General features: G+C 48.2%; 53 protein-coding genes (2 of these 53 running past the window's edge). 29 read left to right on the forward strand and 24 right to left on the reverse strand.

What is annotated here, in order from left to right; genetic code table 11:
* Together nikE and nikR are read left to right on the forward strand one after the other, a co-directional pair.
* A protein-coding gene (nikE, locus tag QUE34_RS21035) for a nickel import ATP-binding protein NikE (protein ID WP_032303969.1) crosses the window boundary here: on the forward strand, positions 1-30 show its final stretch. The gene continues 777 nt to the left of window position 1, outside the view; 30 of the gene's 807 nt are visible here — the last part of the coding sequence; its start codon lies off the left edge, out of view; it ends in the stop codon at positions 28-30.
* A 4-nt stretch (positions 31-34) separates the two neighbouring features.
* The gene (nikR, locus tag QUE34_RS21040; protein ID WP_001190062.1) at positions 35-436 is read left to right on the forward strand and encodes a nickel-responsive transcriptional regulator NikR; all 402 of its coding nucleotides are present in this window, start codon (positions 35-37) and stop codon (positions 434-436) included.
* 8 nt (positions 437-444) lie between these two features.
* Here the strand turns inward: nikR and QUE34_RS21045 are convergent, their stop codons facing one another.
* The 6 genes from QUE34_RS21045 to QUE34_RS21070 form a co-directional block, all read right to left on the reverse strand.
* Entirely contained in the window at positions 445-1,569 is a 1,125-nt protein-coding gene (locus QUE34_RS21045; RefSeq protein WP_103253588.1) for an ABC transporter permease, read from the reverse strand.
* Positions 1,569-4,304: a ribosome-associated ATPase/putative transporter RbbA gene (gene rbbA, locus QUE34_RS21050; protein ID WP_032303971.1), complete on the reverse strand. Its 2,736-nt coding sequence runs from the start codon at positions 4,302-4,304 to the stop codon at positions 1,569-1,571. Before rbbA ends, QUE34_RS21045 begins: the two co-directional genes overlap by 1 nt.
* On the reverse strand, positions 4,301-5,368 hold the full coding sequence (locus QUE34_RS21055; protein ID WP_032303972.1) for an HlyD family secretion protein: 1,068 nt from the start codon (positions 5,366-5,368) through the stop codon (positions 4,301-4,303). Before QUE34_RS21055 ends, rbbA begins: the two co-directional genes overlap by 4 nt.
* Positions 5,369-5,430: 62 nt before the next feature.
* Entirely contained in the window at positions 5,431-5,544 is a 114-nt protein-coding gene (gene yhiY, locus QUE34_RS21060) for a protein YhiY (RefSeq protein ID WP_001296785.1), read from the reverse strand.
* Positions 5,545-5,733: 189 nt separating this feature from the next.
* The gene (locus QUE34_RS21065) at positions 5,734-7,356 is read right to left on the reverse strand and encodes a DUF4049 domain-containing protein (RefSeq protein ID WP_032303973.1); all 1,623 of its coding nucleotides are present in this window, start codon (positions 7,354-7,356) and stop codon (positions 5,734-5,736) included.
* 261 nt (positions 7,357-7,617) lie between these two features.
* Positions 7,618-9,225 (reverse strand): DUF4049 domain-containing protein, encoded by a 1,608-nt coding sequence (locus QUE34_RS21070; RefSeq protein ID WP_032303974.1) that lies wholly within the window; start codon positions 9,223-9,225, stop codon positions 7,618-7,620.
* 381 nt (positions 9,226-9,606) lie between these two features.
* Here QUE34_RS21070 and QUE34_RS21075 point away from each other — a divergent pair, with 381 nt between their 5' ends.
* On the forward strand, positions 9,607-10,659 hold the full coding sequence (locus tag QUE34_RS21075; protein ID WP_032303977.1) for a DUF2776 domain-containing protein: 1,053 nt from the start codon (positions 9,607-9,609) through the stop codon (positions 10,657-10,659).
* A 312-nt stretch (positions 10,660-10,971) separates the two neighbouring features.
* Here the strand turns inward: QUE34_RS21075 and QUE34_RS21080 are convergent, their stop codons facing one another.
* Entirely contained in the window at positions 10,972-12,174 is a 1,203-nt protein-coding gene (locus QUE34_RS21080; protein ID WP_032303978.1) for a BaiN/RdsA family NAD(P)/FAD-dependent oxidoreductase, read from the reverse strand.
* A gap of 231 nt (positions 12,175-12,405) precedes the next feature.
* Here QUE34_RS21080 and pitA point away from each other — a divergent pair, with 231 nt between their 5' ends.
* Positions 12,406-13,905 (forward strand): inorganic phosphate transporter PitA, encoded by a 1,500-nt coding sequence (pitA, locus tag QUE34_RS21085; protein ID WP_000902780.1) that lies wholly within the window; start codon positions 12,406-12,408, stop codon positions 13,903-13,905.
* A gap of 244 nt (positions 13,906-14,149) precedes the next feature.
* Here the strand turns inward: pitA and uspB are convergent, their stop codons facing one another.
* Positions 14,150-14,485 carry a universal stress protein UspB gene (gene uspB / locus QUE34_RS21090; protein WP_000626187.1) on the reverse strand — a complete coding sequence of 112 codons (336 nt, stop codon included), beginning with the start codon at positions 14,483-14,485 and terminating at the stop codon, positions 14,150-14,152.
* Positions 14,486-14,875: 390 nt separating this feature from the next.
* On the opposite strand from uspB, the gene uspA reads away from it, so the two are divergent.
* Positions 14,876-15,310 (forward strand): universal stress protein UspA, encoded by a 435-nt coding sequence (gene uspA / locus QUE34_RS21095; protein ID WP_000323571.1) that lies wholly within the window; start codon positions 14,876-14,878, stop codon positions 15,308-15,310.
* A gap of 98 nt (positions 15,311-15,408) precedes the next feature.
* Here the strand turns inward: uspA and QUE34_RS21100 are convergent, their stop codons facing one another.
* A complete protein-coding gene (locus tag QUE34_RS21100; protein ID WP_212591402.1) occupies positions 15,409-15,462 on the reverse strand; it encodes a hypothetical protein in 54 nt (17 codons plus the stop codon).
* A 165-nt stretch (positions 15,463-15,627) separates the two neighbouring features.
* Between QUE34_RS21100 and dtpB the strand changes: the two genes are divergently transcribed.
* On the forward strand, positions 15,628-17,097 hold the full coding sequence (gene dtpB, locus QUE34_RS21105; RefSeq protein WP_032303979.1) for a dipeptide/tripeptide permease DtpB: 1,470 nt from the start codon (positions 15,628-15,630) through the stop codon (positions 17,095-17,097).
* A 48-nt stretch (positions 17,098-17,145) separates the two neighbouring features.
* Here the strand turns inward: dtpB and rsmJ are convergent, their stop codons facing one another.
* Positions 17,146-17,898, reverse strand: a complete 753-nt coding sequence (gene rsmJ / locus QUE34_RS21110) for a 16S rRNA (guanine(1516)-N(2))-methyltransferase RsmJ (RefSeq protein WP_032303981.1) — start codon at positions 17,896-17,898, stop codon at positions 17,146-17,148.
* Positions 17,899-17,905: 7 nt separating this feature from the next.
* A complete protein-coding gene (gene prlC / locus QUE34_RS21115; protein ID WP_001353599.1) occupies positions 17,906-19,948 on the reverse strand; it encodes an oligopeptidase A in 2,043 nt (680 codons plus the stop codon).
* A 202-nt stretch (positions 19,949-20,150) separates the two neighbouring features.
* On the opposite strand from prlC, the gene rlmJ reads away from it, so the two are divergent.
* Both rlmJ and gorA read left to right on the forward strand, forming a co-directional pair.
* Positions 20,151-20,993 carry a 23S rRNA (adenine(2030)-N(6))-methyltransferase gene (rlmJ, locus tag QUE34_RS21120; RefSeq protein WP_032303982.1) on the forward strand — a complete coding sequence of 281 codons (843 nt, stop codon included), beginning with the start codon at positions 20,151-20,153 and terminating at the stop codon, positions 20,991-20,993.
* 71 nt (positions 20,994-21,064) lie between these two features.
* Positions 21,065-22,417 (forward strand): glutathione-disulfide reductase, encoded by a 1,353-nt coding sequence (gorA, locus tag QUE34_RS21125; protein WP_032303983.1) that lies wholly within the window; start codon positions 21,065-21,067, stop codon positions 22,415-22,417.
* Between the two features lie 53 nt (positions 22,418-22,470).
* Here the strand turns inward: gorA and dinQ are convergent, their stop codons facing one another.
* Entirely contained in the window at positions 22,471-22,554 is an 84-nt protein-coding gene (gene dinQ / locus QUE34_RS21130) for a damage-inducible type I toxin DinQ (protein ID WP_001295215.1), read from the reverse strand.
* Positions 22,555-22,711: 157 nt separating this feature from the next.
* On the opposite strand from dinQ, the gene QUE34_RS21135 reads away from it, so the two are divergent.
* The 4 genes from QUE34_RS21135 to arsC all read left to right on the forward strand — a co-directional run bounded on the left by QUE34_RS21135 (position 22,712) and on the right by arsC (position 25,431).
* Positions 22,712-23,050, forward strand: coding sequence for a hypothetical protein (locus tag QUE34_RS21135; protein ID WP_162754263.1), 339 nt, complete (start codon positions 22,712-22,714; stop codon positions 23,048-23,050).
* A 245-nt stretch (positions 23,051-23,295) separates the two neighbouring features.
* On the forward strand, positions 23,296-23,649 hold the full coding sequence (arsR, locus tag QUE34_RS21140) for an As(III)-sensing metalloregulatory transcriptional repressor ArsR (RefSeq protein WP_000008961.1): 354 nt from the start codon (positions 23,296-23,298) through the stop codon (positions 23,647-23,649).
* A gap of 54 nt (positions 23,650-23,703) precedes the next feature.
* The gene (gene arsB, locus QUE34_RS21145; protein WP_000922644.1) at positions 23,704-24,993 is read left to right on the forward strand and encodes an arsenite/antimonite:H(+) antiporter ArsB; all 1,290 of its coding nucleotides are present in this window, start codon (positions 23,704-23,706) and stop codon (positions 24,991-24,993) included.
* 12 nt (positions 24,994-25,005) lie between these two features.
* Positions 25,006-25,431 carry a glutaredoxin-dependent arsenate reductase gene (arsC, locus tag QUE34_RS21150; protein WP_032303984.1) on the forward strand — a complete coding sequence of 142 codons (426 nt, stop codon included), beginning with the start codon at positions 25,006-25,008 and terminating at the stop codon, positions 25,429-25,431.
* A gap of 133 nt (positions 25,432-25,564) precedes the next feature.
* Here the strand turns inward: arsC and QUE34_RS21155 are convergent, their stop codons facing one another.
* Entirely contained in the window at positions 25,565-25,861 is a 297-nt protein-coding gene (locus QUE34_RS21155; RefSeq protein ID WP_001175589.1) for an ArsR/SmtB family transcription factor, read from the reverse strand.
* Positions 25,862-25,968: 107 nt separating this feature from the next.
* Here QUE34_RS21155 and QUE34_RS21160 point away from each other — a divergent pair, with 107 nt between their 5' ends.
* The 4 genes from QUE34_RS21160 (at position 25,969) to QUE34_RS21175 (ending at position 30,272) form a co-directional block, all read left to right on the forward strand.
* Entirely contained in the window at positions 25,969-26,970 is a 1,002-nt protein-coding gene (locus QUE34_RS21160; protein WP_032304001.1) for a permease, read from the forward strand.
* A 580-nt stretch (positions 26,971-27,550) separates the two neighbouring features.
* The gene (locus tag QUE34_RS21165) at positions 27,551-28,774 is read left to right on the forward strand and encodes a hypothetical protein (RefSeq protein ID WP_032303985.1); all 1,224 of its coding nucleotides are present in this window, start codon (positions 27,551-27,553) and stop codon (positions 28,772-28,774) included.
* 245 nt (positions 28,775-29,019) lie between these two features.
* Positions 29,020-29,586, forward strand: coding sequence for an outer membrane lipoprotein Slp (gene slp / locus QUE34_RS21170; protein ID WP_001057453.1), 567 nt, complete (start codon positions 29,020-29,022; stop codon positions 29,584-29,586).
* Between the two features lie 155 nt (positions 29,587-29,741).
* Positions 29,742-30,272 (forward strand): helix-turn-helix transcriptional regulator, encoded by a 531-nt coding sequence (locus QUE34_RS21175; RefSeq protein ID WP_000478615.1) that lies wholly within the window; start codon positions 29,742-29,744, stop codon positions 30,270-30,272.
* A gap of 60 nt (positions 30,273-30,332) precedes the next feature.
* On the opposite strand, the gene chuS is transcribed toward QUE34_RS21175, so the two are convergent.
* Together chuS and chuA are read right to left on the reverse strand one after the other, a co-directional pair.
* Entirely contained in the window at positions 30,333-31,361 is a 1,029-nt protein-coding gene (chuS, locus tag QUE34_RS21180) for a hematinate-forming heme oxygenase ChuS (protein WP_032303986.1), read from the reverse strand.
* A gap of 48 nt (positions 31,362-31,409) precedes the next feature.
* Positions 31,410-33,392 carry a TonB-dependent heme/hemoglobin receptor ChuA/ShuA gene (gene chuA, locus QUE34_RS21185; RefSeq protein ID WP_032303987.1) on the reverse strand — a complete coding sequence of 661 codons (1,983 nt, stop codon included), beginning with the start codon at positions 33,390-33,392 and terminating at the stop codon, positions 31,410-31,412.
* A gap of 682 nt (positions 33,393-34,074) precedes the next feature.
* Here chuA and shuT point away from each other — a divergent pair.
* Genes shuT through QUE34_RS21215 form a run of 6 tightly spaced genes read left to right on the forward strand, consistent with a single transcriptional unit; the run spans position 34,075 to position 39,284 of the window.
* Positions 34,075-34,989, forward strand: a complete 915-nt coding sequence (gene shuT, locus QUE34_RS21190) for a heme ABC transporter substrate-binding protein ShuT (RefSeq protein WP_001328192.1) — start codon at positions 34,075-34,077, stop codon at positions 34,987-34,989.
* A gap of 19 nt (positions 34,990-35,008) precedes the next feature.
* Complete coding sequence (gene hutW / locus QUE34_RS21195) at positions 35,009-36,346, forward strand: heme anaerobic degradation radical SAM methyltransferase ChuW/HutW (RefSeq protein WP_032185376.1); 1,338 nt, start codon at positions 35,009-35,011, stop codon at positions 36,344-36,346.
* A 12-nt stretch (positions 36,347-36,358) separates the two neighbouring features.
* Positions 36,359-36,853 (forward strand): heme utilization cystosolic carrier protein HutX, encoded by a 495-nt coding sequence (gene hutX / locus QUE34_RS21200; protein ID WP_032185377.1) that lies wholly within the window; start codon positions 36,359-36,361, stop codon positions 36,851-36,853.
* Positions 36,853-37,476, forward strand: a complete 624-nt coding sequence (gene chuY / locus QUE34_RS21205) for an anaerobilin reductase (protein WP_000189351.1) — start codon at positions 36,853-36,855, stop codon at positions 37,474-37,476. The genes hutX and chuY overlap by 1 nt, the downstream gene beginning before the upstream one ends.
* Positions 37,477-37,524: 48 nt before the next feature.
* Complete coding sequence (gene shuU / locus QUE34_RS21210; protein WP_000910402.1) at positions 37,525-38,517, forward strand: heme ABC transporter permease ShuU/ChuU; 993 nt, start codon at positions 37,525-37,527, stop codon at positions 38,515-38,517.
* Complete coding sequence (locus tag QUE34_RS21215) at positions 38,514-39,284, forward strand: heme ABC transporter ATP-binding protein (protein ID WP_032303988.1); 771 nt, start codon at positions 38,514-38,516, stop codon at positions 39,282-39,284. Before shuU ends, QUE34_RS21215 begins: the two co-directional genes overlap by 4 nt.
* Before the next feature lie 51 nt (positions 39,285-39,335).
* Here QUE34_RS21215 and QUE34_RS21220 read toward each other — a convergent pair whose 3' ends face one another.
* The 3 genes from QUE34_RS21220 to hdeA all read right to left on the reverse strand — a co-directional run bounded on the left by QUE34_RS21220 (position 39,336) and on the right by hdeA (position 40,821).
* Entirely contained in the window at positions 39,336-39,983 is a 648-nt protein-coding gene (locus QUE34_RS21220) for an MgtC/SapB family protein (RefSeq protein WP_001296814.1), read from the reverse strand.
* Positions 39,984-40,046: 63 nt separating this feature from the next.
* Positions 40,047-40,373 (reverse strand): acid-activated periplasmic chaperone HdeB, encoded by a 327-nt coding sequence (gene hdeB, locus QUE34_RS21225; RefSeq protein ID WP_001298717.1) that lies wholly within the window; start codon positions 40,371-40,373, stop codon positions 40,047-40,049.
* 115 nt (positions 40,374-40,488) lie between these two features.
* Positions 40,489-40,821: an acid-activated periplasmic chaperone HdeA gene (gene hdeA, locus QUE34_RS21230; RefSeq protein ID WP_000756553.1), complete on the reverse strand. Its 333-nt coding sequence runs from the start codon at positions 40,819-40,821 to the stop codon at positions 40,489-40,491.
* Positions 40,822-41,075: 254 nt separating this feature from the next.
* On the opposite strand from hdeA, the gene hdeD reads away from it, so the two are divergent.
* A complete protein-coding gene (gene hdeD / locus QUE34_RS21235; RefSeq protein WP_000965671.1) occupies positions 41,076-41,648 on the forward strand; it encodes an acid-resistance protein HdeD in 573 nt (190 codons plus the stop codon).
* Between the two features lie 798 nt (positions 41,649-42,446).
* Positions 42,447-42,974, forward strand: coding sequence for an acid resistance transcriptional activator GadE (gadE, locus tag QUE34_RS21240; RefSeq protein ID WP_000576690.1), 528 nt, complete (start codon positions 42,447-42,449; stop codon positions 42,972-42,974).
* On the opposite strand, the gene QUE34_RS21245 is transcribed toward gadE, so the two are convergent.
* Positions 42,975-43,253, reverse strand: coding sequence for a hypothetical protein (locus QUE34_RS21245; RefSeq protein ID WP_001205315.1), 279 nt, complete (start codon positions 43,251-43,253; stop codon positions 42,975-42,977).
* 107 nt (positions 43,254-43,360) lie between these two features.
* On the opposite strand from QUE34_RS21245, the gene mdtE reads away from it, so the two are divergent.
* Positions 43,361-44,470, forward strand: coding sequence for a multidrug transporter subunit MdtE (gene mdtE, locus QUE34_RS21250; RefSeq protein ID WP_308240008.1), 1,110 nt, complete (start codon positions 43,361-43,363; stop codon positions 44,468-44,470).
* 24 nt (positions 44,471-44,494) lie between these two features.
* Positions 44,495-47,608, forward strand: coding sequence for a multidrug efflux pump RND permease MdtF (mdtF, locus tag QUE34_RS21255; protein WP_103253591.1), 3,114 nt, complete (start codon positions 44,495-44,497; stop codon positions 47,606-47,608).
* Positions 47,609-47,970: 362 nt separating this feature from the next.
* Here mdtF and gadW read toward each other — a convergent pair whose 3' ends face one another.
* The 4 genes from gadW to ccp all read right to left on the reverse strand — a co-directional run bounded on the left by gadW (position 47,971) and on the right by ccp (position 53,268).
* Positions 47,971-48,699 carry an acid resistance transcriptional activator GadW gene (gadW, locus tag QUE34_RS21260; RefSeq protein ID WP_032303992.1) on the reverse strand — a complete coding sequence of 243 codons (729 nt, stop codon included), beginning with the start codon at positions 48,697-48,699 and terminating at the stop codon, positions 47,971-47,973.
* 367 nt (positions 48,700-49,066) lie between these two features.
* Entirely contained in the window at positions 49,067-49,891 is an 825-nt protein-coding gene (gadX, locus tag QUE34_RS21265) for an acid resistance transcriptional activator GadX (RefSeq protein WP_001191078.1), read from the reverse strand.
* A gap of 368 nt (positions 49,892-50,259) precedes the next feature.
* Positions 50,260-51,660 (reverse strand): glutamate decarboxylase, encoded by a 1,401-nt coding sequence (gad, locus tag QUE34_RS21270; protein ID WP_000372240.1) that lies wholly within the window; start codon positions 51,658-51,660, stop codon positions 50,260-50,262.
* Positions 51,661-51,870: 210 nt separating this feature from the next.
* Positions 51,871-53,268 (reverse strand): cytochrome c peroxidase, encoded by a 1,398-nt coding sequence (ccp, locus tag QUE34_RS21275; protein ID WP_032303993.1) that lies wholly within the window; start codon positions 53,266-53,268, stop codon positions 51,871-51,873.
* A 404-nt stretch (positions 53,269-53,672) separates the two neighbouring features.
* Between ccp and QUE34_RS21280 the strand changes: the two genes are divergently transcribed.
* A complete protein-coding gene (locus QUE34_RS21280) occupies positions 53,673-55,322 on the forward strand; it encodes an alpha,alpha-trehalase (protein WP_000934242.1) in 1,650 nt (549 codons plus the stop codon).
* Between the two features lie 50 nt (positions 55,323-55,372).
* Here QUE34_RS21280 and QUE34_RS21285 read toward each other — a convergent pair whose 3' ends face one another.
* A complete protein-coding gene (locus QUE34_RS21285; RefSeq protein WP_001167676.1) occupies positions 55,373-55,975 on the reverse strand; it encodes a helix-turn-helix transcriptional regulator in 603 nt (200 codons plus the stop codon).
* 518 nt (positions 55,976-56,493) lie between these two features.
* On the opposite strand from QUE34_RS21285, the gene QUE34_RS21290 reads away from it, so the two are divergent.
* Entirely contained in the window at positions 56,494-57,393 is a 900-nt protein-coding gene (locus QUE34_RS21290; RefSeq protein ID WP_032185444.1) for a LysR family transcriptional regulator, read from the forward strand.
* Between the two features lie 48 nt (positions 57,394-57,441).
* Positions 57,442-57,671, forward strand: partial view of an inner membrane protein YhjD gene (gene yhjD / locus QUE34_RS21295; RefSeq protein WP_000191271.1) — the start only. Its footprint extends 784 nt past the window's final position; only the first 230 of its 1,014 coding nucleotides appear in the window; it begins with the start codon at positions 57,442-57,444; its stop codon lies off the right edge, out of view.

The following is a 57,671-nucleotide window of genomic DNA, read 5'->3' on the forward strand; positions in this document are numbered from 1 at the left end:
GTGCGCCGTCGCGCCACAGAAAAGGTTTAAGTCAATGCAACGAGTCACCATCACCCTTGATGACGATTTACTGGAGACGCTGGACAGCCTGAGCCAGCGTCGTGGTTATAACAACCGTTCCGAGGCGATCCGCGATATTTTGCGTAGCGCTCTGGCGCAGGAGGCCACCCAGCAGCACGGCACACAAGGTTTCGCGGTGCTGTCGTATGTGTATGAACACGAAAAACGCGACTTAGCCAGCCGTATTGTCTCCACGCAGCACCATCACCACGATCTCTCGGTTGCTACTCTGCATGTGCACATTAATCACGACGACTGTCTGGAAATCGCCGTGCTGAAAGGTGACATGGGCGACGTGCAGCATTTTGCCGATGACGTTATCGCCCAGCGCGGCGTGCGGCACGGGCATTTGCAGTGCTTGCCGAAGGAAGATTAAGCCCGTAATTACGCCATTGTCCCAATCGTCTTCCTGAATCGCAGCAGCGCGATGGTGAAAAACGCGCCGCCAATTGCCATTAGCGTCAGGAACTGCGGCCAGACGATTTCGAATCCGGCACCCCGGTAGAGGATGGCCTGCGCGAGGCTGACAAAGTGTGTCGTCGGCATGGTCAGCATAATGTCCTGCACCATCTGCGGCATACTTTCGCGCGGCGTGGAGCCACCGGAAAGCATTTGCAGCGGCAGTAGCACCAGAATCACCAGCAGCCCCAGTTGCGGCATTGAACGCGCTATCGTCCCCATAAAAATGCCGATTGACGTGGTGGCAAACAGACTGAGCGCCACGCCAAGCATAAACAGCGGGATCGAGCCTTCTATCGGTACGCCCAGCACGCCTTTTACCATCAGCACCAGCGATAATCCCGATACCACCAGCACCACCAGCCCCATCGACCAGATCTTCGCCATCATGATCTCAAACGGCGTTATCGGCATCACCAGTAAGTGTTCCACCGTGCCGTGTTCACGCTCGCGGATCAGCGCCGATCCGGTCAACACAATCGCCAGCATGGTAATGTTGTTGATGATCGCCATCACCCCGCCAAACCATGCGGGATCGAGGTTCGGGTTAAAGCGCATGCGGGTTTCCAGCGATACCAACGGTTCGCTGTTATCACGGTAGCGAGCGACAAAGCTGTTCACTTCACCGTTGATAATATTCTGGATATAACCGTTGCCAGTGAATGCCTGGCTCATGCGCGTGGCATCGACGTTCACCTGAATATCCGGCTGACGTCCGGCGAGGACATCACGCTGAAAATTAGGCGGAATATTTATCGCGAAGGTATAGCGCCCGGCGTCCAGCCCGGCATCCATCTCATCGGCGGTGATCATCTCCGGGGGCAAAAACCACGGGCGGTAGAAGCTGTTAACGATCCGGTTCGATAACTGCGATTGATCCATATCAGCAATGGCGATCGGCGCGAGGTTCAACGATCCTGGCGTGACGGTCGCTGATGAATAAACCGACACCGTAAACGAGAAAATAATCAGCGTCAGCATCGCTTTATCACCAAGCAGACTGCGCAACTCTTTGATACCCAGATTAAAAATATTGCGTAAATGGCGCATCATCCCTCCTGTTTTTTCAGCAGCAGGATGCTTAAGCCCATCACCAGTGGAATGGCTATCAGCAACGGGATAAAAAGTTGCCATAAATCCGTCAGATCCAGCGCCTTCGAGAACGTCCCGCGGGCGATAGTCAGAAAATGACTGGTAGGGTAAACCTCGCCGATCCAACGTCCTGGACCTTCCAGCGAAGCTACCGGATCGATCATCCCGGAAAACTGCGTCGCCGGAATCAACGTGATAATCGCCGTACCGAAAATGGCGGCAATCTGGCTTTTCATAAAGGTGGAGATCAGCAGCCCCATACCAGTGGCGATGATGATATACAGCAGCGCCGCCAGGGTGAGCGTCAGGAAACTGCCTTTATGCGGCACGCCAAACACAAACACCGACAAGGCACAGAGCAGGAAAAAGTTCAGCATCCCCAGCCCGATGTACGGCAGCTGTTTGCCAAGCAAAAATTCGCTACGGGTGGTAGGAGTCACGTAAAGGTTGATAATCGACCCCAACTCTTTTTCCCGCACTACGCTAAGGGCGCTTAACATCGACGGAATCATCATCAGCAACAGCGGGATCACCGCCGGAACAATCGCTGGCAAGCTTTTTACGTCCGGGTTATAGCGATAGCGCGTCTCAATATTCATCAGCCCGCTTTGGCTCGCGGGCGTGGATTGCCGACTCGCCACATCCTGTAGCCAGCTCTGGTGCATGGCCTGCACGTAACCTTTTACTGTTTCGGCGCGACTGGGCATCGCACCGTCGATCCAGACACCGAGTTCCACAGGCGTACCACGCGCGATATCGCGCCCGAAATTGGGTGGAATCTCAATCGCCACCGTGATATCGCCCGCACGCATCCGACGATCAAGCTCGTCATAACTGGTGAGCGGCGGCTGTTCGATAAAATAACGGGAACCGGAGAGATTGAGCGTCCACGCCTGGCTACTGACGGTCTGGTCGCGATCAAGCACCGCAAAGCGCAGATTTTCCACATCCATACTGATGCCGTAACCCATTATCAGCATCAGGATCACCGTTCCCATCAGCGCCAGCGTCGAACGTACCGGATCGCGGCGCAGTTCCAGTGCTTCGCGATGGCTGTAGCTAAACAGACGTCGCAGGCTAAATCCCTGACGCGGCGCGTGGGTGGTGTCATGTACCACAGGCGGCGCTTCGGCTTCGTTGCTCTGCCCTGCCGCTTCCTGCAAATAGGCGATAAATGCCTCTTCCAGACTGGCGGCTCCGCGTTTCTCAACCAGTTCCTGCGGTGTACCGCTGGCAAGCACTTTTCCGGCGTGCATTAGTGAGATGCGGTCGCAGCGTTCCGCTTCGTTCATAAAGTGGGTGGAGATGAAAATGGTCACTTTGTCCTGGCGCGAAAGATCGACCATTAACTGCCAGAACATATCCCTCGCCACTGGATCGACGCCAGAAGTAGGCTCATCGAGGATTAACATTTCCGGGCGATGAATCACCGCCACCGCCAGCGAAAGCCGCTGGCGAATGCCGAGCGGCAATGACTCCGGCAGAACATCTTCAACGTCGTTGAGCTTAAAACGCTCGCTCATTTCAGCCACTCGCGCGGGAATTTCCGCTTCCGGAATGTGAAACAAACGGGCATGTAACTCCAGGTTTTGCCGCACGGTGAGTTCGTTATAGAGCGAAAACGCCTGCGACATATAGCCCACCCGACGGCGAGTATCGATATCTTTTGGATCAACCGGTTGCCCGAACAGCCACGCCTCACCTTCGCTGGCAGGCAGCAGTCCGGTAAGCATTTTCATGGTGGTGGATTTACCGCAGCCGTTCGAACCGAGGAAGCCAAAAATCTCCCCGCGTGGAATGCGGAAATTGACGTGATCAACGGCAACGAAGGAACCAAAACGCATGGTCAGATCGCGCGCTTCGATGGCAATCTCTGCGTTTTCAGGTTGATACGGTGGGATCACTACCGCCTGATGCGCCTGCCGTTGTGCTTGCGGTAACAGATTTATAAATGCTTCTTCCAGCGTGGCGCTTTGCGTTTGCTGCCGCAGCTCTTCGGCGCTGCCAGTCGCCAGTACTTCTCCGGCATTCATCGCTACCAGCCAGTCGAAGCGTTCCGCCTCTTCCATATAGGCGGTGGCAACCAGCACGCTCATATTGCTCTGCCGCTGGCGAATGCTATCGATCAGATCCCAGAACTGGGCGCGGGAGAGCGGGTCAACCCCCGTCGTAGGCTCATCAAGAATCAACAGTTCCGGGTCGTGGATTAACGCACAGCACAGCCCCAGTTTTTGCTTCATCCCGCCAGAGAGTTTCCCTGCCGGACGATCGCGAAACGGTGCTAAACCGGTGCTGGTCAGCAGTTCATTAATTCGTACTTCCCGCTCTGCTTTGTCGTGACCGAACAGGCGGGCGAAAAAATCGACGTTTTCATACACCGACAAGGTGTGGTAGAGGTTTTTGCCCAGTCCCTGCGGCATCCAGGCAATGCGCGGGCAGACGTCGCGGCGATGCCTCGGGTCGCGCATATCGCCGCCCAGCACGATCACGTTGCCCTGCTCAATGACGCGGGCACCGGAAATCAGTGACAACAAACTCGACTTCCCGACGCCGTCCGGGCCAATCAGCCCAACCATGCAGCGGGCCGGAATATCGAGAGTGATATTGTTCAGCGCAACAGTTTTTCCATAATGCTGGCTCACGCCCGCCAGTTGCGCGACAGGCGGGACGGGAACCAGTTCCAGATGCGTCATTGCGGCAACCTCACCACCAGGTCGTCAGGCCACGGAAGTTCTTCATTCACCCGTACCCACGCTACGCCCGGCAAACCGGTTTTGACATATTCCAGATGCTGCTGGAGTAATTCCGGTGGGATACGCGCTTTGACACGGAACATCAGTTTCAGTCGTTCATCGCTGGTTTCGACGGTTTTTGGCGTGAACTGGGCGACGCTGGCGACAAAGCTGATGGACGCAGGAATACGCAGATCTGGCGCGGCATCGAGGATCAGCCGGGCTTCGCCGCCCAGTTTCAGCGTGCCTGCCTGTTCAGTTGGCAGGAAGAAGGTCATATAGACGTCGCTGAGATCGACCATATTTAGCACCCGACCGCCTGCTGCCAGCACTTCCCCAGGCTCGGCAACCCGATACTGCACGCGTCCGTCACGCGGGGCTTTCAGTTCACTGTCATCGATATCTGCGGCAATGCGCCGCTCAGTGGCTTGTGCCGCTTCGACGCGCGTTTGCGCCTGAATGATATTGGTGCGTGCTGCTTCTATAGCCGCTTTAGAAGCCGATACCTGAGCTTTCGCCGATTCCAGCGCGGCTCGGGCGCTCTCGGCGGCGGCGCGATCGTCATCCAGCTGTTGCGCAGAAATAGCCCCCCGTTGGGCAAGCGAGCGGGAACGCGTATGACGTTTAGCCACGGAGTCCAGTTCTGCCTGGCGTTGATTAACCAGCGACTGTGCGGCGCGAGTTTCGCTTTGCCGTTGCTCCAGCAAAGCCTGCGCGGCGGCAACGGCGCTTTGTGCTTCTTTGATTTGCGCGATGGCTTCCAGTCGCTGTTCCTGCAACACGCGAGTATCCATCTTCGCCAGCACTTCGCCTTCGCGAACAAACTGGCCTTCTTTCACCAGAATGGTATCGATACGCCCGGCAATTTTGCTGGCGATATCCACTTCCGTCGCTTCAATGCGCCCATTGCTGACGGCAAAGCCTTCCGGCACACCTGCCGGGCGCAACAGCCACCACGCCACGACGGTAGCCACCGCCAGTAACCCGACAACCCACCACGCCAGATGGCGCTTACTCTTATCCATAATCGACCCGCCATAATCCCTGTAAGCAAACGACACGTGTTACAACTGCCGCCGAACGACGTTCAGCGGATTCTTCCATCCGGGATAAGAAGGAAACGGCAAATACGACCAGCGCGCAGAGCATTGAGCGCCAATGGGGAAGGCTTAGTGAAAACGGGTAGTAATGTTGTCATCATCAGCATTCCTGGCCGTAAATGAAACACGCATACTCATAAGTGTGATCTATAAAACTGGCTGATAAAACGGTATCCATCCTGTTGGATAGCGTTTCACGCCTGTTCAGTTGCAGGAACAGAGCATTCCTTTTTACGTTTTATCAACAGTCTCAACCAGATAGTAACATTAATATTCATGTTGTCTATGGTTCAAAGCTGTAACAGCGTGCGCCTTCTACTCAAAGGCATAAGTTCATTTCTGTTTTTTTCATGCTGGTAAGACGTCCAGGGAGCGGTTACCTCAGGCCCTGCACCAGGATTAATTTGGCAATTATGCATACTGTACATTCTTCCGGCATGTTTACTGTCACGGGCGTTCAGACCTAAAACAGCCCCCATTTCACCTATGAGTTCTCTTCCACCATTACCGTTATGTGCAACAACTTGATTTATACCTAACATTTGTGAGCATGCTAATAGTGCTTCAAGTTTGGGCCTGTAATCTGTCGAGATGGAAAAATAACGATTAAAAGATTGACAAGAGATGGCCCGGCTAATTTTAAATTTTTTACCATTAATGATGGCATGATGCTTCTTATTAATAATTGCCGCTAATTCGACCGGATCGAGAGCATTGGTCATTTCATCAATAGAGACTGTTATCGGTCCTATAATGTAACGTTTTCGCTGATCATCAAAAGTTACCCCATGATGATTTGCCATTATTTTGTATTTAGGGTCATAGAAACATACAGGATAATCTTTTATCCCAACGTAGGTATCCTCATCAAGTGGTTTCATACGCGTGAAGTTCTGCATATAGTTACCATTGCAATTCGTTTCATGATTTCCAGCTAATACATGAACGTTTTCATTGATACTCATTATGCGTTTTAATAAATCGATGATAAATTGATCGCCACAGATATTGCTAAATCGATCGCCGGTTTGGTCGCCAAGAAACGTACATGGCGTCACAGCGTCTTTATTAATAACTAAATAAGGCTGAAGACTTTCTAAAACTATATCTCTTCTGTTCAGAATACTGATTATTGTATTAACATTAGTGTCAAGTTGCTCATTAAAGTTCTCCCTTAGCAATACGTTGAGAACTTCATCTTCTATATTAAGCAACTGACTAAGGAAATTTTCTCCTTCAGCCATAATACCCAAATGACCTGTTGCAGTAAGCGCATACAAAACGGCACCGACTGAGCCATCGGTATCACCGAAATAGGTCGGTCTGGTACTTGTAGGATCAACGGGTGAACAATTTGAGAAATAGACTCTATTAGCAAAATGGGCCTTTATTACTGTTTCGAATTTAATATCAAATATATTGTATTGCGAAGTTTTCCAGTCCCAGAGGGGTTTGTACGACTCAGTAACTACAATATCATTCATATTACCATCTTCTGTCATGGCATTAAGAAAACAAACAATGCTGCGCCAATTTATTTCTATATTATCAAGAGGGCAACCGTAATTTTTTCCATTAATTGTCACAATAAACTGATAACTATTATTCCTGCGTAGGATATGAACACGCATGCCCGATAGCATACTATATTTTTCTGATTGATACGTCTGTATGGAAAATGAAATCTTGTCATCCTGAAAAGATTGTTGGAAACGTTCTATTTGCCAGTCATCTATTTTTTCCACAACTTCACCGAGCATTGTCCTGGCAATACTTGATATGTCATCATCTAAGCCATTTGCTATATACCCAAACAGTTCTTTAGTGAAGTTGGTAACATGATCTTGCATAATATCATTTGCGGGGATTGTCGTCGTACTGTCGTGAGTACCGGTCACAGCTCCAATTTTCATTTTTTACCTCATGCTATTCACTGCGAGGAATACGTAGTTAATATTTAATCTTATGACATACACCTCATGTTCGATGGAAAAACAATTATATTTTGCACAAATCATTCAGCCTTAAGGCATAATATGAAATTTCTTATCTCAAAGTAGACAAAATCCCTAGAGATTGTAGAGGCGTTATCAGAACATACCTCTACAATCGATTAAGAAAACCTATGAAATACTTTCAGGATTAATAAGACATACCACAGTATTCATGGAGTTTTAATGAGATTGAAAACAACTAAGCCCTGATGAATAAATTATTTTATTATTTTTATCACGTACTTCCTTCCGGGAATTTAGACCCATAATACCATTATCAAATTGTTGATTCTGATCTACCCCGAGCCCATGATGGCCATATTTTTGTCTAATGTATTTGCTGGGGTCTTCACATTTGAGTTTCTCTCCACATTTAAAGATATCTTCAGGTTTTGGTCTGAAATCAGTAGTGTTATTAAAATAATTGTCATATACAGGTGTGGATGCTATAGCATTGCTTCTAATTAGATGGATAAGACGATCATCCATGTGTTGTTTATGTTTTTTATTAAATATATTTGCTAATTCCTCAGGATCAATTGGGTCTTTCATCTGATTAAATGGAACCTGCAAAGCACCTAGACAATAACATTCATTTTCTTCATTTCTTATTATTCCGTGATGACTGGTTAAAACTTTCGTTTCTGAGTCATAATTACAAACATCGAGCGTTTTAATTAAATTATATGTATCACCGGAAGAGAGTTTATGATTTGCTAGTCGTGCACTATAGTTACCATTAAAATTGATTTCATGATTTCCAGCCAGAACGACGACATTTTTATTTATACGACTATCTTTATTACCCTCCATATTTCGCATAGAATTTAGCAAAGTAAGGATATATTTATCACCAAAAATAGTACTAAATCTATCGCCTGTATGATCCCCAAGAAAGATACAAGGGGTAATCGCATCGCCTTTTAAAAAAACATGTTGATGCAACTCATTCAAGATCATGTCTCTCGTATCTAATAAAGTAAAGAGTTTTTTCAATTTTTTATTTTCATATGCGAATGAAGCCATGTCTTCGTGTTTTAATAATTCACATAATAAACTCCACCCCTTTTCCCTGATGCCTATATGCCCTGAAACGAGCAATGCATAAAGTACAGCGCCCACTCTTCCATCTGTATCGCCAAAATAAGCCGTGTTGGGATTTTGTGGGTTAATTACACCACACTGTTTATAAAAATCTATTTTTGAAAACACAGAATTAACATAGCTAGCAAACTTATCCTTAGAAAACGTCTCTTTAGAGACATCCCAACGCCAGTCAGCTTTAAAATTACCGCTAAGAAGAGTAAAGAAATTTTCAGGTATGATAGAAAGCCCATTAACTTTATAAATTATGTCTGATTTATCTCCGGAGAAATTAATAAAATAATAACCGTCCTTACGCTCAATCGTAACGGTAATGGGAGACGATAATTTTATCACATGGTTATTGTCTGGTATAATTGTAAAGATAAACGTGTCAGTAGTATTGTCGGCGAAACTATTATATTCTTGAATATCTATAGATGGCTCACTGTTGTAAAACCATATTTTTTCTATCTGAGGACTATGTTCAGTTACCTTCCAGCAGCCATGTTGCAGGAAATAGATGATATGCAGGCCTACATTGTTATCTATTTGCGAATGTTTATCCAGCTTATCAATTTCAACTATCTTTGAACGATGTTTTTTATCAACCTTGCCATGGTGTTGATGACTGTTAACTTTATCTGAATACTTATCTTGATGGTTTGAAGAGATGTGCTTAAATATATTGTGAAATACTTTCATAAATAACCCGTGATATTTTTTGCTTGTTAGTAACAAAATAAATGACACATGTCTGAAAGACATATTTACGACGATATAAAGCAATAATAATTATATGTTCGCTGATTTTAAACACCGAGACCATCCGGTCTTTTACCAATAATGAAAAATAATCCCTCCCTGGAAGATAATTGTAAAGAACGACAGAATAAGAATTAATCTTAGGATAAATATTTATTTACCATGGCCTTTTGAACGCTGAAAAGTAGCGCTCTGCAAAGTAAACCCCGCTATAGTTATGCTATGCATTTGTCTTTAATGATATCTCGTCATTGTATTAACAGGCTGAAATTATCATTAATGCACGTTTCAATATTAGCAGGGATACCTGAGGAGTTTAAAGTGAACATATATATCGGGTGGCTTTTCAAATTAATCCCTTTAATTATGGGCTTGATTTGTATCGCGTTAGGTGGCTTTGTGCTGGAAAGTTCAGGGCAAAGCGAATATTTCGTCGCGGGTCATGTGCTCATTTCTCTGGCAGCCATATGCCTGGCATTATTCACTACCGCATTTATTATCATTTCGCAGCTCACGCGCGGCGTTAATACGTTTTACAATACATTGTTCCCCATTATTGGCTATGCGGGGTCAATTATCACCATGATATGGGGTTGGGCACTGTTAGCAGGCAATGATGTGATGGCAGACGAGTTTGTCGCCGGTCATGTGATTTTCGGCGTTGGTATGATTGCCGCCTGTGTATCGACGGTGGCAGCGTCATCCGGTCACTTTCTGCTCATTCCTAAAAACGCAGCGGGGAGTAAGAGCGACGGAACACCGGTACAGGCTTATTCTTCATTAATCGGTAATTGCCTCATTGCCGTTCCCGTGTTACTCACCCTGCTCGGTTTCATTTGGTCGATAACGCTGTTACGCAGTGCCGACATAACCCCACATTATGTCGCTGGTCACGTATTGCTTGGGTTAACCGCAATCTGTGCCTGTCTAATTGGCCTTGTTGCCACAATCGTCCATCAAACACGTAATACGTTTTCAACGAAAGAGCACTGGCTGTGGTGTTATTGGGTTATTTTCCTCGGCTCAATCACAGTGCTGCAGGGCATATACGTCTTAGTCAGTTCCGATGCAAGCGCTCGGCTGGCTCCCGGCATTATCCTCATTTGCCTCGGAATGATCTGTTACAGCATATTCTCAAAAGTCTGGCTACTGGCACTGGTCTGGAGACGTACCTGTTCGTTAGCCAACAGAATTCCGATGATTCCCGTCTTCACCTGCCTGTTTTGCCTTTTCCTGGCATCGTTTCTTGCGGAAATGGCGCAGACCGACATAGGGTATTTTATTCCTTCGCGGGTTCTGGTCGGTTTGGGAGCGGTATGCTTTACGTTGTTCTCAATCGTTTCAATATTAGAAGCGGGTTCTGCTAAAAAATAATTGCAACGTACCGGATAAAACCAGCGTTGACCATTTGCGTAACGCTGGTTTTTCTTAGGTAGAATGAAATAACGCAGCATTAATGCATAGTGGTTAAGTATAAAAAACAGCAAAGTTACTGTTTTTTTCAACCTGTTCATATTTTATAAAGATCAGCCCACTGGGTGAGTTTTCAATCACCTTTCCCTCCACCTTATATTAAGCATGGGGGTTCAGTTCACGGGCTCATTAGAAAATAATCACAAGATAGCCACTATCAAAATTAGCTCATTTTTAATGCGGCTCTAATAATTTTCATCTTTAGGTAATAGGTCAGGACGACTTCGCTGCAATCAAATCCTGCGCACAAGCCCACGCACTCGACCACGCCCACTGGAAGTTATAGCCTCCCAGCCAACCAGTGACGTCCATCACTTCACCGATGAAGTACAGCCCAGGCACTTTGCGCGCTTCCATCGTCCGTGAAGAGAGTTCGTTGGTATCCACGCCGCCGAGCGTCACTTCGGCAGTGCGATAGCCTTCAGTGCCGTTGGGTTGTACGCGCCAGTCGGTCAATGTGCTAATCAGTGCCTGTTGGTCACGCACGTTGAGCTGTTTTAGCGAAACATCCGGGATTTGCCCAAGTTGCTGTAAGCGTTCAACCAACCGCTTCGGTAGATGAACCGCCAGTGTGTTTTTCAGGCTCTGATTCGGATGTGCGTTACGCTGCTCATTCAGGAAGGTTTCGAGGTCCACATCCGGTAGCAGATTGATGCTGACAAATTCCCCCGGTTGCCAGTAGCTGGAAATCTGCAACACCGCCGGTCCAGATAAGCCGCGGTGGGTGAAGAGTAAGTTCTCACGGAAAACGGTGCCGTTTTCAGCGGTAATCACGGAAGGCACCGCCACGCCTGCCAGCACCTGTAACTCTTCGAGCAACGGTTTATGCAGAGTGAATGGCACCAGACCCGCGCGGGTCGGCAGCACGTTGAGGCCAAATTGTTCGGCAATCTTATAACCAAACGGCGACGCGCCCAGCCCTGGCATTGACAGTCCACCGGTCGCGATGACCAGCTTTTCGCAACCGACAGTCATGCCGTTCAGTTCAAGCATGAAGCCTGTATCATCCTTCGCCACGCTCAGCACTTCGCTACGCAATCTAAAGGTCACATTGCCCTTCTCGCACTCATCCACCAGCATGTCGACAATCTGCTGCGCGGAGTCATCACAGAAGAGTTGCCCTAACGTTTTCTCGTGCCAGGCAATGCCGTGTTTATTGACCAGATCAATGAAATCCCACTGGGTAAAACGCGCGAGTGCAGACTTACAAAAATGCGGATTCTGGCTCAGATAAGCGCCCGGTTCGACATAAAGGTTGGTAAAGTTGCAGCGCCCACCGCCAGACATGAGGATTTTGCGCCCTGGTTTTTTACCATTATCGATCAGCAGAACCCGGCGTCCTGCCTGACCTGCCAGCGCAGAACAGAACATACCCGCCGCACCAGCGCCTATAATAATGGCATCAAACCTTTCCACGTTGCGCTCCTCTAAGAAAAAACGGGCGTGAATTGTAAAGATTCCTCAGTGGTCGCACCAGCATCAATATTACTAAAAGGAAGTATTTGCCTGAATTATATAAGATAATTATTTTTTGAGTGAAATCCATACAGGAGGCAAATCAAAAAAAGTCTATATTTCACTTTGCCCGCGCCGCGAAAGTCACTGATAATGCGCCGCGTTCATGTCCTCAAAATGGCGTAACGTCCTATGCTACATTTGTTTGCTGGCCTGGATTTGCATACCGGGCTGTTATTATTGCTTGCACTGGCTTTTGTGCTGTTCTACGAAGCCATCAATGGTTTCCATGACACAGCCAACGCCGTGGCAACCGTTATCTATACCCGCGCGATGCGTTCTCAGCTCGCCGTGGTTATGGCGGCGGTATTCAACTTTTTGGGTGTTTTGCTGGGTGGTCTGAGTGTTGCCTATGCCATTGTGCATATGCTGCCGACGGATCTGCTGCTTAATATGGGATCGTCTCATGGCCTTGCCATGGTGTTCTCTATGTTGCTGGCGGCGATTATCTGGAACCTGGGTACCTGGTACTTTGGTTTACCTGCATCCAGCTCTCATACGCTGATTGGCGCGATCATCGGGATTGGTTTAACCAATGCGTTGATGACCGGGACGTCAGTGGTGGATGCACTCAATATCCCGAAAGTATTAAGTATTTTCGGTTCTCTGATCGTTTCCCCTATTGTCGGCCTGGTGTTTGCTGGCGGTCTGATTTTCTTGCTGCGCCGCTACTGGAGCGGCACCAAGAAACGCGCCCGTATCCACCTGACCCCAGCGGAGCGTGAAAAGAAAGACGGCAAGAAAAAGCCGCCGTTCTGGACGCGTATTGCGCTGATCCTTTCCGCTATCGGCGTGGCGTTTTCGCACGGCGCGAACGATGGTCAGAAAGGCATTGGTCTGGTTATGTTGGTATTGATTGGCGTCGCACCAGCAGGCTTCGTGGTGAACATGAATGCTACTGGCTACGAAATCACCCGTACCCGTGATGCCATCAACAACGTGGAAGCTTACTTTGAGCAGCACCCTGCGCTGCTGAAACAGGCTACCGGTGCTGATCAGTTAGTACCGGCTCCGGAAGCTGGCGCAACGCAACCTGCGGAGTTCCATTGCCATCCGTCGAATACCATTAACGCGCTCAACCGCCTGAAAGGCATGTTGACTACTGATGTGGAAAGCTACGACAAGCTGTCGCTTGATCAACGTAGCCAGATGCGCCGCATTATGCTGTGCGTTTCTGACACTATCGACAAAGTGGTGAAGATGCCTGGCGTGAGTGCAGACGATCAGCGCCTGTTGAAGAAACTGAAGTCCGACATGCTTAGCACCATCGAGTATGCGCCGGTGTGGATCATCATGGCGGTCGCGCTGGCGTTAGGTATCGGTACGATGATTGGCTGGCGTCGTGTGGCAACGACTATCGGTGAGAAAATCGGTAAGAAAGGCATGACCTACGCTCAGGGGATGTCTGCCCAGATGACTGCAGCAGTGTCTATCGGCCTGGCGAGTTATACCGGGATGCCGGTTTCCACTACCCACGTACTCTCCTCTTCTGTCGCGGGGACGATGGTGGTAGATGGCGGCGGCTTACAGCGTAAAACCGTGACCAGTATTCTGATGGCCTGGGTGTTTACCCTTCCGGCTGCGGTACTGCTTTCCGGCGGGCTTTACTGGCTCTCCTTGCAGTTCCTGTAATCGCACGCACCAAAACGAGCGGGTCAGCTGGCCCGCTTCAGATTGTTGACATAGTGCGCTTTGTTCATGCCGGATGCGGCGTGAACGCCTTATCCAGCCTACAAAAACATGCAAATTTAATAGATTGCAGAGATTATGTAGGCCTGATAAGCGTAGCGCATCAGGCAATTTTGCGTTTGTAATCAGTCTCGAGCGGGTCAGTTTGCTGGCCCGCTTTTTTTATGCGTTATTTTTGCTGAAGTGCTTAATGCCAAATCATCAATGCAATCAGACTGACCACCACCAGACCACACAATGCGCTGGTCAGAATAAACTGCCGACGCACCCGCTCACAGCGGCGAATAAACTCATCATCGTGATGATCGCGATAACGTTGGGCATAGATATACCAAACGAGACGCACCTGTTTGTTGGGTTGGCCATGTGAGGTAAAAAAGCCCCCCCCATCCACATATTGATAGAGCAATGGATCGCAGTTACGCAGTACCACTAACAACGCGCGTAGTGATGAGAAATAGCGCGCCATGTTAACAATGCAAACGACACATAAAGCCCAAAATAATGCGACGGTGCTTATCATACCTCCTCCCCGGCGACCTGCCCGCGGAGTTCCACCCCGGGGCTACCGCTCCCGATACGCTGCCAATCAGTTAACACCAGGTCCTGGAGAAACCGCTTTTGTGGTGACCAACATCCGAGCGGCTCTATAGATAGTGTAGGAGATCAGGTTGTTTTTTTTCCAGAAGGTTAACCACTATCAATATATTCATGCCGAAAATTTGTTTATCTAACGGGTAAGCAAGGCGGATTGACGGATCATCCGGGTCGCTATAAGGTAAGGATGGTCTTAACACTGAATCTTTACGGCTGGGTTAGCCCCGCGCACGTAGTTCGCAGGACGCGGGTGACGTAACGGCACAAGAAACGCTAGCTGGCCAGTCATCGACAACTTTATGGAAGGAGTAACACTATGGCTTATAAACACATTCTCATCGCGGTCGATCTCTCCCCGGAAAGCAAAGTTCTGGTAGAGAAAGCAGTCTCTATGGCTCGCCCCTACAATGCGAAAGTTTCTCTGATCCACGTAGATGTAAACTACTCTGACCTATACACCGGGCTTATTGATGTGAATCTGGGTGATATGCAGAAACGCATCTCTGAAGAGACACATCATGCGCTGACCGAGCTTTCTACTAATGCAGGCTACCCAATCACTGAAACCCTGAGCGGCAGCGGCGATCTGGGCCAGGTTCTGGTCGATGCAATCAAGAAATACGATATGGATCTGGTGGTTTGTGGTCACCACCAGGACTTCTGGAGCAAACTGATGTCTTCCGCACGTCAGCTGATCAACACCGTTCACGTTGATATGCTGATTGTTCCGCTGCGCGACGAAGAAGAATAATCTTCCCTCCACGACGTGTGCCTGAACGCCCGCATATGCGGGCGTTTTGCTTTTTGGCGCGCCTTGTTACCTGATGCAGCGTATACGCCTTATCTGGCCTACGATCTGCGTACGCAATCAAAATCCCCAGCCAATACAACATTTAACACCATCATATTTTCCATCATTAGTGTGATCAGCTGGTTATTTTCTGTTGTAATAGTGTATTAATCTATTCACCGCATCAATATTAAGAATCTCTGACAGATGTAAACTTTTTCGCGCGTTATCCCTTACGCGTTCATACTTTTCAGGATGGTATTGGAAGGTTAATAAATATGAATACAACAACACCCATGGGGATGCTGCAGCAACCTCGCCCATTTTTCATGATCTTTTTTGTCGAGTTATGGGAGCGATTCGGCTACTACGGCGTGCAGGGCGTACTGGCGGTTTTCTTCGTTAAACAGCTTGGATTCTCGCAAGAGCAGGCTTTTGTCACTTTTGGTGCGTTTGCTGCGCTGGTCTATGGCCTCATTTCCATTGGCGGCTATGTCGGCGACCACCTGCTGGGGACCAAACGCACCATTGTTCTCGGAGCACTTGTGCTGGCGATTGGCTACTTCATGACCGGCATGTCGCTACTTAAGCCTGACCTGATTTTCATCGCCCTGGGCACTATCGCTGTCGGTAACGGCCTGTTTAAAGCTAACCCCGCCAGCTTGCTTTCGAAGTGCTATCCGCCGAAAGATCCACGGCTTGATGGCGCATTCACCCTATTCTATATGTCGATCAATATCGGCTCGTTGATAGCGTTATCGCTGGCCCCCGTGATCGCTGATAGATTCGGTTATTCTGTTACCTACAACCTGTGCGGTGCGGGGTTAATTATCGCGCTACTGGTTTACATCGCCTGTCGTGGAATGGTGAAAAACATTGGTTCTGAACCCGACTTCAAGCCGATGAGCTTCAGCAAACTGTTGTACGTATTACTTGGCAGCGTGGTGATGATCTTCGTCTGTGCATGGCTGATGCACAACGTAGAAGTCGCCAATCTGGTGCTGATTGTTCTCTCCATCGTCGTCACCATCATCTTCTTTCGTCAGGCATTCAAGCTGGATAAAACCGGGCGCAATAAAATGTTTGTTGCCTTTGTCCTGATGCTCGAAGCGGTGGTGTTTTACATTCTCTACGCCCAGATGCCAACGTCGCTGAACTTCTTTGCCATCAACAACGTGCATCATGAAATTCTCGGCTTTTCCATCAACCCGGTCAGCTTCCAGGCGCTTAACCCGTTCTGGGTGGTACTCGCCAGCCCAATACTGGCAGGTATCTACACGCATTTGGGTAACAAAGGCAAAGACCTCTCGATGCCGATGAAATTTACTCTCGGTATGTTTATGTGCTCGCTGGGCTTTTTGACGGCTGCAGCTGCGGGAATGTGGTTTGCTGATGCACAAGGGCTGACATCACCATGGTTTATCGTGCTGGTTTACTTATTCCAGAGTTTAGGTGAACTGTTTATTAGTGCCCTTGGCCTGGCGATGATTGCTGCCCTGGTGCCGCAGCATTTGATGGGCTTTATTCTCGGGATGTGGTTCCTGACGCAAGCTGCCGCGTTCTTGCTTGGCGGCTATGTGGCAACATTTACCGCAGTACCAGACAACATTACCGATCCGCTTGAGACGTTGCCCGTCTATACCAGCGTGTTTGGTAAAATTGGCCTGGTTACGCTGGGCGTTGCAGTAGTGATGCTGTTGATGGTGCCGTGGCTAAAACGCATGATTGAGACGCCGGAAAGCCATTAATTATTCTTGCAGAACACAGGGTAGCAATAACACTACCCTGCTTTACTTTCACACCGGCGTACCTGCATAAATATCAAAGCGATGCCCTTTGGTAACTACCGCGTTTGGCGTGGCGACATTCGCCAGCGGTGGCGCGTAGTCCGGGCGCTTTACCACCACGCGTTTGGTCGCCAGCAAGCGTGCAGGCTCCAGCAATCCATCAGCGTCGAGATCCGGCCCCACCAGCGACTGGAACACGCGCATCTCTTTTTTCACCAGCGCGCTTTTCTGCTTATGCGGGAACATCGGGTCGAGATAGACCACCTGCGGGCGTGGGGTAATATCAGTCAGCGCCGTCAGGCTGGAGGCGTGAATTAATTGCAAACGCTCCTGCAACCAGCCGCCGATTTCCGCATCCGCATAACCACGCGCCAGGCCGTCGTCGAGCAATGCAGCAACCACCGGATTACGCTCCAGCATCCGTACACGACAACCTACAGAAGCCAGCACAAAGGCATCGCGCCCCAGTCCTGCGGTGGCATCGACGACATCCGGCAAATAATCGCCTTTAATGCCCACCGCTTTCGCCACCGCCTCACCACGACCACCGCCGAATTTGCGACGATGCGCCATCGCTCCGCCAACAAAATCAACAAAGATGCCGCCAAGTTTTGGCTCATCACGCTTGCGCAATTCCAGATGTTCCGGCGTTAACACCAGCGCCATCAGGTTGTCTTCATCGTGCTCCAGCCCCCAGCGGGACGCCAGAACAGATAAGGCGCCGTCTCCGGCGCCTGTTTCATCAATTAAACAGATTTTCACTGAATGATCAGCCCTTAATGCCGTAATGCTCCAGCATCGCATCCAGTTGCGGTTCACGCCCACGGAAGCGTTTGAACAGATCCATCGGCTCTTCTGAACCGCCACGGCTCAGAATGTTGTCGAGGAACGACTGCCCGGTTTCTCGGTTGAAAATACCCTCTTCCTCAAAGCGTGAGAAGGCATCTGCCGCCAGTACGTCAGCCCACAGGTAGCTGTAGTAACCTGCCGCATAACCACCGGCGAAAATATGGCTGAAAGCGTGCGGGAAACGGCCCCATGACGGAGACGGTACCACGGCAACCAGCTTCTTGATTTCTGCCAGAGTTTCGAGGATTTTCGCCCCCTGATCCGGACGGAATTCTGCATGTAGACGGAAATCGAACAGGCCGAACTCCAGCTGACGCAGAATAAACAGCGCCGCCTGGTAGTTCTTCGCCGCCAGCATTTTATCCAGCAGTTCTTTCGGCAGCGGTTCGCCAGTCTCATAGTGACCGGAGATAAACGCCAGCGCCTCCGGCTCCCAGCACCAGTTTTCCATAAACTGGCTCGGCAGTTCGACCGCATCCCACGGTACCCCGCTGATCCCGGATACACCGGCGGTTTCAATGCGGGTCAGCATATGATGCAGGCCATGACCGAACTCGTGGAACAGCGTGATTACTTCGTCATGCGTAAACAGCGCCGGTTTACCATTCACCGGGCGGTTGAAGTTACATGTCAGGTAAGCGACCGGTTTTTGCAGCGAACCGTCGGCTTTACGCATCTGGCCTACGCAGTCATCCATCCACGCCCCGCCGCGCTTGTTCTCACGGGCATAGAGGTCGAGGTAGAAGCTGCCGCGCAGTTCGTTGTTCTCGTCATACAGTTCGAAGAAACGGACATCCGGATGCCAGACATCAACATCTTTGCGCTCTTTAGCGGTGATGCCGTAAATACGTTTCACCACTTCAAACAAGCCGTTAACCGCTTTGTTTTCCGGGAAGTACGGACGCAGCTGTTCGTCGCTGATGCTGTAGAGGTGCTGTTTCTGTTTTTCGCTGTAGTATGCGATATCCCACGGCTGCAACTCATCGACGCCAAATTCGGCTTTGGCGAAGGTGCGCAGCTGTGCCAGCTCTTTTTCACCCTGCGGACGGGCGCGTTTTGCCAGATCGGTTAAGAAATCAAGCACCTGCTGCGGGTTCTCCGCCATTTTGGTAGCCAGAGATTTAAAGGCGTAGTTTTCAAAGCCCAGCAGTTGCGCCAGTTCGTGACGCAGAGCGAGGATCTCTTCCATCACCTTGCTATTGTCCCACTTACCGGCGTTCGGGCCTTGATCGGAAGCGCGAGTGCTGTAAGCGCGATACATCTCTTCACGCAAGGCCTGGTTGTCGCAGTAGGTCATTACCGGCAAATAGCTTGGGATATCCAGCGTCAGCAAGTAGCCTTCCAGTTCTTTCGCTTCGGCCTGGGCTTTTGCCGCCGCCAGCGCGCTTTCTGGCATACCCGCCAGTTCCGCTTCGTCGGTAACGAGTTTGGTCCAGCCCATCGTCGCATCAAGGACGTTGTTGCTGTACTGGTTGCCCAGTTCGGAAAGACGGGTAGCAATTTCGCCGTAGCGTTGCTGTTTCTCTTTCGGCAGACCGATGCCAGAGAGTTCAAAATCACGCAGGGCGTTATCAACCGCTTTCTTCTGCGCCGTATTCAGCGTGGCGTAATGATCGCCATCGCGCAGATCGCGGTACGCTTTATACAGCCCTTCATGTTGCCCTACCCAGGTGCTGTATTCTGACAGCAGCGGCAGGGTTTGTTCGTAGGCTTCACGCAGTTCCGGGCTATTTTTCACCGAGTTCAGGTGGCTGACCGGGGAGAAGATACGCCCCAACACATCGTCCACTTCCGCCAGCGGCTGGCAGAGATTTTCCCAGGTGTACGGTGCCCCTTGCGCTACTACGCGCTCCACATTTTCACGGCAGTCATTCAATGCCTTCGTCACGGCTGGAACGACATGTTCCGGGAGAATTTTAGAAAACGGAGGCAATTCAAAGGGAGTCAGTAACGGATTCGTCATTAGCGCAGTCCTGGTTAAAGAGGTTAAGGAAGCGCTCAACAGGCGCTTTACATAATGTGTGTAGCATGGGGTTAAGTGTAGTGAATTTCAATGAGAAACGTTACGCTTTCGCGGCGACGGCCTCTTTTCGGTATACTGTCCTGATAGGCTTTTGTGCGCCCCGAATACGGGCCGATTTTTACTTACCGGAACACCTTTACCCATGCTCAGTTATCGCCACAGCTTTCACGCTGGCAACCACGCCGACGTTCTTAAACATACCGTTCAGAGCCTGATCATCGAGTCACTGAAAGAGAAAGATAAACCGTTTCTCTATCTGGATACCCACGCGGGTGCGGGGCGTTATCAGTTAGGCAGTGAACATGCCGAGCGTACCGGCGAATATCTCGAAGGTATCGCCCGTATCTGGCAGCAGGACGATCTGCCTGCGGAGCTGGAACCGTACATCAGCGTGGTGGAACATTTTAACCGTAGCGGGCAGTTACGTTACTACCCAGGTTCGCCGTTGATTGCTCGCCAGCTACTGCGCGAGCAGGACAGTCTGCAACTGACCGAGCTGCACCCGAGCGATTTCCCGTTGCTGCGTGCTGAATTTCAGAAAGACAGCCGTGCGCGCGTGGAAAAAGCCGACGGTTTCCAGCAGCTTAAAGCCAAGCTGCCGCCGGTTTCTCGCCGTGGTTTAATCCTTATCGACCCGCCGTATGAAATGAAAACCGACTATCAGGCGGTGGTCAGCGGCATTAACGAGGGGTATAAACGTTTTGCCACAGGCGTCTACGCGCTGTGGTATCCAGTGGTGCTGCGTCAGCAAATCAAGCGCATGATCCACGATCTGGAAGCGACCGGTATTCGCAAGATTATGCAAATTGAACTGGCGGTATTGCCAGACAGCGATCGCCGTGGCATGACCGCTTCCGGCATGATTGTGATTAACCCGCCGTGGAAGCTGGAACAGCAGATGAATAACGTGTTGCCGTGGTTGCATAGCAAACTGGTTCCGGCTGGCACCGGACATGCCACCGTAAGCTGGATCGTGCCAGAGTAATTGCAGCCATTGCTGGCACCTATTACGTCTCGCGCTACAATCGCGGTAATCAACGATAAGGACAATATGTCATGACTAAACACTATGATTACATCGCCATCGGCGGCGGCAGCGGCGGTATCGCCTCCATCAACCGCGCGGCTATGTACGGTCAGAAATGCGCGCTGATTGAAGCCAAAGAACTGGGCGGCACCTGCGTGAATGTTGGCTGCGTGCCGAAAAAAGTGATGTGGCACGCGGCGCAAATCCGTGAAGCGATCAACATGTACGGCCCGGATTATGGCTTTGATACCACCATCAATAAGTTCAACTGGGAAACGTTGATCGCCAGCCGTACCGCCTATATCGACCGTATTCATACCTCCTATGAAAACGTGCTCGGTAAAAATAACGTTGATGTAATCAAAGGCTTTGCCCGCTTCGTTGATGCCAAAACCATTGAAGTAAACGGCGAAACCATCACGGCCGATCATATCCTGATCGCCACCGGCGGTCGCCCGAGCCACCCGGATATTCCGGGCGTGGAATACGGTATTGATTCCGATGGCTTCTTCGCCCTTCCTGCTTTGCCAGAGCGTGTAGCGGTTGTTGGCGCGGGTTACATCGCCGTTGAACTGGCGGGTGTGATTAACGGCCTCGGCGCAAAGACGCATCTGTTTGTTCGTAAACATGCGCCGCTGCGCAGCTTCGACCCGATGATCTCTGAAACGCTGGTCGAAGTGATGAACGCCGAAGGTCCGCAGTTGCACACCAACGCCATCCCGAAAGCGGTCGTGAAAAATGCTGATGGCAGCCTGACGCTGGAGCTGGAAGATGGTCGCAGTGAAACGGTGGATTGCCTGATTTGGGCGATTGGTCGCGAACCTGCCAATGACAACATCAACCTGGAAGCCGCTGGCGTTAAAACTAACGAAAAAGGCTATATCGTCGTCGATAAATATCAAAATACCAACGTTGAAGGTATTTACGCGGTGGGCGATAACACGGGCGCAGTGGAACTGACACCGGTGGCAGTTGCAGCAGGCCGCCGCCTCTCTGAACGCCTGTTTAATAACAAGCCGGATGAGCATCTGGATTACAGCAACATTCCGACCGTGGTCTTCAGTCATCCGCCGATTGGTACTGTTGGTTTAACGGAACCGCAGGCGCGCGAGCAGTACGGCGACGATCAGGTGAAAGTGTATAAATCCTCTTTCACCGCGATGTATACCGCAGTCACCACGCACCGCCAGCCGTGCCGCATGAAACTGGTGTGCGTTGGACCGGAAGAGAAGATTGTCGGTATTCACGGCATTGGCTTTGGTATGGATGAAATGTTGCAGGGCTTCGCAGTGGCGCTGAAGATGGGCGCAACCAAAAAAGACTTCGACAATACCGTCGCCATTCACCCAACGGCGGCAGAAGAGTTCGTTACCATGCGTTAAATGTTAAAGGGCAAAGAGTGGTGTGCTCTTTGCCCTTAGTTACGTTTCCGCTATCAGTTCAGAAGCTGAAGCAGGAAGCGGATCAGTTCCAGCAGCGCAATTAACGCCCCAAGAACGATGATTGCTTTATCAATCACCCGTTTTCTCCATGCGATGGAGTGAGAATGCATCCGCTTACTCATCCACTGCCTGTCACGGCGCATGCCTCATTGTTAGATGTGGGCAATCTCACTCCGGCCAGAGCATCAGTTAACGGCACCACCCGTACCACTGATCAGGACTTTGAAAGCGTTTATGCGCATTGCCAGAGTGAAAATGCCTCAGAGCCAACTGGATAATCATACAGTACTTGCGGGTTATAAAACCAGCATGTCCTTGCAATGGTTTCAGTATGGTATTAGCATTGATGTGTTAGATGATGGCTATCTCACTCCAGCCAGAGCCACCAACTCTGGGCTGAAGAGTAAAAAAACCGACGCGAAGTCGGTTTTTTTACGTCCGGATTCGGACAAGGCTTGGTACGGCAGCGACCCGATGAAAGTATATCAATCCTCTTTCACCACCATGTATAGCAAACTGTCCCTTCGCCAGCTGAAGAAATCGCTAACGCTTGCAATGTTAGCCACTGGCTAATAGTATTGAACCGTTAGATGTGGGCATTCTCACTCCAGCCAGAGCCACCAACTCTGGCTGAAGAGTAAAAAACCGACGCAAAGTCGGTTTTTTTACATCCTGATTCAGACTTCCTTTCAAATGAACACCCAACGCTTAATTCACACCTATACCTTTCTCTACACTTACATATTCGTTAAGTCATATATGTTTTTGACTTATCCGCTTCGAAGAGAGACACTAAGTGCAACAATCAGGAGCGTAATATGTCATTTCTGTTACCCATCCAACTCTTCAAAATTCTTGCCGATGAAACCCGTCTGGGCATCGTTTTACTGCTCAGCGAACTGGGTGAGTTATGCGTCTGCGATCTCTGCACTGCCCTCGATCAGTCGCAGCCCAAGATCTCCCGCCATCTGGCATTACTGCGTGAAAGTGGGCTATTGCTGGACCGCAAGCAAGGAAAGTGGGTTCATTACCGTTTATCGCCGCATATTCCAGCATGGGCGGCGAAAATTATTGAGCAGGCCTGGCGATGCGAACAGGAAAAGGTTCAGGTGATTGTCCGTAACCTCGCCAGACAAAATTGTTCCGCAGACAGTAAGAATATTTGTAGTTAAAAAATTTATCTAAACACATATGAATATTCGAATGTGTTTTATCCAGGAGGCATGATGTTACTGGCGGGCGCTATCTTTGTCCTGACCATCGTATTGGTTATCTGGCAGCCGAAAGGTTTAGGCATCGGCTGGAGTGCGACACTGGGCGCCGTACTGGCGTTAGTTACTGGCGTGGTCCATCCGGGCGATATTCCGGTGGTGTGGAATATCGTCTGGAACGCGACGGCTGCGTTTATAGCCGTCATTATCATCAGCTTGCTGCTGGATGAGTCCGGCTTTTTTGAATGGGCGGCGCTGCACGTCTCACGCTGGGGCAATGGGCGCGGTCGCTTGCTGTTTACCTGGATTGTCCTGCTCGGTGCTACCGTTGCGGCCCTGTTTGCCAATGATGGCGCGGCGCTTATTTTGACGCCGATTGTCATCGCCATGCTGCTGGCTTTAGGGTTCAGCAAAGGCACTACGCTGGCGTTTGTTATGGCGGCCGGATTCATTGCCGATACCGCCAGCCTGCCGCTTATTGTCTCCAATCTGGTGAATATCGTTTCGGCAGATTTCTTTAGCCTCGGCTTTCGCGAATACGCCTCGGTGATGGTGCCGGTGGATATCGCTGCAATACTGGCTACCCTGGTGATGTTGCATCTCTATTTCCGCAAAGATATTCCGCAGAACTACGACATGGCGCTGCTTAAATCTCCCGTAGAAGCGGTTAAAGATCCTGCCACCTTCAAAACTGGCTGGGTTGTTTTACTGCTTCTGCTGGTGGGATTTTTCGTCCTGGAACCGCTCGGCATTCCGGTAAGCGCCATTGCGGCAGTAGGCGCGCTGATATTATTTGCCGTCGCTAAACGCGGTCATGCGATTAATACGGGTAAAGTGCTGCGCGGTGCCCCCTGGCAGATTGTCATCTTCTCGCTCGGCATGTATCTGGTGGTTTACGGCCTGCGCAATGCCGGACTAACGGAATATCTTTCTGGCGTACTCAACGTGCTGGCGGATCACGGCCTGTGGGCGGCGACGCTCGGCACCGGATTCCTCACCGCCTTCCTCTCTTCTATTATGAACAATATGCCGACGGTACTGGTTGGCGCGTTGTCCATTGATGGCAGCACGGCATCTGGTGTCATCAAAGAAGCGATGGTCTATGCCAACGTGATTGGCTGTGATTTGGGACCGAAAATTACCCCAATTGGTAGCCTGGCAACGCTGCTCTGGCTGCACGTACTTTCGCAGAAGAATATGACTATCAGCTGGGGATATTACTTCCGTACAGGGATTATCATGACCCTGCCGGTGCTGTTTGTGACGCTTACCGCGCTGGCGCTTCGTCTCTCTTTCACATCGTAATGAGATACTGATATGAGCAACATTACTATTTATCACAACCCGGCCTGCGGCACGTCGCGTAATACGCTGGAGATGATTCGCAACAGCGGTACAGAACCGACCATTATCTATTATCTGGAAACACCGCCAACGCGCGATGAACTGGTCAAGCTCATTGCCGATATGGGGATTTCCGTTCGTGCGCTGTTGCGTAAAAACGTTGAGCCGTATGAGGAACTGGGCCTTGCAGAAGATAAATTTACTGACGATCAGTTAATCGACTTTATGCTTCAGCACCCGATTCTGATTAATCGCCCGATTGTAGTGACGTCGCTGGGAACTCGCCTGTGCCGCCCTTCAGAAGTCGTGCTGGAAATTCTGCCAGATGCGCAACAAGGCGCGTTCACCAAGGAAGATGGCGAGAAAGTGGTTGATGAAGCGGGTAAGCGCCTGAAATAAAGCGGCGATATCCACTGCCGATAGTTGGTAAAGTGCGCTTCGTTTATGTCGGATGCGACGCTAACGCGTCTTATCCGACCTACAAAACCGTGCAAATTCAATATATGGCATGAAATCTGTAGAGCGTAGCGTATCAGGCAATTTTGCTATTTACGCAGCACTCCTCGCGTAAGAATTCAATTATCGCTTCCAGCATTGCGTATTGCGAAACACACATCAGCGTTCGACTCTCACGGTTTTGTTTGACCAGTCCTACCGATACCAGTGCTGAAATATGGTGACTGAGTGTAGAGCCGGGTATCCCAAGCTGCTTTTGCAACTCACCGACCGGCAAACCTTGTTCCCCCGCTTTGACCAGATGCTTAAATATGAACAAACGGGTCGGATGACCTAACTCTTTCAGTGCCTTAGCGACCTCTTCCAATTGCATGTGTCACCCCCTCTGTCTGGTTGATATTTCGATAATACCAGAAATATCTTGATCTGAACTTCATTTCGATTATTCTGGAAATATAGTTTTATTCAATGAGGTTACTTATGAGTAGTTGGCTTGCGATGCTGCAAGATGCCGCAGAGATGTTTGTGTTTCTCGCCGTCGAGCTTTCTTTGCTGTTTATGGTGATTAGTGCCGGTGTCAGCCTGATAAGACAAAAGGTGCCAGACCATAAAATCCAGCAGATGATGGGGGCCAGAAAAGGGAGAGGCTATCTCCTGGCTGCTCTGTTGGGAGCCGTTACCCCGTTCTGTAGTTGCTCGACAATACCCATGCTACGTGGATTGTTGTCAGCGAAAGCCGGGTTTGGTCCGACTCTCACTTTTTTATTTGTTTCACCGTTACTTAATCCCATTATCGTCGGGTTAATGTGGGTGACCTTTGGTTGGAAAGTTACCTTGTTGTACGCGATTATCGCCGCCGGCGTCTCCGTACTTGCCAGTATTATCCTGGATTCTCTGAGATTTGAACGTCATATCATTGCCAGTAAAAGCTCATCAGCAAATTGTTGCTCTCCAGCCAAAACTTCGCCGGGGACGACATATACGCCAATAAAAGTGAGTTGCTGTAGTCCAGCGGCTAAAGCCATTGAGAAACCGGTAGTAAACTGTTGCAGTACCAAAGCTGTGGTAAGTATTAATCCCATAAAACTAGCCACCAAAGATGCGTTGCAACAGTTTAAAGATGTACTGCCATATCTTTTGTTAGGGGTATTAATAGGCTCTTTTATTTATGGCTTTATTCCCTCAGCGTGGATTGCCGCTCATGCAGGGGCAGATAATCCCTTCGCCATCCCATTGAGCGCCGTTGTCGGAATCCCGCTGTATATCCGGGCAGAGGCGGTTATCCCTCTGGCATCTGTTCTGATGACAAAAGGAATGGGTCTGGGAGCATTAATGGCATTAATCATCGGCAGTGCCGGCGCAAGTCTGACGGAAGTGATATTACTTAAATCAATGTTCAGAATACCGATGATAGTTGCATTCCTGACGGTTATCTTAGGTATGGCTATCTTGATGGGCTATTTGACTCAAATGCTATTTTAAATAGATGCCAGCAGTAAACTATAAGGAGCATTGTGAGTGCCTTATCCTTCTGAGTAGAAAATCATAGATAGGATAATCCTTAAAAATCACAAATAACTTAACTAATGCTTTGAGAATGATGACGGATCCGTCAGTAAGTCATCAATCGACAATCACCACGCAATCATGCTTCTCTGACATTTTATCGGAGAAGCAATGCCTCTTTGTCTCAGTGCTATCCCCCCTTTTAAAGGGCAGATTTCAGTCGCCAATACAACACATTTTTAAATACACTTTAACCTGGTTCATTATTACACATCTAAAACATCACAAAAATATCACTTCACACACTATCGGAGAACATCATAACTTTTTAAAATGAGCGCTTTTTGATAGTTGTTAATGTTTTCCTTTACGATACTATCACTGCCCTTTTTTTATACACAAATATTACCGGGTGGAAATGAAAGGGAAGTTAAAGGTAATTATATCAGGAAGATATGACGCATTGTGTTTATTTCCGCGTAGAAGAAAATCCATTCCTGTTCTAATTCTCCGATTTGCAAAAATTTAGCGAAATAGATGAACAATAAGGAATGTTATGTCAATTGACTTTACCCCAGGTATGATAAATACATATCACGGCGATATTTATAACCGCACAACAGATACCGACAATGTTAAAACACCAAACACACCGATGTGGCCTTGTGATAATCAGGAAGAACAGCAACCCATTAATTTTTCATTGTCTGAAGAAGGATATAACGCTGAACAATTTGATTTAGCGCAACAACAACTCCAACAAATTAATGCGTGCCACACGAACACCACATATACAAATGCAGACTACTCAAAAGTTGTGGCTCAACTTGTAAAACTTATTAATAACATTGAAACGATAAGTTCGACACCACTTACGCAACAGACACAATCAATACTTAATCAGATTAATAACATTAGATACGAAAAGAATAAAAACTCTGAATCTAAAATCATTGTTGTCTTTAATCCTAAGCCCAATAAGCCAATCATAACTAAAATTCTCGTAGAAGAGGGAATACCAGTAAGATTCAGTGTCCAAACCGTTTCTTCCGAAAATAAAAATTTTTCTGGGCAACGAACTGATCTACCAACTGATATAAAAGATATTCAACGCTTGTACCAAAAAATGACAAGGTTGTATATTGAGCACAGTAAAAATGAAAACAGGATGAAAGTCTTTGCTGGAACCAACTTTATTGATTTCAATATGACAGGACAGGACCTGTCCGGGTTCGTTCTAACCTTGTCAAGGTTTTATTTCGAAGATCTACTTAATGTAAACTTCACTGACGCAAATTTATTTGATACTATTTTTTCACATAAGGAAAACCCTATCACAAAATTACATAAAGATGAACAATATGTTGACAAACAAATCAATGGTTTATTTTCAACATTATTAACCATTAATGACAACTCTTTAAGAGCAAAAGCGGAAATTGCTTCGACAATAATAGAATTATTAGAAACCAGGGTAAATAATCTTTCATACAACAACATAATAAAATATCAGAAAGAATTCCAAAAAGAATGTTACAAGCAAGTTAAATATTTTACAACACCCTCTCGATACAATAGAATTAAAAAATGGGCACAAATGTCTGAATATCAATTCGAAATATTTCAACACGATACGTTTCATCCTAAAAAAATGTCATACGCACCTTATTTAAAGAGATCGCTACCTGATGAAAAAACTATAAATTATGGGGTGGAAATAGAAATACCAACTGGCAAAAGAATTCGCTTATCAAATCATTACCAGAATATAATCCCATAATATTGAACATTAGCGCTTTATAAGCATTGAATAAAAATAGATTTTATGTACCTTTAAAAAAAGGCTATTTTATGGGGCGATGGATACTCATGTCACGCCCCAAAATTAACAGAATTAAACTAAACAGAAGGGATATAAACATCAGACAGGTTTACGTTACTATCAGGCATATCGCCTCAGAATCAGATGAAAACTATAAAGAAATATCTATTATGGTTTTAATATTTGTTGATAAGGATAGTAACATGAACATGACAAAAGGTGCACTCATCCTCAGCCTTTCATTTTTGCTTGCCGCATGTAGTTCAATTCCGCAAAATATCAAAGGCAATAACCAACCTGATATTCAAAAAAGTTTTGTTGCTGTTCATAACCAGCCGGGGTTATATGTTGGTCAACAAGCGCGCTTTGGCGGGAAGGTTATCAACGTTATCAATGGTAAAACGGATACGTTGTTAGAAATCGCTGTATTACCGTTGGATAGCTATGCGAAGCCTGATATTGAAGCCAACTATCAGGGCCGACTGCTCGCCAGACAAAGCGGCTTCCTTGATCCAGTGAACTATCGTAATCACTTTGTTACCATCCTCGGTACCATTCAGGGTGAACAACCTGGCTTTATCAATAAAGTCCCGTATAACTTCCTGGAAGTGAATATGCAGGGCATCCAGGTGTGGCATTTGAGAGAAGTGGTTAATACCACCTATAACCTGTGGGATTACGGCTATGGTGCATTCTGGCCGGAACCGGGCTGGGGCGCGCCTTACTACACCAATGCGGTGAGTCAAGTAACACCTGAGCTGGTCAAATAACACCACCGAGAGATGCAGATGCTTTCTCAGCATCTGCATCATGCATTACATCAAATTAATACACAGCCAGCTAACTATTATTATTATAAGCCCTGTCCTGTTAATTACCTTTGGCAAACTGATTATAAAGTTAATGTCCGCACCAGGAGTCGGTTATGTTTCTTATAATTACCAGGGATACGATGTTCTTCACTGCGATGAAAAACATTCTGAGCAAAGGTAATGTCGTTCATATACAGAACGAAGAAGAGATCGACGTAATGTTGCATCAGCATGCCTTCGTCATTATTGATACATTAATGAATAATGTATTTCATTCTAATTTGCTCACTCAGATTGAACGATTAAAACCTGTCCATGTGATTATTTTCTCTCCCTTTAATATTAAACGCTGCCTGGGGAAAGTACCGGTGACCTTTGTTCCGCGAACTATCACCATCATCGACTTTGTCGCACTCATCAATGGCAGTTACTGCTCTGTGCCTGAAGCGGATGTGTCCCTTTCGCGCAAGCAGCATCAGGTTCTGAGCTGCATTGCGAATCAAATGACAACGGAAGATATTCTGGAGAAACTGAAAATATCGCTAAAAACGTTCTACTGCCATAAACACAATATCATGATGATCCTCAATCTTAAGCGGATCAATGAGTTGGTACGCCATCAGCATATTGATTATCTGGTGTGATCGATTGATTAATATAAAGAGGCCCAGCAATAAATAGCCAGACCTCCCTTTAATTATACGTTATGCAGTAACGCCTTCCGGTATCAGCGAAGCAATTTGCTTACGCCATTGCGCTTGCTCCTGTTCGCCTTCTGTACGTTGACCATAAAGTTGCGCTATCTGCGTACCATCATGGGCAAACAATTCCAGACTGGTCACATAACCGTCACTAGCAGGTTTACGGGTTACCCAGGTTTCAGCAATGCTCTCTTCTAATAGATGAAGAGTAAACGTCGGGTTAAAAATATTCAGCCAACCTTTCATTGGCACCACTTTTTCTACCACGCCAGTGAAAATCTGTACGCAGCCACGGTTGCCAACAAACACCATGATTTCATTGCCATCCTGCTGTGCAGATTCAAGAATTTGCGCCAACGCACTGTTGGATACTTTGCAGGCCAAATCATCTGCCACCAGATTGAACGCCTGTTGGCGCGTCAGGTTGTGGCGCTTGAGCAACGTAAAAAACTGATGAACGTCGGTCATCGCCCGCCACTCTTGCTCGACCACACTGGCATCGGCTCGCTTTTGAACAACTGGCGCATCAACGGCTTTTAACTCAAGCGGCGTATTCTCATCGGTGATAAACCGTGCCAGAAGCTCACTCCATGCCGCCATATCGGTATTGTCGGTGGCATAAACTTTTAGTAATGCATCGCCCTGATGATCAAAGAACTGAATACTCTGGCGTTCGCCACGAGTCGTATTTTCTTTGATGTGGAAAACACTGGCCCATTGATTGAGAAACAGACGCAAATCCAGCGCGCGCGGATTGAGGATCAATCCGGCATGTCCGTTTAAATGCTGGTTTGTGAACGCACCAACTTGCTCATGGACTGCATATTCATTACGACAAATACATTTGGTCTCGCCAACACTTTCGAGCGCCGCCAGAATGTCACGGATATCGCCGCACATCCGCCACGCATCGTGCGTGACGCGCGCAAATGCCAGTTCTGCTTCGCTAATATTCATTAAACCTGCGATGTCACGCGCGTACTTTCCGGGATTTTGTTCTTTTAACTCAAGCCAGCGTGTGTAGTGGTTCATTGTCTCTCTTCCTTCCAGATAAATGCCCCGAAATATCGGGGCAGATGATTACCATTGATAACTCACGAAAATTTTTCCGTTACGACCATCCTGTGGGATGCCTTGCGGCGACCAGTACTCTTTGTCGAAGGCGTTGCCCAATACCAGAGTAGTGGTCATACCTTTGAGCGCCTGCTGCCCTTGATAACTGACGTAGAAATCATTCACACCATAGCCAGGTTGTTTGCTGTAACTGCTGCTGATATGTGTTGAGCGATCGGCAAACGTACCGACCCAACCAACAGAGAAGCCACTGTGAGCGATCGGAATATTCAGGGTGCTGGTAACGGTATCCGGGTTAATACTGGAAATATATTCCCCGGTATCGGTGTCTTTGCCGCGGGTACGGTTATAGGCCACATCAAGGCTAAACAGATCAGTGGTATATTTCGTCATCACATCCCAGCCCCAGATTTTGGCGTTCGGGACGTTATACGACATAGTTGTCGCAGCCGCGAAATCGACAGTCGTGGAGATGTAATCCTTCGCTTTGGTATCAAAGTAGCTGGCTTTAAATTCCAGGGCATCATTGGACAACATCAGGTCATCAAAACGCAGCCCAAAACCGTACTCCTGAGTTTCGTTAGTTTCCGGACGTAAGTTCGGGTTTGGCACCCAATAGTTGGTATAGAAGCTACCAATCGAGAAGTGCTTAGAATCGTTATACATTTCGCCCATCGTCGGGGCGCGGAATGCCTGGGCATATGAGCCAAATAACATCAGCCAGTTGGTCGGGTTGATAGTCATCCCCGCACGAGATGACCATTTGTCAGCATCAACATCTTTGTAGCCGTCGCTGCTACCGTGATAACTGTCATAGCGGGTTCCGCCAAGCAGGGTAATCGGCAGATCGCGTAAGGTGATCTCATCCTGTAGCCAGCCAGAGCTAAAATCGATTTTTGCTTGCGGAAAGCCCGTCGTCGCGCCGCCCGGATGTTGTTCCTGACGATAATACTCACCGCCATATGTCAGTAAGTGAGAAGCGAAACTGTCGGCAAATAGAGTGGAACGGTTCTCCAGCCTGGCTCCTTTTGTTATCTGTTCACGATACTCGCCGGAACTCCCCGTGTTTTGCGCATTAATACGGACTTCCGACCAGTAAATTTTTGCATCTGCATTTAACCAGTCGTTGCCCTGCGGGGCGAGTTTATAAGAAAGCTGCGCATCGCGTTGAATTGTTGAACGATCAACCATCGGGTTGCTGCTTTCAGAAGCCTCAACGGTCTGCGGATTTTTTGGTTCACGCGCGTCGTTGTTGTAGTAACGCACTAAACCGCTCAGAGACTGGGCTGAATCAATTTGCCAGGTCCCTTTCGCCAGCATGTTATTAATGGACTCGTCATTCGGCGCGGTTTCACCATTGCTCTGGCGTAAATCACCCCGATCGCGACTGGACCAGGCCACAATACCATCCAGATTTTCAGTTCGCCCAAACGCGCTCGCGCCTAATCCCAGGCTATGGTCCCCCGTGCCACCAGTACCAAAGACACGAAAACCACTACTTTGTCCTTCCTGCAATAAATCTTTTGCATCGACCGTATCGTAGGAGATCACCCCACCCAGCGCGCCACTGCCATACAGTAATGCTGAAGGTCCGCGAACAATCTCAACACGCTTGATCAGCGCCGGATCGAGAAAAGTACCATTCAGGTGTCCGGTATCCGTTCCCTGGCGAACACCATCGACAAGAACCAGCACGCCGCGATGATCATAGCCACGCATATTTACATCCTGACCGTTGGTTCGTCCGGTACCATCAAGAGTAATTCCAGGAACATGACGCAGCAGATCGGTGGCTGAAGTAGCCGTTTGATTTTCAGGAGCGGAAGTGTCGATGACGCTGACCATCATAGGCGCTTCGAAGGAACTACGGGCATTCCCCGTTGCCGTAATGGTCATGGTTTCAGTAGCAAAAGCAAACGTTGGCAAGGTGGCAGAAACAGCCAAAGCCAACAAACTCAAACGCAACGAGGTAAATTGCGGACGTGACATAGCGATTCTCCATGAGGAAAATAAAAAATGCTGGCTGCCTGGGTTAATACCGGGGTGGCTTGCGAGAAATAAATTTATTTAAAATTCAGAGCGATAATATTCGCCGGGTGAGTTTACAGGCGTTTATATCCCATGAAATTGCCTGGTATCTCGGCAAATACGCAAAAGCACGCCCTCTTTATCAGGCAAAACGATATGCCCCATCAGGAGTGAAGAGCGCTGTGCGTTATCCCTTGCAAATGCTATGGTTTTGTTATCCATATGGTCGTGTTTTGTTAAGCGCGAACGTGATAATGAGAATTATTATCGATCAATTTTTTATGATCAAGCTTTTTTTAACCGCCATTAACACAATAAACAGGGGGTTATGAAACCTATCCTGCGCCCTGGAAACCACTTTGTTTTTATGGTTATTCCCCCATAACCTCATCACTAAACTTTGTCGTTAACAGTGATAATTTTCTCTTCTCTTTGCTCTGCAAGCCGCGATATCTCTGGGTTCTCAGCTTTTTCCCGCGCTGAAATTTAGTCGGTAACAAGAACGTTAGCTGACGAAGCATCTTGATAAAAATCAAAAATAAATACGCTTGTAACGCCTTGCGTATTGAATCGACGGTTGTATTTCATATATAACTCAAATGATAATCATGATCATTCTCAATTTGATAAGAGTTCTCATATTATGCCAAGGATCATCACCAGGCCGTTTCTTTTTTCCCCACTGACGTTATGTATTTCAGCCGTGGCCTCTGCCGCGAAGACCGCGGTAAAACGAAAAAAATTGTTTACGGCAGTACTGGCTCTTAGCTGGGCTTTTAGCGTAACGGCTGCCGAACGTATCGTGGTCGCAGGAGGATCGCTGACGGAGCTAATCTACGCGATGGGCGCTGGCGAACGCGTGGTTGGTGTCGATGAAACGACATCTTATCCACCAGAAACCGCCAAACTGCCGCATATTGGCTACTGGAAACAACTCAGCAGCGAAGGCATTTTGTCACTTCGCCCGGATAGCGTAATTACCTGGCAGGATGCCGGGCCACAAATTGTGCTCGACCAACTACGAGCGCAGAAAGTCAACGTCGTCACCCTGCCGCGTGTGCCTGCCACCCTTGAGCAGATGTACGCCAACATTCGCCAACTGGCAAAAACGCTACAGGTTCCTGAACAAGGCGAGGCGCTGGTGACACAGATCAACCAACGCCTGGAGCGAGTACAGCAAAACGTGGCGGCCAAAAAAGCCCCGGTTAAAGCCATGTTTATTCTCTCCGCAGGCGGAAGTGCGCCACAGGTTGCCGGTAAAGGCAGCGTCGCGGACGCCATTCTTTCGCTTGCCGGAGCAGAAAACGTCGCAACCCACCAGCAGTACAAAAGCTACAGTGCAGAATCACTGATTGCGGCTAATCCAGAAGTGATTGTCGTAACCTCACAAATGGTCGATGGCGATATTAACCGGCTACGTTCTATTGCCGGAATTACCCACACTGCCGCATGGAAAAACCAGCGCATTATCACCGTTGATCAAAACCTGATTCTGGGAATGGGTCCGCGTATTGCTGATGTCGTTGAGTCTTTACACCAGCAGCTTTGGCCACAATAAATGGATTTAAATCAGACGAATGAACACAAATAACCCCCTGGATCTCACGCCACATTTTGCTTTAGACGGTGATCAGCCATTTAAAGACAGGCGCGCCATGATGCCGTTTCGTGGGGCCATTCCAGTTGCCAAAGAGCAACTGGCACAGACCTGGCAAGAGATGCTCAATCAAACGGTATCACCACGTAAGCGACTGGTTTATCTACACATTCCTTTTTGTGCAACACACTGCACGTTTTGTGGTTTTTATCAGAACCGTTTTAATGAAGATGCGTGTGCTCATTATACCGACGCCCTGATTCGTGAAATAGAAATGGAAGCGGACAGCGTATTGCATCAGTCTGCCCCCATCCACGCGGTCTATTTCGGTGGCGGCACGCCTTCCGCGCTTTCGGCACACGATTTGGCCAGAATTATCACCACATTACGAGAAAAGCTGCCACTGGCCCCTGATTGTGAAATCACTATCGAAGGCCGGGTACTGAATTTTGACGCTGAGCGAATCGATGCTTGCCTTGATGCAGGAGCAAACCGCTTCTCAATTGGTATTCAGTCGTTTAACAGCAAAATCCGTAAGAAAATGGCCCGCACCTCGGATGGCCCAACCGCCATTGCGTTTATGGAAAGCCTGGTCAAACGCGACCGTGCTGCGGTGGTCTGTGACCTTCTGTTTGGCCTGCCGGGTCAGGATGCGCAAACCTGGGGAGAAGATCTGACTATTGCCCGCGATATCGGTCTCGACGGCGTCGATCTCTATGCGCTCAATGTCCTGCCCAATACACCGCTGGGCAAAGCCGTGGAAAATGGGCGTACTACCGTGCCCTCTCCGGCAGAACGACGCGATCTTTATCTGCAAGGGTGTGACTTCATGGACGAAGCTGGTTGGCGCTGTATCAGTAACAGCCACTGGGGCCGTACCACACGCGAACGCAATCTCTATAACCTGCTGATTAAACAAGGTGCCGATTGTCTGGCCTTTGGTTCCGGAGCCGGCGGTTCGATTAATGGTTACTCCTGGATGAACGAACGCAGTCTTCAGACCTGGCATGAATCCGTCGCGGCAGGCAAAAAACCGCTGATGATGATCATGCGTAACGCCGAACGTAATGCGCAATGGCGTCATACCTTGCAGTCAGGTGTTGAAACAGCGCGTGTACCGCTGGATGAACTTACGCCACATGCCGAAAAACTCGCGCCGTTACTGGCTCAATGGCACCAAAAAGGCTTAAGCCGCGATGCTTCAACTTGCCTGCGGCTGACTAATGAAGGTCGTTTCTGGGCAAGCAATATTTTGCAGTCTCTTAATGAACTAATTCAGGCACTTAATGCGCCAACGATTGTGCGTGAAAAACCATAACAGGAGTGATTTATGAGCCATGTCTCGTTACAAGAATTTTTGAAAACGGAGCCGGACGGTACGCTGGAGGTGGTAGCCGAACAATACAACACCACACTGCTGGAAGTAGTGAGAAATCTACCCTCCTCTACCGTAGTGTCAGGCGATAAATTCGATACTGTCTGGGATACCGTCTGCGAATGGGGCAACGTCACCACGTTAGTACATACTGCCGATGTAATCCTCGAATTTAGCGGCGAACTGCCTTCGGGTTTCCATCGCCACGGCTATTTCAACCTACGCGGAAAGCACGGCATGTCCGGGCATATCAAAGCAGAAAACTGCACACATATTGCCTTGATCGAACGTAAATTTATGGGCATGGACACCGCATCCATTCTCTTTTTCAACAAAGAAGGCAGCGCAATGCTGAAAATCTTCCTCGGCAGGGATGACCATCGTCAGCTCCTGAGCGAACAAGTCAGCGCCTTCCATGCTCTGGCAGCATCGTTAAAGGAACACGCCTGATGACGCCGTGGCTACTCTTTGGCGCAGGCGGAAAAGGTGTGGGTGCCAGAACGCTTGAACTGGCGCTGGCGGAACAACGTCCGGTCGTTGCTGTCATTCGTCATGCTGATGCCGCCACGAAACTGGCGCAACAAGGCGTACAGGTTTTTACAGGCGACGCCTGTGATGCCAGCGTAGTCGCGGCTGCTTGCCGCGCAGCTGGCCCGGATGCGCTTATCATCTCAACAATGGGCGGAGCTCAGGATTATCTGGCACACAGAACAGTGATTGATGAGGCCGAAAAGGCCGGCATCAGTCGCATGATTCTGGTGACCTCTTTGGGATGTGGCGATAGCTGGCCGTTTTTATCGGAGCGGGCAAAGGCTGCGTTTGGTCAGGCGGTACGGGAAAAAACGCTGGCGGAAAGCTGGTTGCAAACCAGCCAGCTTGATTACGCCATTCTCCGCCCTGGCGGTCTGCTTGATGGTGCGGCAACGGGCAAAGCACAACGGATACAAAATCAGGAGTGTCATGGTTTTGTTAACCGTGCCGATGTCGCCGCACATATCCATGAACTGGCAAATGCGCCAGCACTTAACCAGCAGGTCTACAGTCTGATTGAACCGGACCTGAAACCGGCGTGATCCCCCGGCGCGGAATCTCCGCGCCGTAATGTCGTAACGGAGTTTTGCGTGCTCAAGGATTCACTCTCTTCCGCCAGGGTCTTTATGGGGCTATCACTATTATTGCTAGCTCTGGTGCTGTTCGGTGCCAGTCAGGGAGCGTTAAAGATCAGTTTTGATGCCCTTTTTGATGAGGAATACCGCGATATCTGGCTCAATATTCGTCTACCACGGGTTTTGCTGGCGGTGCTGGTAGGTGCAGCGTTGGCAACCGCCGGGGTAATTATGCAGGGGCTTTTTCGCAACCCAATGGCTGACCCTGGATTACTCGGCGTCAGTAGCGGTTCTGCATTAATGGTTGGCGTTGCTATTGTGCTGCCCTTTTCCTTCCCAGTGGTGCTGGTGCTCTATGAGCAAATGGTGTTTGCCATTGCCGGAAGTTTAGTGGTCTGCACCATCATTTTTCTCATCACGCAGCGCCATCGCGATGGCAGCATGATGCAATTATTACTCGCCGGTATCGCCATCAATGCCCTGTGCGGCGCAGCGATCGGCATCCTGAGCTATATCGGCGATGAGCAGCAGCTACGACAACTCACATTGTGGATGATGGGCAATCTTGGACAGGCGCAATGGCCGACGTTATTGGTTGCCAGTTCATTCATCCTACCGGCCATTATTGCAACAACTTGTCTCGCCGGAACGCTGAATTTACTGCAGCTCGGTGATGAAGAAGCCCACTACCTCGGCGTGAACGTTAAGCGTAAACGCCAGCAATTACTGTTAGTGAGCTCACTGCTCGTTGGTGCCGCCGTATCGGTAAGCGGCATTATCGGCTTTATTGGCCTGGTGATCCCGCATCTGATTCGTATGACTACCGGGGCAAATCACCGCTGGCTAATCCCTTGCTCCGCCCTCGCCGGAGCCTGTTTATTGCTGATGGCAGACACGCTTGCCCGCACACTGGTACAGCCAGCAGAAATGCCCGTGGGATTATTAACCAGCCTGCTTGGTGGCCCTTATTTTATGTGGTTGATTCTGCGCAACCGGAGGATCACATGATCAGCGCCCAGAATCTGGTTTATAGCCTTCAGGGGCGGCGTCTGACTGATAATGTCTCGCTGACTTTTCCCGGTGGGGAAATTGTTGCCATTCTCGGCCCTAATGGTGCGGGAAAATCTACGCTGCTTCGCCAGTTAACCGGCTATCTTCAACCTGATAGCGGCGAATGTCGGTTGTTTAATAAGCCATTAAATGAATGGTCGATTACTGAACTGGCGAAACACCGGGCCGTGATGCGTCAAAATAGCCACATGGCGTTTCCATTCAGCGTACAAGAAGTTATCCAGATGGGGCGGCATCCGCATCGTACTGGTAATCAGGATAATGAAACAGCACAAATAATGGCGTTATGTGACTGTCAGGCGTTAGCAAACCGCGACTATCGGCAATTATCCGGTGGTGAACAACAGCGCGTGCAATTAGCGCGCCTGCTGGTGCAACTCTGGGAACCAACTCCCTCACCGAAATGGTTATTTCTTGATGAACCAACTTCGGCGCTGGATATTCACCATCAGCAGCACTTGTTTCGTTTATTACGCCAGCTAGTTCACGAACGGCAGTTCAATGTTTGCTGCGTATTGCACGATCTAAATCTTGCCGCGCGTTATGCAGACCGTGTTGTATTAATGCAAAAAGGAAAGGTTATCGCAAATGGTAAACCGCAGGACGTATTGACACAGCAGGCGCTGACAATGCTCTACGGCGCGAATATTACCGTACTTAAAGATCCTGCCAACCATTCACCACTGATCGTCCTCGATCATTAAAACCAACAGGAGTACCGCTCTGGTACTCCTGCGAATAAATAACTATATAGATTAGCTAATTGAAACGCCTTTCACCCCTGCCATACCTTTTAATAATCGCAACAGATCTTCTATCGACGTCGTGGCATGAAGCTGGATATCAATGGCGACCACTTCATGATCTTCATTTTCCTGCAACGAAACTAAATCCGTTTTTATTTTTTGCTGCTTAAACCAGTCGAGCATTGATACCGTATTACCGTTCACTAATGTCAGCTGTAAATGGTAATTTTTATTCATCAGGCGGAAGGTTAATTGATGGAAGACTTCCAGCACCAGTAAGGTCATCACTGAACCATAAATGCCCAGTTCGTACATACCGCTACCAATAACCATACCAATGGCGGCGGTCACCCAGATATCCGCTGCCGTCGTCAGACCTACAATATTTTGGTTACGAACGAGAATGTTACCTGCACCGATAAACCCGACGCCCGTCACCACCTGAGCAGCAATACGGCTGGGGTCCAGTCCGACGTGATCTAAAGACAGCACGTCAGCAAAACCATATTTCGAAACAATCATAAACAGGGCGCTTCCCATGCCAATTAATACATGTGTGCGTAACCCTGCTCCTTTGCCGCGCATTTGCCTTTCCATGCCAATAGCGCCACAGGCAATTGCCGCGAGTATAAGACGTATAATAAATTCTGCTGTCATATAAAAATGCAAAAAGGAGCAGCAAGATGGCTCAACTTGCTACTCCTTTTTACTTGTGCCCCATTAATTCGGCAAGTCATTAGATGCTTGATTTTTGAAAGTATACAAATTTTTCTGCGGATTTTTTTTGCAGTATTCGATCACTTTAGGAATTTGAGTAAGATCGGTTTCATTTAAAGTAACAGTATCACCACCTTTATAAACTGTTTCTTCATGCAGCATCCACCACGCAACCGGTGTCATTGCTTTTGGATTCAGATCAATAAATTCCTGGCAAGTCATATCTTTAGCGGATTCATTGGCTGCCAGCGCAGATTGTGCGTTCACCAGTGACAAAGCCGCTACAGCGCCCATAAAAATAAACGCTTTACGGAGAGATGAAATATTCATTTTGTAACCCATTCAATATAGAGATTAAATATGAACAGAAGGAATAGCTGCTTTTGAAGAAGGTATTCCTACCTGTTCAATATGCAAGGAAGTACGATGTAACGTATTCCCGGAATTACATATCTTTCTTAACTTTGTCCCATTCGCTTTTAACTTTATCTTTAAAGTTGGCTTGTTTATCCTGAGTACAAGCCTGAACGATCGCTGGGGTTACGGTTGCAATACCCTGAACATCTAAAACCGCATCTTCTGGTTTATCTTTATTGTTCAGTGCTTCAGCAAAACCAACTGCAGTTGGCTGGAAGGATTCGTCCACAGCCAGAAAATCTTCACAGGTCCAGGTGTTGACCGGTTTTTTGTTATCAGCTGCTTTTTGTGCATCCGCTGCATTGCTGACCACTGGCAGAAGAAGCAGACCACCAAGAATAACGCCTAATACTTTTTTCATCGTAATATCCTCAACTATAAAGTGAAAGAGCCGTCACGAATCAATTTCGACACTGAGGTTATAACCTGGTTTTCTGTATATGTCATGTTGATGGAAAATATCAAAATCAGATATTTTTATTTCAATACAATGAGTTACAGATGCATCTGATACTGTAATTAGGAAATTTTTATTAAATCGACTGCATTCTTAGACGCGTTTTTGGCATAGATTGATAGCAGGGGATTTTCTTCTTAATTTTATAGGGTGGTTCTATGTTATATATAGATAAGGCAACAATTTTGAAGTTTGATCTGGAGATGCTTAAAAAACATCGCAGAGCAATCCAGTTTATTGCCGTGCTGCTGTTTATCGTCGGGTTGCTGTGTATCAGTTTTCCGTTCGTCTCTGGCGATATTTTAAGCACAGTAGTGGGTGCATTATTAATCTGCTCGGGCATTGCGCTTATTGTCGGGCTATTCAGCAACCGCAGTCATAATTTCTGGCCGGTATTATCCGGTTTCCTCGTCGCAGTCGCCTATTTATTGATCGGCTATTTCTTCATCCGCGCACCGGAGCTGGGCATTTTTGCCATTGCGGCATTTATTGCCGGTTTGTTCTGTGTGGCAGGAGTTATTCGCCTGATGAGTTGGTATCGTCAGCGTTCAATGAAAGGCAGTTGGCTACAGCTCGTTATTGGTGTGCTGGATATCGTCATTGCCTGGATATTCCTTGGTGCAACGCCGATGGTTTCTGTAACGCTGGTTTCCACACTAGTGGGAATTGAACTGATATTTAGCGCCGCTAGCCTGTTCAGCTTCGCCAGTTTGTTTGTTAAAAAGCAATAATTATCCCTATTGCCACCTGGATCATAGTCACTTGATGTGACTATGATCCAATTAATACTCTCTCCGCTACACAGCATTTTAGATCAATTGCGCGCTATCATTGAAATAATTACCTGCTGATGAGTATTTCAACCTACTGAATTTTATCTGATTTTTTTCATTGCATGGCAAATTAGCCATTTCAAACATTATCATGGCTGATATTTTCCGTAGTCAGGTTTAATGTTTTAAAAGTGCTGTGGGAAAGTGAACAAAGAGTTCCGTAAACGTTGATGCTATGGGCGGTTAAATAAGTAATCCGGGTTCATTTTTTTGCAACTGGCGTTGATTACATTGCATAAATATCCGTGTCTCCAGACGCTATATAAAAACCTGAAGACATGAATGAGTTATTTACTCAGGTAATTTCAATGCGTTAAAAGAAAGCTGGCAATCCAATTGCCAGCTTAAGTCGAAACAAGGAGACTCGATATTTAAATCGGATTACATTTTAACTTTAGTAATATTCTTCAGAGATCACAAACTGGTTATTGATAACTTATTCTTGGGCAGTAATCCGCAAACGTTAATTTTTTGCTTGCAGTTTACAATCTGATAACAACCAGGAATTTTACTTAGGATCAATATATGGAGTGCGTGATGGATAAATCTGAAGTATTGATTAGTGTTAATAGACGTATTAGTTCACGAAGGGCAAGGTTCTTATAGGCGTTTACTATATTGAACAACGATTCGGACAGGGATGTAAATAATGAAAAGGATGACATGTTCGAAACGATAACGGCTAAGGAGCAAGTTATGATTTTTCTCATGACGAAAGATTCTTTTCTTTTACAGGGCTTTTGGCAGTTGAAAGATAATCACGAAATGATAAAAATCAATTCCCTGTCAGAGATCAAAAAAGTAGGTAATAAACCCTTCAAGGTTATCATTGATACCTATCACAACCATATCCTTGATGAAGAAGCGATTAAATTTCTGGAGAAATTAGACGCCGAGAGAATTATTGTTTTGGCACCTTATCACATCAGTAAACTAAAAGCTAAAGCGCCTATTTATTTTGTCAGCCGCAAAGAAAGTATCAAAAATCTTCTTGAGATTACTTATGGTAAACACTTGCCCCATAAGAATTCACAATTATGTTTTTCACATAATCAGTTCAAAATTATGCAGCTGATTCTGAAAAACAAAAACGAAAGCAATATCACGTCAACGCTCAATATTTCGCAACAAACATTAAAGATTCAGAAATTCAACATTATGTACAAGCTGAAACTAAGACGTATGAGCGACATCGTCACCCTGGGTATCACATCTTATTTTTAGTCAGGACATAATTAACTGAAAATGATGGCAGGCATGAAGAGGGATGCAGATGCTGATTTCATTATCCCCGGTGATGACTAAAGGAGAGGCGAAAACGACTTTATTCCCCTGGTATGTGTATCCACCAGTAGAACCCTTCGTTGCCCGAATGCTGGCAGGAACTGTTGGCAGAACGGCAACATTTTTTTTGTCGTTGACCTCACCATGTCGATCACTGTGCTTGCATCCCATCTTACTGGCTGACAACCCCACTATGCCGCTGGTCTGTAAATCCCTCATACCTCTCCTCGCGCGCAATTTAAAGAACCGTTATATCTCAAGAATTTTCAGGGACTAAAATGAACAGAAGAAGAAAACTGTTAATACCGTTGTTATTCTGCGGCGCGATGCTCACCGCCTGCGATGACAAATCGACGGAAAACGCCGCCGCCATGACGCCTGAGGTCGGTGTCGTCACACTCTCCCCCGGTTCGGTCAATGTGTTGAGCGAATTGCCTGGTAGAACCGTTCCTTATGAAGTTGCCGAGATACGCCCTCAGGTGGGCGGTATTATCATTAAACGCAACTTTATCGAAGGCGATAAAGTGAACCAGGGCGATTCGCTGTATCAGATTGATCCTGCACCTTTACAGGCCGAGCTGAACTCCGCCAAAGGCACGCTGGCGAAAGCGCTCTCTACCGCCAGCAATGCCCGCATCACCTTTAACCGCCAGGCATCGTTGCTGAAGACCAACTACGTTAGCCGTCAGGATTACGACACCGCGCGCACCCAGCTGAATGAAGCAGAAGCCAATGTCACCGTCGCCAAAGCGGCTGTTGAACAGGCGACGATCAACCTGCAATACGCAAATGTCACCTCGCCGATTACGGGCGTCAGCGGGAAATCGTCGGTGACCGTCGGCGCACTCGTTACCGCTAATCAGGCAGATTCGCTGGTTACCGTACAACGTCTGGACCCGATTTATGTCGATCTCACTCAGTCGGTGCAGGATTTTTTGCGCATGAAAGAAGAGGTCGCCAGTGGGCAAATCAAACAGGTTCAGGGCAGTACGCCAGTACAGCTCAATCTGGAAAATGGTAAACGTTACGGCCAGACCGGCACGCTGAAATTCTCCGACCCGACGGTGGATGAAACCACGGGCTCCGTGACGTTACGGGCGATTTTCCCCAACCCAAATGGTGACTTGCTGCCTGGCATGTATGTCACGGCATTAGTGGATGAAGGTAGCCGCCAGAATGTATTACTGGTGCCGCAGGAAGGCGTCACCCACAACGCCCAGGGTAAAGCAACGGCGCTCATTCTGGATAAAGACGATGTCGTGCAGCTACGCGAAATTGAAGCCAGCAAAGCCATCGGCGACCAGTGGGTTGTCACTTCTGGTTTGCAGGCTGGCGATCGGGTGATCGTTTCCGGTTTGCAACGTATTCATCCGGGTATCAAAGCACGTGCAATTTCCTCCAGCCAGGAAAACGCCAGCACCGAATCGAAACAATAACGTTGCAGGCTTAAGGGGACTTTCATGGCTAACTATTTTATTGATCGCCCGGTTTTTGCCTGGGTACTTGCCATTATTATGATGCTTGCAGGTGGTCTGGCGATCATGAACTTACCGGTTGCGCAATATCCGCAGATTGCGCCACCAACCATTACCGTCAGCGCAACCTATCCGGGTGCCGATGCGCAAACGGTAGAAGACTCGGTCACTCAGGTGATTGAGCAAAATATGAATGGGCTTGATGGCCTGATGTACATGTCTTCAACCAGCGATGCGGCGGGTAATGCCTCCATCACTCTGACCTTTGAGACGGGGACATCGCCTGATATCGCGCAGGTTCAGGTGCAAAATAAACTGCAACTCGCTATGCCTTCATTACCTGAAGCGGTGCAGCAGCAGGGGATTAGCGTCGATAAGTCGAGCAGTAATATCCTGATGGTAGCGGCGTTCATTTCTGATAACGGCAGTCTCAACCAGTACGATATCGCGGACTATGTAGCGTCTAATATCAAAGACCCGCTAAGCCGTACCGCGGGCGTTGGTAGCGTACAACTCTTTGGTTCCGAGTATGCCATGCGTATCTGGCTGGACCCGCAAAAACTCAATAAATACAACCTGGTACCTTCCGATGTTATTTCCCAGATTAAGGTGCAAAACAACCAGATTTCTGGTGGTCAACTGGGTGGCATGCCACAGGCGGCAGACCAGCAACTGAACGCCTCGATCATTGTGCAGACGCGTCTGCAAACGCCGGAAGAATTTGGCAAAATCCTGTTGAAAGTTCAGCAAGATGGCTCGCAAGTGCTGCTGCGTGATGTCGCCCGCGTCGAACTTGGGGCGGAAGATTATTCCACCGTGGCGCGCTATAACGGCAAACCTGCTGCCGGGATCGCCATCAAACTGGCTACCGGAGCAAATGCCCTGGATACCTCACGGGCAGTCAAAGAGGAGCTAAACCGCCTATCAGCCTATTTCCCCGCAAGTCTGAAGACGGTTTATCCTTACGACACGACGCCGTTTATCGAAATTTCTATTCAGGAAGTTTTCAAAACACTGGTTGAGGCTATCATCCTCGTCTTCCTGGTCATGTATCTGTTTTTGCAGAATTTCCGTGCCACAATCATCCCGACGATTGCCGTACCGGTGGTTATTCTCGGGACGTTTGCGATCTTGTCGGCGGTCGGTTTCACCATCAACACCCTCACCATGTTCGGGATGGTGCTGGCGATAGGGTTGTTGGTGGATGACGCCATCGTGGTGGTAGAAAACGTCGAGCGCGTGATAGCGGAGGATAAACTGCCGCCGAAGGAAGCAACGCATAAATCCATGGGGCAAATCCAACGCGCTCTGGTCGGGATTGCCGTTGTGCTTTCCGCGGTGTTTATGCCAATGGCCTTTATGAGCGGCGCGACCGGGGAAATTTATCGTCAGTTCTCCATCACGCTGATCTCCTCGATGCTGCTTTCAGTATTTGTCGCAATGAGCCTGACCCCTGCCCTGTGCGCCACCATTCTGAAAGCCGCGCCGGAAGGCGGTCACAAACCTAACGCCCTGTTCGCACGCTTCAACACGCTGTTTGAAAAATCGACTCATCACTATACCGATAGCACCCGCTCGCTGTTGCGTTGTACCGGTCGCTACATGGTGGTCTACCTGCTGATTTGCGCCGGGATGGCAGTGCTGTTCCTGCGTACGCCGACCTCTTTCTTACCAGAAGAGGATCAGGGGGTATTTATGACCACCGCGCAGTTACCTTCCGGTGCAACCATGGTTAACACCACGAAAGTGCTGCAACAGGTGACTGATTATTATCTGACAAAAGAGAAAGATAATGTTCAGTCGGTGTTTACCGTTGGCGGCTTTGGCTTCAGTGGCCAGGGGCAAAACAACGGTCTGGCGTTTATCAGCCTCAAACCGTGGTCTGAACGTGTCGGTGAGGAAAACTCGGTTACCGCGATCATTCAGCGGGCAATGATTGCGTTAAGCAGTATCAATAAAGCCGTCGTCTTCCCGTTCAACTTACCCGCGGTGGCTGAACTGGGTACCGCGTCAGGTTTTGATATGGAACTGCTGGACAACGGCAACTTAGGGCACGAAAAACTGACCCAGGCGCGAAACGAGCTATTATCACTGGCAGCGCAATCACCGAATCAGGTCACCGGGGTACGCCCGAACGGACTGGAAGATACGCCGATGTTCAAAGTGAACGTCAACGCCGCGAAAGCCGAGGCAATGGGTGTGACGCTGTCTGATATCAACCAGACAATTTCCACCGCCTTCGGCAGCAGCTACGTGAACGACTTCCTCAACCAGGGGCGGGTGAAAAAAGTGTATGTCCAGGCAGGCACGCCGTTCCGTATGTTGCCGGATAACATCAACCAGTGGTATGTACGCAACGCCTCTGGCACGATGGCACCGCTTTCGGCCTATTCGTCTACCGAATGGACCTATGGTTCACCGCGACTGGAACGCTACAACGGCATCCCGTCAATGGAGATTTTAGGTGAAGCGGCGGCCGGGAAAAGTACCGGTGACGCTATGAAATTTATGGCAGACCTGGTCGCTAAACTTCCGGCAGGCGTCGGCTACTCGTGGACCGGACTGTCGTATCAGGAAGCGTTATCCTCAAACCAGGCTCCCGCGCTGTATGCCATTTCACTGGTCGTGGTGTTCCTCGCCCTTGCCGCACTTTATGAGAGCTGGTCAATTCCGTTCTCGGTGATGTTGGTTGTACCGTTAGGTGTCGTTGGCGCATTACTGGCCACCGATCTGCGCGGCTTAAGTAATGACGTCTACTTCCAGGTTGGTTTGCTGACTACCATCGGGCTTTCCGCCAAGAACGCCATCCTGATCGTCGAATTTGCCGTTGAGATGATGCAGAAAGAAGGGAAAACGCCGATAGAGGCAATCATCGAAGCGGCGCGGATGCGTTTACGCCCAATCCTGATGACCTCTCTGGCCTTTATTCTCGGCGTGTTGCCGCTGGTAATCAGCCACGGCGCAGGTTCTGGCGCGCAAAACGCGGTAGGTACCGGCGTGATGGGCGGGATGTTTGCCGCAACAGTGCTGGCCATTTACTTCGTTCCAGTCTTTTTCGTTGTAGTGGAACATCTCTTTGCCCGCTTTAAAAAAGCGTAACGTGTAAATGAGAGTAAGGTTGAACGTGAGGGTTCAGCCTTACTCTTTCCTGCTAACCATTCACCACTCAACAACCAGCTAACCGTCAGGAATACCAGGCTTAGTACACAGCACTGAAAGTAAAAACCACTCCAGCCATTCGTCATCAATTTGAACAGCACAATACTGACCCACATTCCCGTAATCGTATGAATTGTCAGCTTAATAATCCCAAACATGCCGAGTCTTTTCCTCCTGAAAATACCTATACCGCATGGCATACTGCGAAAGAGAACTAGCCGGTAGCCCGGCAGAAATCATCAGGGAAGAGTTTCACATGAAGCACGTGTGAGATCCTGACCAATATTCAAATGCGAAATATGTCAGGAAAAGGTACCTGGCGAATGTTGCGCAAACTGATGTGGCGTTACACCATAATATTGTCGAAATGTGTTTATAAAGTACGACGTACTGCTATACCCACATTTTTCTGCAATAGTATGTAGAGGAATTTGACGTAACTCGAGTAATCGTCTGGCCATCGACATCCTGGAGGCGAGTAATATTTTACTGAAACAGGTATTTTCATCCTGCAACTTTTTTTTGATGAGACTCTCGCTGGTATACATTCTTTCCGCGATATCGCGTAGATACCAACGTTTAGCGATATCAAAGCTAATAAGGCGTTCAACTTTTCCTGAAACAGTACTGATACTATTGAAAAGTAAGGGGATAAGTTCTTTCTTATGAGAAAACATTGATAAACAGGAAAGGTAAAGCATCTTGCTCATTATCGGCGAATTTACCCCGGATTCATTGAAACTATCAAAAATCGCCGTCACCAGAGGCATGGGGGGGGACTGGTTAATTAACAAACGGTCTTTGCTATGTAACCCTAAATTGCGCGGTAACTGACGAATATTTTGTAAGTAATGGCAAACTGTCAGCTCATCGATATCCAGTCGTCGTGTATCCGGTGAACAAAACGCAAAATCGTCTGCCAAATTTTTATCCAGCAGTAGAATACTTTCGTTGTGCAACGATATTTTTTGCTGTTCATGATGAATATCCAATGAACGACGAACGAGGATCACCGAGCAGACATGAGTCATGACTATCCCTTATATTTCATTACTGCGATTATTTCAATTTCAGTATACTAATGAAATGATGCCAGACCGCTTCTTCGTGCATAAACTGCCATATTTGGTAGGACCAAAAGTTATCCAAAAAGTAGTTTGACATAACAGTTAATTGATAATAAGAAAATGCAAGAAGAATATATTTTCACACAGCGCATAGCTTATGTTTATAAAAAAATGGCTGATCTTATCTCCAGTAAAAGTTATATTTAACTTACTGAGAGCACAAAGTTTCCCGTGCCAACAGGGAGTGTTATAACGGTTTATTAGTCTGGAGACGGCAGACTATCCTCTTCCCGGTCCCCTATGCCGGGTTTTTTTTATGTCTGGGTAAAAACTATAATCTTATTTCTTCCGCAGAATAGTTAGTACCGTAAAAATTCCCTTGCGCAACAATACTTGCCGCCGAGTCACGGTTCGGCAATCCTTGTGCCGATCGCTCCTGATACTCTGTGGGCGTCATCCCATAATAATTTCGAAAAACGTAAATGAAATACGACACGCTGTGATAACCACAGGACACTGCAACTCGCTTAATTGAAAAACCATGTATAACAATAAGTTGCAAAGCACGTTGCATTCTACACTCAGTAAGCAACTGTGAATATGACGTACCTTCTTCGCGCAATTTTTTCTTTAACAGGCTTGAACTCATCAACAGCTCGCTGGCGATTTGGGCTAATGTCCACTCATGGGCGATATTATTATTGATGACCGTACAAACTCGTGTTCGCATGTTCGGTTGCAAAACGTTCAGAAGCAGCGGTATAAACTGCTCGTCCTCCAGGAAAACAGATAACAACGCAAAGATTAATGCTCTTTTACGGAGCATTTCTGCATAGCGCAGATTCTTATTCTGCGATAGTTGCGCAACCTCCTGAAAAACAGGAATATCTCTGGTACAGTGATGAACGAGTAACGAAGGAACTTTTTTATGTGCATGAAGATTTAATGCCTCCTCCTTGAGCATCGGGAGAAATAATGAAAGCGTGTCCCTTGAAACTAATACAAAATTCTCGACACACTTATCCACTTGAATTTGACTTGCATCCGCAAAAACCAGTTCACCGCCATTAAAATAGCGATATTCACCATTAACCATGGTGAGAATATATTTATGTCTTGCGTACGCAATTAGACAATTACCATGTAGTGATTGCATAGTCGGCTTAATATTACATAAACATATTACTGTTTATTAATGTAGCACGCCGCCCTCTTAAGTCAAATTGATTGATAAATAAATTTAAACGAAGCGGGAAAACAGGATGATGATGTGTGATGATAGTCGGGCTGGATAACTGGATTTATAATACAAAAAAAGGCGTTAAAAACGCAGGGAAATTATTAGTAAGCAAATAATCCCTTATTGTGATATTAAACGGTCTCGCCACCCTTAATAACATTCATATAACATATATCTTATCAACACGATGAATAAACAGCCAATATATTATTGCATTAATAAGTAACCGAATGCCCCACCTGTTTTTTAAGGTCGGGGCATTCGGTTTTTACAAAATTATGTTATCAGGTGTGTTTAAAGCTGTTCTGCTGGGCTATACCCTGCAGTTTCGGGTGATCGCTGAGGTATTTCAGGGAGGCTTTGTAGTCTTCCAGTAACAGTTCAGCAAAGTCCATTTCGAAGCCACGACGGCACATAATGCGCATCACCACGATGTCGGTGGCTTCACCGCCGAGAGTGAAAGCCGGAACCTGCCAGCCGCGCAGACGCAGACGTTCAGAGAGGTCATACAGGGTGTATCCCGGATCTTCACCATCTTTCAGTTTGAAGCAAACCGCCGGGATGCCTTCGTCCGGGCGACCCGTACAGATGAACTCATACGGCCCCAGTTTGGCGATTTCATCTGCCAGATAGGCAGCTACCTGGTAGGAAGCGTTCTGTACTTTGGTATAGCCTTCACGACCGAGGCGCAAGAACTCGTAGTACTGTGCAATTACCTGGCCCGCCGGACGGGAGAAGTTGATGGCGAAAGTGCCAATCTGACCACCGAGGTAGTCAACGTTGAATACCAGTTCCTGCGGCAGCGCTTCTTCGTCACGCCAGATAACCCAGCCGCAGCCCAGCGGAGCCAGACCGAATTTGTGGCCTGAAGCACTGATCGATTTCACACGTGGCAGGCGGAAGTCCCAGACGATATCCGGGGCAACGAACGGTGCCAGGAAGCCACCGCTGGCGGCGTCGATGTGCATGTCGATGTCGATACCGGTGTCGGCCTGGAATTTATCCAGTGCATCATGCAGCGGTTGCGGGAATTCATAGTTACCGGTGTAGGTCACGCCGAAAGTCGGCACCACGCCGATGGTGTTTTCGTCGCAGGCTTCAATCATGCGTTTCGGATCCATAAACAACTGACCGGGGCGCATAGGGATTTCACGCAGCTCCACATCCCAGTAACGGGCGAATTTATGCCAGCAGATTTGTACCGGGCCGCACACCAGATTAGGTTTATCCGTTGGCTTGCCTGCGGCTTCCATACGCTTGCGCCAACGCCATTTCATCGCCATCCCGCCGAGCATACAGGCCTCGGAAGAGCCAATGGTGTTGGTGCCAACGGCCTGACCGTTTTTTGGCGCAGGCGCATGCCACAGGTCAGCAACCATGTTTACGCAACGCAGGTCGATAGCTGCAGATTGCGGATATTCTTCTTTGTCGATCCAGTTTTTGTTGATCGACAAATCCATCAATTTATGGACGTTTTCGTCGTCCCAGGTCTGGCAGAAAGTGGCCAGGTTCTGACGAGCGTTGCCATCAAGATATAATTCATCATTGATAATCTGGAATGCGACATCATCACGCATTTCGTGCAGCGGAAATCGTTTTGACTCCGCGATAGTAGAAATGGCCTTTGCGCCAAAACGTGAATCGAGTAGTTCTGAGCGGAAATCCGTTAACAGCTTCTGGTCCATTTCGAACTCCTTAAATTTATTTGAAGGCAATAAAAAAGTAGGATTTATCCGCAATGGAAGCAAGGCATTACAGGCTTAATTTAAATAACAAAATCCTAAGCAGAAAAACGACTTTTTATAATATAAACATTTAACATGATAATATTAAAAACAGACTTTATTGTCGTAATAAAAATCGCCCAAACATTCCTGTTTGGGCGATCAAATTAATTATTGTTTATCCTGCATATACGGCGTATATACCCCGTTCAGACTGTGCAGGAAAGCTACGATATCATCCACATCCTCCTGCGGCAGCTCTTTGCCTACCTGATAGCGCAGCATCAGTTTTACCGCCCCGTCCAGCGTCGGCACGTCACCGCGATGGAAGTACGGTGCCGTTAAAGCAACGTTACGTAAACCGGGTACTTTCTGACGCAATTTATCACGCTCTTCTTTAGTAACATTCATACGACCAATATCCGCCGCCGTAATTTCACCAAAGTTAAAGTCTTTTTTCAGCCCCAACGGCTCGAAAGAACGTCCGCCGAGAATAATACCACCATGACAAGTTGCACATTTATTATCTTTAAATAATTGATAGCCTTTTTTCTGTTGCACCGTCAGCGCATTCTCATCTCCACGCAACCATTTATCAAATGGGGAATCCGGCGTAATTAATGTTTTCTCAAATTCAGCAATAGCATCAGTAATATTTTCGCCACTGAAACCTTGCGGATAGACTTCGAGGAACTGCGCTTTAAGCTGCGGATCTTTTTCCAGCTTAGCAATAATTTCGTCCCAGGATTTCGACGCCATTTCAATCGGGTTCAACGGCGGTCCACCCGCCTGATCCTGCAATGTTGCCGCACGACCATCCCAGAACTGCTCAACGTTAAATACTGAGTTAAAGACCGTTGGTGCGTTAATCGGCCCAACGGCACCACCAACACCAATCGACGTTTTTCTACCATCAACGCCACCCGCATTTAACGCATGGCAATGTGCACATGAAATGGTGCTATCAGCCGATAAACGGGGATCATGATACAGCGCAAAACCCAACGCCACTTTTTGCGCATCGGTAGGTAGTTTTTGCGGAATAGGCTGCACCGGTTCATTGCGATGCTCCGGAGCAGTATCATTACTGGCGTAATATTCCGCGCGCTGTTTTGCAATCCAGGCAAGTATTTCCGCCCGCTCTTCATCACTCACCTTACCCGCCCAGTGTAGCGCGGTATAACGCGTTGGTGGCATAGTTTCATACTGCATCACCCATTCAATCTTATTCAGATCGCTTTGCGAAACGGGTTTATCTGCCAACAGAGCCGCACGCACGGCCTCGAGGTTAAAAGATTTATATCCAAGCTTAATGTCGTAATCCATCAACTGTTTCGCGCCAGGAATATAATAATAGGCGGGTAATTCTGCCGAAGGCGTATGACAATAGTCGCATCCTTTTTCGCGAAGAAAACCTAAAACCTGATTATTTTCACTGACAGCAGATGCCTGAACATCGGCCTGTTTACTGCGTTTATTATCGTGGTACCACACATAACCAGATAACCCTAAATAGCAAATCGCGACGCCAGCCAGGCCGATCGCGGTAATACGTGAGACCATTTTCATTATTCTTCCCTCACGGTGGTGAGTTATTGTGACCCAGAAAATTTTCCAGAATGCTGCAAACGTCTCTGCGAGACAAAGCCATCATAAAAAACAGGGAAATACGCTTTTTGATAGGAATCAATCAATTACATGAATATAAACTATCAATAAGATAGTCTGTGCCTATTATACAGAGCAGGAATGGCATATCATGATTGCGGCGAGAGCAGGATTGAATGTTCTGAAAATGAAAAACAACACGGAATCCGTATTTTTATAAATTCTATTGATATTAGTGCGTTATATTTTTTGACAAGTTAATAAACGTGATCCACCGCACGCTTTGTCGCCCACCAGGCGGAGCAAATGACTACCCTTAAAGAAAAGCCCGATAATTAGCGACGAATTTCGGAGGTCGGATCCTTATGCTCAATCAGAAAATTCAAAACTCTAATCCAGACGAACTGATGATCGAGGTCGATCTCTGCTATGAACTGGACCCGTATGAATTAAAACTGGATGAGATGATCGAGGCAGAACCAGAACCCGAGATGATTGAAGGGCTGCCCGCCTCTGATGCGCTGACGCCTGCCGATCGCTATCTCGAACTGTTCGAGCATGTTCAGTCGGCGAAAATTTTCCCCGACAGTAAAACCTTTCCCGACTGCGCACCCAAAATGGACCCGCTGGATATTTTAATCCGCTATCGTAAAGTGCGCCGTCATCGTGATTTTGACTTGCGCAAGTTTGTTGAAAATCACTTCTGGCTGCCGGAGACCTACTCCAGCGAGTATGTATCGGACCCGCAAAATTCCCTGAAAGAGCATATCGACCAGCTGTGGCCGGTGCTTACCCGCGAACCGCAAGATCACATTCCGTGGTCTTCCCTGCTGGCGCTGCCACAGTCTTACATTGTTCCAGGGGGCCGTTTTAGCGAAACCTACTACTGGGATTCCTATTTCACCATGCTGGGGCTGGCGGAAAGTGGTCGGGAAGATTTGCTGAAATGCATGGCCGATAACTTCGCCTGGATGATCGAAAACTATGGTCACATCCCCAACGGCAACCGCACCTATTATTTGAGCCGCTCGCAACCACCAGTTTTTGCGCTGATGGTGGAGTTGTTTGAAGAAGATGGTGTACGCGGCGCGCGCCGCTATCTCGACCATCTGAAAATGGAATATGCCTTCTGGATGGACGGCGCAGAATCGTTGATCCCTAATCAGGCCTATCGCCATGTTGTGCGGATGCCCGACGGCTCGCTGCTCAACCGTTACTGGGACGATCGCGACACGCCGCGTGACGAATCCTGGCTTGAGGACGTTGAAACCGCGAAACATTCTGGTCGCCCGCCCAACGAGGTGTACCGTGATTTACGCGCGGGGGCGGCCTCCGGTTGGGATTACTCTTCCCGTTGGCTGCGTGATACCGGTCGTCTGGCGAGCATTCGTACCACCCAGTTCATCCCCATCGATCTGAATGCCTTCCTGTTTAAACTGGAGAGCGCCATCGCCAACATCTCGGCGCTGAAAGGCGAGAAAGAGACAGAAGCACTGTTCCGCCAGAAGGCCAGTGCCCGTCGCGATGCGGTAAACCGTTACCTCTGGGATGATGAAAACGGTATCTACCGCGATTACGACTGGCGACGCGAACAACTGGCGCTCTTTTCCGCTGCCGCCATTGTGCCGCTCTATGTCGGTATGGCGAACCATGAACAGGCCGATCGTCTGGCAAACGCCGTGCGCAGTCGGTTACTGACGCCTGGCGGGATTCTGGCAAGCGAGTACGAAACCGGTGAACAGTGGGATAAACCTAACGGCTGGGCACCATTACAATGGATGGCGATTCAGGGATTTAAAATGTACGGCGATGACCTTCTGGGTGATGAAATCGCGCGCAGCTGGCTGAAGACGGTGAATCAGTTCTATCTGGAACAGCACAAACTGATTGAGAAATACCATATTGCCGATGGTGTTCCCCGCGAAGGCGGCGGTGGCGAGTATCCGTTGCAGGATGGGTTTGGCTGGACTAACGGTGTGGTACGCCGTTTAATTGGTTTGTACGGCGAACCATAATATTTTTACAGCCAGCCGCTAACTTCCTGCTGGCTGTAAAATTATCCTCTTCAGGAGGAGATATTTAACATCATTGCCGCCTGGGTGCGATTTTTCACTTCCAGACGGCGATACAGTGATTCCAGATGCGCTTTTACCGTTCCGGTACTGATATTCAGCGCCCTGCCGATCTCTTTATTTGATTCGCCCGCCGCTAACATGGTTAAAATCTCCCGCTGGCGGGCGCTTAACGATTTGAGATCTTTAATGTCCTTTTCCGGCGTCGTTCGCCAGTCTCCCGGCAGAAACATCATCCCCATCGCCGCACTATTTACCGCCAACGCAAATGTCTCGACGGTTGAATCACGAGGCACAATGGCCAGCACATTAAAATGGATAACTTCCTGTAACCACCGTTTATTGCAATCCGTCGCCGTAATTAACACCTTAACCTCAGGAAATTGCACCACGGTTTTTTGCAGCAACCAGTAGCAAAACTCACCATCCTGATCGCCATCGAGCATCACTAAGGCTTCAGGGTAACTTTCCAGCTTTTGCCATAACTCGTCTGCCTGACTGGCCCCCTGAATACTCACTCCTGGAATACGTTGCTGTAAACTGATTTTCATTCCATGAATAAATATTGACTGCCTGTCAAACATGACTATTTGCATAACTGAATCTCCACCTGAATACGTTAAAAAGACTTAAGTAGTGGAAGGGTATTACCCGCGAGAAAAAATAAGAATTCGCCATTTGGCGGTGGCCATTCTACAGAGATGACGCGTAGAAAATAGTTACCGATATAAATAGTTACAGCTAAACGCCTGAAATTACATGTCGAGGGCATTATTTAAAACAATTTTGAGGATTTCCTTATATTGATGGCTAGTACGCATGCAATTAAAAATGAAATTCCGCGACTACAAACAAAAATAACAAACGGCAATGAGACAAAAATAAGCACAAATAGCCAACACGTCCTCTGTTCACTTTAAAGGGAATCGCTGAAAAATACACTCTGTTTAAGGGGATTCACCGTTCTCATAAAGCTATTCTCCCCTTTTCCTGCTGAGAAATCGCCACATTCGTCATGACAACATTGTGAAACCCGGCATTAGATGTTAGAAAAACAATAAACAATGCGATATTCGCGTTACTGTTTCGCTGTGAACAACAATCGGTCAAAGAAATGGATAAAATTCACGCAATGCAGTTGTTCATCAAAGTCGCGGAGCTGGAAAGTTTTTCCCGCGCGGCGGATTTCTTTGCTTTGCCAAAGGGAAGTGTTTCGCGCCAGATACAGGCACTGGAACATCAACTTGGCACCCAGCTTCTCCAGCGCACCACGCGACGGGTCAAACTCACGCCAGAAGGCATGACCTATTATCAACGGGCAAAAGATGTGTTGAGTAATCTCAACGAACTGGACGGTCTGTTTCAACAGGATGCCACCAGTATCAGCGGTAAATTACGCATCGACATCCCACCAGGAATCGCGAAAAGCCTGTTACTGCCGCGCCTGTCGGAATTTCTCTATCAGCATCCGGGAATTGAGCTGGAACTGAGTAGCCATGACCGTCCGGTAGATATTCTTCATGATGGTTTTGATTGCGTGATACGCACTGGCGCGTTATCGGAAGATGGTGTTATCGCCTGTCCCCTCGGCAAACTGACCATGGTCAACTGTGCCAGTCCGCACTATCTGACGCGCTTTGGTTATCCGCAAAGCCCCGATGATCTGACTTCACACGCAATAGTGCGTTACACACCGCACCTGGGTGTACATCCGTTAGGTTTTGAGGTTGCCAGCGTTAATGGTGTCCAGTGGTTTAAGTCTGGCGGCATGTTGACGGTAAACAGTAGCGAAAACTATCTCGCCGCCGGTCTTGCCGGTCTGGGGATTATTCAGATCCCGCGCATTGCCGTGCGCGAAGCCCTGCGTGCCGGGCGGCTTATTGAAGTATTACCTGGCTACCGTGCCGAGCCGCTCTCCCTTTCGCTGGTTTATCCGCAGCGTCGGGAGCTTTCCCGGCGTGTAAACCTGTTTATGCAGTGGCTGGCTGGCGTAATGAAAGAGTACCTGGACTGACCGACTATACTTTTTAAGAATGATCAAGACAGAAGGATAAAAGAGCGGATGACGCAGGAAAACGAGATTAAACGTCCCACCCAGGATCTGGAGCTCGAGCCGATTAAACCGCTGGATAATAGCGAGAAAGGCGGCAAAGTTAGCCAGGCGCTGGAAACCGTCACCACTACTGCCGAAAAAGTCCAACGCCAACCGATTATTGCGCACCTGATTCGCGCGACTGAACGCTTTAACGATCGGCTGGGGAATCAGTTTGGTGCGGCTATCACCTATTTCTC

This window comes from Escherichia sp. KS167_9B (genome assembly GCF_030295215.1).
Classification (GTDB): Bacteria; Pseudomonadota; Gammaproteobacteria; order Enterobacterales; family Enterobacteriaceae; genus Escherichia; species Escherichia coli_F.

Excerpts from the sequence above, each read along its gene's own strand:
- nikR (WP_001190062.1), top strand. The coding sequence starts at position 35 with ATGCAACGAGTCACCATCACCCTTGATGACGATTTACTGGAGACGCTG.
- QUE34_RS21045 (WP_103253588.1), bottom strand. The coding sequence starts at position 1,569 with ATGCGCCATTTACGCAATATTTTTAATCTGGGTATCAAAGAGTTGCGC.
- rbbA (WP_032303971.1), bottom strand. The coding sequence starts at position 4,304 with ATGACGCATCTGGAACTGGTTCCCGTCCCGCCTGTCGCGCAACTGGCG.
- QUE34_RS21055 (WP_032303972.1), bottom strand. The coding sequence starts at position 5,368 with ATGGATAAGAGTAAGCGCCATCTGGCGTGGTGGGTTGTCGGGTTACTG.
- yhiY (WP_001296785.1), bottom strand. The coding sequence starts at position 5,544 with ATGATGACAACATTACTACCCGTTTTCACTAAGCCTTCCCCATTGGCG.
- QUE34_RS21065 (WP_032303973.1), bottom strand. The coding sequence starts at position 7,356 with ATGAAAATTGGAGCTGTGACCGGTACTCACGACAGTACGACGACAATC.
- QUE34_RS21070 (WP_032303974.1), bottom strand. The coding sequence starts at position 9,225 with ATGAAAGTATTTCACAATATATTTAAGCACATCTCTTCAAACCATCAA.
- pitA (WP_000902780.1), top strand. The coding sequence starts at position 12,406 with ATGCTACATTTGTTTGCTGGCCTGGATTTGCATACCGGGCTGTTATTA.
- uspB (WP_000626187.1), bottom strand. The coding sequence starts at position 14,485 with ATGATAAGCACCGTCGCATTATTTTGGGCTTTATGTGTCGTTTGCATT.
- uspA (WP_000323571.1), top strand. The coding sequence starts at position 14,876 with ATGGCTTATAAACACATTCTCATCGCGGTCGATCTCTCCCCGGAAAGC.
- dtpB (WP_032303979.1), top strand. The coding sequence starts at position 15,628 with ATGAATACAACAACACCCATGGGGATGCTGCAGCAACCTCGCCCATTT.
- prlC (WP_001353599.1), bottom strand. The coding sequence starts at position 19,948 with ATGACGAATCCGTTACTGACTCCCTTTGAATTGCCTCCGTTTTCTAAA.
- rlmJ (WP_032303982.1), top strand. The coding sequence starts at position 20,151 with ATGCTCAGTTATCGCCACAGCTTTCACGCTGGCAACCACGCCGACGTT.
- gorA (WP_032303983.1), top strand. The coding sequence starts at position 21,065 with ATGACTAAACACTATGATTACATCGCCATCGGCGGCGGCAGCGGCGGT.
- QUE34_RS21135 (WP_162754263.1), top strand. The coding sequence starts at position 22,712 with ATGCGCATTGCCAGAGTGAAAATGCCTCAGAGCCAACTGGATAATCAT.
- arsR (WP_000008961.1), top strand. The coding sequence starts at position 23,296 with ATGTCATTTCTGTTACCCATCCAACTCTTCAAAATTCTTGCCGATGAA.
- arsB (WP_000922644.1), top strand. The coding sequence starts at position 23,704 with ATGTTACTGGCGGGCGCTATCTTTGTCCTGACCATCGTATTGGTTATC.
- arsC (WP_032303984.1), top strand. The coding sequence starts at position 25,006 with ATGAGCAACATTACTATTTATCACAACCCGGCCTGCGGCACGTCGCGT.
- QUE34_RS21155 (WP_001175589.1), bottom strand. The coding sequence starts at position 25,861 with ATGCAATTGGAAGAGGTCGCTAAGGCACTGAAAGAGTTAGGTCATCCG.
- QUE34_RS21160 (WP_032304001.1), top strand. The coding sequence starts at position 25,969 with ATGAGTAGTTGGCTTGCGATGCTGCAAGATGCCGCAGAGATGTTTGTG.
- QUE34_RS21165 (WP_032303985.1), top strand. The coding sequence starts at position 27,551 with ATGTCAATTGACTTTACCCCAGGTATGATAAATACATATCACGGCGAT.
- slp (WP_001057453.1), top strand. The coding sequence starts at position 29,020 with ATGAACATGACAAAAGGTGCACTCATCCTCAGCCTTTCATTTTTGCTT.
- QUE34_RS21175 (WP_000478615.1), top strand. The coding sequence starts at position 29,742 with ATGTTTCTTATAATTACCAGGGATACGATGTTCTTCACTGCGATGAAA.
- chuS (WP_032303986.1), bottom strand. The coding sequence starts at position 31,361 with ATGAACCACTACACACGCTGGCTTGAGTTAAAAGAACAAAATCCCGGA.
- chuA (WP_032303987.1), bottom strand. The coding sequence starts at position 33,392 with ATGTCACGTCCGCAATTTACCTCGTTGCGTTTGAGTTTGTTGGCTTTG.
- shuT (WP_001328192.1), top strand. The coding sequence starts at position 34,075 with ATGCCAAGGATCATCACCAGGCCGTTTCTTTTTTCCCCACTGACGTTA.
- hutW (WP_032185376.1), top strand. The coding sequence starts at position 35,009 with ATGAACACAAATAACCCCCTGGATCTCACGCCACATTTTGCTTTAGAC.
- hutX (WP_032185377.1), top strand. The coding sequence starts at position 36,359 with ATGAGCCATGTCTCGTTACAAGAATTTTTGAAAACGGAGCCGGACGGT.
- chuY (WP_000189351.1), top strand. The coding sequence starts at position 36,853 with ATGACGCCGTGGCTACTCTTTGGCGCAGGCGGAAAAGGTGTGGGTGCC.
- QUE34_RS21215 (WP_032303988.1), top strand. The coding sequence starts at position 38,514 with ATGATCAGCGCCCAGAATCTGGTTTATAGCCTTCAGGGGCGGCGTCTG.
- QUE34_RS21220 (WP_001296814.1), bottom strand. The coding sequence starts at position 39,983 with ATGACAGCAGAATTTATTATACGTCTTATACTCGCGGCAATTGCCTGT.
- hdeB (WP_001298717.1), bottom strand. The coding sequence starts at position 40,373 with ATGAATATTTCATCTCTCCGTAAAGCGTTTATTTTTATGGGCGCTGTA.
- hdeA (WP_000756553.1), bottom strand. The coding sequence starts at position 40,821 with ATGAAAAAAGTATTAGGCGTTATTCTTGGTGGTCTGCTTCTTCTGCCA.
- hdeD (WP_000965671.1), top strand. The coding sequence starts at position 41,076 with ATGTTATATATAGATAAGGCAACAATTTTGAAGTTTGATCTGGAGATG.
- gadE (WP_000576690.1), top strand. The coding sequence starts at position 42,447 with ATGATTTTTCTCATGACGAAAGATTCTTTTCTTTTACAGGGCTTTTGG.
- QUE34_RS21245 (WP_001205315.1), bottom strand. The coding sequence starts at position 43,253 with ATGAGGGATTTACAGACCAGCGGCATAGTGGGGTTGTCAGCCAGTAAG.
- mdtE (WP_308240008.1), top strand. The coding sequence starts at position 43,361 with ATGCTCACCGCCTGCGATGACAAATCGACGGAAAACGCCGCCGCCATG.
- mdtF (WP_103253591.1), top strand. The coding sequence starts at position 44,495 with ATGGCTAACTATTTTATTGATCGCCCGGTTTTTGCCTGGGTACTTGCC.
- gadW (WP_032303992.1), bottom strand. The coding sequence starts at position 48,699 with ATGACTCATGTCTGCTCGGTGATCCTCGTTCGTCGTTCATTGGATATT.
- gadX (WP_001191078.1), bottom strand. The coding sequence starts at position 49,891 with ATGCAATCACTACATGGTAATTGTCTAATTGCGTACGCAAGACATAAA.
- gad (WP_000372240.1), bottom strand. The coding sequence starts at position 51,660 with ATGGACCAGAAGCTGTTAACGGATTTCCGCTCAGAACTACTCGATTCA.
- ccp (WP_032303993.1), bottom strand. The coding sequence starts at position 53,268 with ATGAAAATGGTCTCACGTATTACCGCGATCGGCCTGGCTGGCGTCGCG.
- QUE34_RS21280 (WP_000934242.1), top strand. The coding sequence starts at position 53,673 with ATGCTCAATCAGAAAATTCAAAACTCTAATCCAGACGAACTGATGATC.
- QUE34_RS21285 (WP_001167676.1), bottom strand. The coding sequence starts at position 55,975 with ATGCAAATAGTCATGTTTGACAGGCAGTCAATATTTATTCATGGAATG.
- QUE34_RS21290 (WP_032185444.1), top strand. The coding sequence starts at position 56,494 with ATGGATAAAATTCACGCAATGCAGTTGTTCATCAAAGTCGCGGAGCTG.